Below are 57,671 nucleotides of genomic sequence, written 5' to 3'. Positions count from 1 at the left end.
GTCAACCATACCGAAGTTGTTTTCCGGTCGAAATCAGTTTGGGGGCCATTCGTGCCTTATGAGAATAACCCGATTCTGACCCAGCGCGGATTACCCGCCGACCGCAAAGACCCGATTACATCAGCCGGTCACGCCCAGTTTGTGGAAGGCCCTGACGGGAAATGGTACGCCATTTTTCTGGCCGTGCGTCCTTACGAAGGCGATTACTACAATACCGGCCGCGAAACCTTTATTGCGCCCGTGACCTGGAAAGATGAATGGCCGATTGTCGACCCCGACCACAAAGTGATTCCATACACGTACCCCGTTTCGTACAAGGAAGTCAAGCAGAAAGACGCCCTGCCGCAGTCGGGCAATTTTGCGTACACGCTACGCTTCGACAAGGCGCTTGACCCCTCGTTTTTGTTCATGCGTACCGTGGACAGCAGTTCGTTTTCACTCTCAAAAAAGCAGGGATTGACCCTGAAAGTAAAGCCCGAAACCGTCATGGACATGGGCAATCCTTCGTTCATCGGGAAGCGACAGCAGCATCTGTACAGCACCGCCGAAACCGAACTGAGTTTCGCGCCAAAATCGGACAGGGAAAAAGCCGGACTGGTCATTTTTCAGGACGAGAGCCATTTCTACTACCTGTGCAAATCAACAGCACAGGGCAATGACGTGCTGCAACTTTTCAAGAGCAATTCCAAAGATAAATCAATGGAACTGCTGACCGAGGTGCCGTTAACGACGAAGGCGGGTAAGGTGGGCCTGCGGATTGCTTCGATGGGTGACACCTACAGTTTCTCGTTCTCGGAGGATGCTAAAAACTGGAAACTCCTGAAAGACAAGGTCGATGCCAAATTCCTGAGCACGAAAGAAGCGGGTGGCTTCATCGGTTGTCTGTACGGCATGTACGCCACGTCGTCGGGCGAACCGACTACAAATACCGCGTCTTTCCAGTACCTGACTTACAAAGGCGACGACCCGATGTATAAGAAATAGGACTTTGGCAAAATACCCCCCGTCCCCCTGAAGGGGGTGAGGACTCGGCCAAAACTGCCGGAGGTATTCAGGTCCTCACCCCCTTCAGGGGGACGGGGGGTATTTTGCCAAAGTCCTGAGAAGTAAACATTGATTTTGCTTTACCTACGAATACGATTTTATTACCCATTCCCTAAACCTTACCTACTTATGAACCAACAATTTACCCGTCGATTATGGCTCGTCTGGGTCCTATTCTGCCTGTACTGCGGGGCAATGGCCCAGCCGCCACGCGGCCCACTGGTGATATCGCCCCAGGTGAACGCCGACAAAACGGTGACGTTCCGGTATCTGGCTCCGCAGGCCAAACTAGTGGAACTGAGCGCGCAGTTTGAAAAAGCCCCCGTCGCCATGACCAGAGATGAGCAGGGTATCTGGAGCGTAACAGTCGGTCCCGTCAAGCCCGACATCTACCCCTACAGCTTTCGGGTGGATGGCGTCACGGTCATGGACCCCGCCAACGTGGCCTTCTTCCCCAACGAGCGGTTTAAAGCCAGCTTAGTCGATGTGCCCGGTGATACGCCCCTGATTCATGCCATGAGGGACGTACCCCACGGCACCATTACCTACGAATACTACCCGTCGATGTCGAATACAACCGGCTCGGTAGTCGTCTATACGCCACCGGGGTATGACCAGTCGCCGTCAAAGAAATACCCCGTTTACTACCTCATCAGTGGCACGACCGATACCGAAGAAACCTTCTTCAAAGTCGGCAAAACCAACCTGATTCTGGATAATCTCATCGCCGAAGGCAAGGCCAGGCCGATGATTATCGTCATGCCGTATGGCAACATTGCCGCACGGGTAGCCGAGCAAACCGGTACCCCAAAGCCCGGCGACCCAACCGTCCGCGACGGGGCCGATGCGGTGAAGCGGGCCAACGATTTCACGACGGATTTGGTCAGCAACGTGATTCCCTACGTCGAGAAAAACTACCGGACTGTTGCCAACCGGGAGAACCGGGCCATCGGTGGATTTTCGCGCGGGGGCGGGCAAACGCTGCGGACGGCATTCAGCCACATGGACAAGTTTGCCTGGGTTTGCGCCTATAGTTCGTACCTGTCGCCCCAGGAGATGGATGGCAACTATTCGTCAATCGTCAGCAAGCCCGAACAAACCAACAAACAACTTAAATTGCTGTGGGTCAGCGTGGGAAGCGAGGATTTTCTGTATAAAGGCACCACCGAATTTATGGACTATCTGAAAGCCAAAAACGTGAATTACAAAAGCCTGATTACCGATGGGGGCCACACCTGGATGAATGTTAAGCGATACGTGAACGATACGGCCCAACTCCTTTTCCAGTAAGCCAGCCATGAAGATTATGACACGAATCCTATCCTTATTGCTAACCCTGCTTTGTCTGTCGCTGACGGGTATGGCCCAACAGCGACCGCCGGTCATTAATTCGCCGGAGGTGCACAAAGACCATAGCATCACCTTCCGGTATTTTTCCCGAAATGCGAAAAAGGTCATGCTGTCGGGCGAGTTTCTGAAAGCGCCGGTAGCCCTGAGCAAAGACACGTCGGGCATCTGGAGCGTGACGGTGCCCCCGGTGAAGCCCGACATCTACCCGTATAGTTTTTCGGTCGATAGCGTCCAGATTGCCGACCCGAACAACACCTACATTTTCGCCAACGAACGCTTTAAACGCAGCATCGTCGATGTTCCCGGCGACCAGCCGCTGGTGCATTCGCTCCAGAACGTACCCCACGGCAAAGTCAGCTATCGGTATTACAAATCCGGCACGTTGGGGACTACCCGGCCCTTGCTGGTGTACACGCCACCGGGCTTCAACCCCAACGGCAAGACGAAATACCCGGTGCTGTATTTGATTCACGGCGGCTCCGACACCGAAGAGACCTGGACCAAAGTAGGCCGCGCTAACCTGATTGCCGACAACCTGATTGCACAGGGCAAAGCCAAACCCATGCTCATTGTGATGCCCTACGGCAATGTCCGCCCGGCTCCCATGCCCGATTTTACGAAAGACATGGTGAATGACATTGTGCCGTTCGTGGAGGCCAATTACCCGGTTATCAAAGAGGGCAAAGGCCGGGCCGTAGCGGGTTTTTCGGTGGGTGGTGGACAGACACTCAATATCGGCCTGACCAACCCGGATACCTTCGCTTACGTGTGTTCATACGCGCCCTACACCGCCACCGACGAGTTCAAGAAGAATTTCACGGATTGGTCGCCCAACGCGGAGCAGATGAATAAGCAGTTGAAACTGTTCACCGTCAGCGTTGGCACCGACGACTTTCTGTATGAGCCTGTGAAGCAGAACATCGCCCTGTTTACCGAGAAGAAAATCAACGTTAAACCGCTCATCGTGCCGGGTGGCCATACCTGGATGAACTGCAAACTGTATCTGGCCAACACCCTGCCGCAACTGTTTAAATGAAATCGGTGTAGAGACGCAATACGTTGCGTCTCCTCATGCGTCAGCAACAGACGCAACGTATTGCGTCTCTACACAACACACAAACATTCGATTTTCCTAACCTAAACCAGTAAACAAATGACGACTAAACTCATCGCTGCATTCGTGGTAGCCACCTTGATTAGCATAAGCAGTTACTCGCAGACAACATCGGCGGTAACGGAAAATTTCAAGCCATCCGCATTGAATCAGCCGGGGCAGGAATACCCGCAGGTAAACTCGCAGGGCTACGCCCGATTCCGTATCAACGCCCCCAAAGCCGACAGTGTGAAGGTGAGCCTGGGGCTGGGCGGGCGAGGTGGCACCAGACTTACTAAAGGCGCCGATGGCTTCTGGACCGGCACCACGGAAGGCCCGATGGACGAAGGCTTTCATTACTACAACGTAACGATTGACGGCGGGAAATTCAACGACCCCGGTGCCCTGAATTACTACGGCTCTGTCCGCTGGGAGAGCGGCATTGAAATACCAGCCCACGACCAGGATTTCTATGCTCTGAAAGACGTTCCGCACGGCAACGTGCAACAAGTGCTGTTCCCCTCCAGAAGCACCGGAACATCGCGTCGGGCTTTTGTGTACACGCCACCGGGCTACGAGAAAGACAAATCGACAAAGTATCCGGTACTGTACCTGCAACACGGCTGGGGCGAGGACGAAACGGCCTGGAGTAATCAGGGACACGCCAATCTGATTATGGATAACCTGATTGCTGGTGGCAAAATCAAGCCGTTCATCATCGTGATGACCTACGGCATGACCAACGAAGTGAAATGGGGCAAGATAAGAGAGTTCAAAATCGACCCCTTCCAGACGGTGCTAACCGATGAATTGATTCCCTACGTGGATGCCAATTTCCGCACCCTCGCCAACCGCGACAATCGGGCGATGGCGGGACTGTCGATGGGTGGCATGGAAACCAAAATGATTACCCTTAGTAAGCCCGATGTTTTTGGGTATTATGGTCTGCTCAGCGGTGGTCTTTATAACCCGGACGAACTGAAAGACAAGGCCAAACCGAAGCTTGTTTTCATTAGCTGCGGCAGTAAGGAAAAACCCGATGGGGTAAAAAAAGCGGCCACCGACCTGAAAGCAGCCGGGTACAACGCGGTTTCGTATGTCTCCGGGAATACGGGGCACGAATTTCAGACCTGGCGCCGGAGTCTGCACGAGCTTGCCCCCTTGCTGTTTAAGTAGCCCAAACAGGGAAGACAACTACCCGATTATCACGCCCCCAACAACGTAACTCACCCGAAACCATGAAGAAGAACCTATACAACCCGGCTGCGTTCGTAGTCCTTGCCATTGGATTACTGCCTGGGTCAACGGCCCTGGCGCAGACCATTCTCAACGAAGCCCCCAAAGGGTTTGACCAGGTACGGACAGGCATCGCGACTGGGAAGCTTGACTCGGTTGCCTATCCGTCGAAAACCGTGGGTACGTCCCGCAAAGCGCTGATTTATACCCCGCCGGGTTATACCAAAAAGACGAAATACCCGGTGCTGTATCTACTGCACGGCATCGGTGGCGATGAGAAAGAATGGCTCAAGGGCGGTAAGCCGCAGGTGGTACTGGACAATCTGTACGCTGAGAACAAACTGGCACCGATGATTGTGGTGATGCCCAACGGCCGGGCCATGAAAGACGACCGGGCCGTGGGCAACGTGTTCGATAAAGACAAAGTCGAAGCCTTTGCTACCTTCGAGAAAGACCTGCTCAACGACCTGATTCCGTTTGTCGAGAAGAAGTACCCAACCCTGAACGACCGCGAACACCGCGCCATTGCCGGACTGTCGATGGGGGGCGGTCAGTCGCTGAATTTCGGGCTGGGCAATCTGGACAAATTCGCCTGGGTGGGTGGTTTCTCGTCGGCCCCGAATACGAAAGCCCCGCAGGAACTGGTCCCGAACCCCGAAGCCGCTAGAAAACAGTTGAAACTGCTGTGGATTTCGTGCGGGGATGCCGACGGGCTAATCTCGTTCAGCAAACGTACCCACGATTACCTCTACCAGAACGACGTGCCGCACATCTATTACGTGGAGCCGGGCGGCCACGATTTCAAGGTCTGGAAAAACGGCCTGTATATGTTCTCGCAGTTCCTGTTCAAGCCCGTCGATGTTGCCTCATTGTCTAAATATACCGTTCTGGGTACGCCAGCGGCCACCAACGCCCGTAACGCCAAATACCCCCAGATTCTGCCCGACAACCGCGTGGTGTTTCGCGTGAAAGCCCCTGACGCCCAGAAGGTACAGGTCGATTTGGGTAAGAAATACGACATGGTAAAAGACACCAGCGGCTTCTGGACCGCCACCACCGATTCCATCAGCCGGGGTTTTCATTACTACTCGCTGCTCATCGACGGCGTCGCCATTGCTGACCCGGCCAGTGAAGCCTTTTACGGCATGGGGCGCATGGCCAGCGGCATCGAAATACCCGACAAAGACGGGGCTTTCTACGCTATGAAAGACGTTCCCCACGGCGACATCCGCATCAAACGCTACCTCTCCAAAGCCTCGAACACCTGGCGCGAAATGTACGTCTACACCCCGCCGGGCTACGACAAATCGACCGAAAAATACCCGGTGCTGTATCTGCTGCACGGCGGTGGCGAAGACCAGCGCGGCTGGGCCACTCAGGGTAAAACGGATATGATTCTGGACAACCTGATTGCCGACAACAAAGCCAAACCCATGATTATCGCCATGCTCGACGGCAACATGGGCGGTGGTGGTGGACTGGCCGGTTTCAACGAAAACGTGTTGAAGGCGTTTGAAAACGAACTGAAACAGGGCGCTATTCCCTTCGTGGAAAGCAATTTTCGGGTCGAAACCGACGCGAAGCACCGGGCACTGGCAGGCCTGTCGCTGGGTGGGTTGCAGACGTTGTACGCGGGCATCAAAAACAACGATATGTTCTCGTCGCTGGGCGTATTCAGTTCGGGCTGGTTTGCCAACAAACCTACACTGACTGACCCGCAGTACGCGTTCATGAAGACCAACGCGGCTGCCATCAATACCAACCTGAAACCACTGTGGATTTCAATGGGCGGTAAAGAAGATATCGCGTACCAGAACTGCCAGGTCATGATGAAAAAATTCGATGACATGGGTATCAAATACCAGTATAGCGAATACGCCGGTGGGCATTCGTGGCCCGTCTGGCGACACGACCTGTTCCTGTTTTCGCAGGTGCTGTTCAGGTAAATCCAATACCTATGCATTTAGATTTTAGCGTACTTAATTTCAGCATTAACCGAATGAAACAACTACACAAAACCCTTGCTTTAGCGGCTCTGACCAGTTGCTCTCTGACCACATTCGCGCAGACCAACGGCGGCAAAAATCCGATTTCGCAGCCGCTGGTATCGCACATTTACACGGCTGACCCATCAGCCCACGTTTTCAACGGCAAAATTTACATTTACCCCTCTCACGACATCGATGCGAAGAATGTCAAAGAAGATGACGATGGTGGGCATTTTGCCATGCGCGACTACCATATCCTGTCGATGGATAAAATTGGTGGTCCCGTTAAAGACAACGGCGTAGCCCTCGACCTCAAAGACATTCCCTGGGCGGGGCGGCAGCTATGGGCACCCGATGCTACGGTTAAAAACGGGACGTATTACCTGTACTTCCCGGTTAAAGACAAACAGGATATTTTCCGCATCGGTGTAGCAACCAGCAAAAGTCCAACGGGGCCGTTCAAGGCCGAGCCAACACCAATAAAGGGCAGCTACAGCATCGACCCCACCGTATTTCAGGATACCGACGGGAAAGCCTACCTGTACTTTGGCGGAATCTGGGGCGGTCAGTTGCAGCGTTGGGACAACAACCAGTATAACCCGAAAGGCGCGTTGAAACAGAAAGACGAGGTGGCCTACCTGCCCCGCATTGCCCGGCTGAGCACCGATATGAAATCGTTCGCCGAGCCGGTTCGGGACGTGCAGATTCTGGATGAAACCGGGAAACCATTCCTGGAGAAAGACAGCGATAAACGTTTTTTTGAAGCCGCCTGGCTTCATAAATACAAGGGAAAATACTATTTCTCGTATTCGACCGGCGACACGCATAACCTGTGCTACGCCATCGGCGACAATCCATACGGCCCCTTTACCTACAAAGGCATTGTGCTGAAACCCGTTCTGGGCTGGACAAATCACCACTCCATTGTGCAGGTCGGCAATAAATGGTATCTGTTCTATCACGACATACAGATTTCCGGAAAAACGCACCTTCGGAATGTGAAAGTAACCGAACTAACCTACAATCCGGACGGTACGATTAAACCGATTGACGCCTACAAATAGTCGCCTTCTAAATTAGCCTGACCCATGCGTACACTCATTTCCTGCGCCCTGATTGGCCTGACGGTTGCCTTCGTGGCCCCCGAAAAGGGACTGAAAGATTATTACAGGAATTACTTTCCCATTGGTGTGGCCGTCAACCCGCGTATGGTGCAGCCTGGCCCGGATGCCGAACTGATTAAAGCCCAGTTCAACAGCATGACGCCCGAAAATGCCATGAAAATGGGACCAATTCATCCCGAAGAGAACCGCTATAACTGGAAAGATGCCGACGCTATTGCCGCTTTCGCCAAACAAAACAACATCAAACTGCGGGGCCACACCCTGTGCTGGCACAACCAGACACCCCCCTGGCTTTTTACCGACTCAACGGGCAAAACCGTGAGCCGGGAGGTGTTGCTGGCCCGCCTGAAGCGGCATATTACCGACGTAATGGGTCGGTATAAAGGCACGGTTTACGCCTGGGACGTGGTCAACGAAGCCGTTCCCGATACGGGAAACAGCCTGTATCGCAAATCGAAATTCTACGAAATCATCGGCGAAGACTACATCGAAAAGGCATTTCAGTACGCCCACGAAGCCGACCCCTCCGCACAATTGTTTTATAACGACTACAATACCGAGAATGCATCCAAGCGGGACCGCATCTACCAGTTACTCAAGAAGCTCAAAGACAGGAAGGTGCCCATCAACGGGGTAGGTTTGCAGGCACACTGGTCTATTTACGAGCCTACCGCACCGGAACTGGAAGCGTCCATTAACAAATTTGCCAGCCTGGGGCTGAAGATACAGTTCACGGAAGTAGACGTATCGGTATATCCCAAAGAACACGAGCGCCGGGCACGTCGCGATACCGATAGAAGCGAGTTTACGCCCGAGATGAACGACAAACAGGCAGCTCATTATAAGATGCTGTTTGAGGTGTTTCGAAAGCACCGCGACAAGATCACCGGCGTTACGTTCTGGAACCTGACCGACAAATACTCCTGGCTGGATAATTTTCCCGTTCCAGGCCGGAAAGATTACCCGTTGCTATTCGATCAGACCGGTCAGCCGAAGAAAGCATTCCAGGGCGTGGTGAATTTCTGAGACCAGGTATTTTCAACCCGGTATCCGCATTTCCAATAGGGCGTAGCTTAAAGTTTTGCCGTGCGTATCCATCGTGAGCGAGGTCGTCACGCCACCGGTTAGTGCCTGCTGGCAGACAAACTGAAGCGCAGGTAAATTAGGTAATTCGTACCGGGTTATATCGCCCGCTACAATATCGGTCAGGTGCTGTTTGACGGCCTCAGCCGTAACCTGAGCGCATAGCAGCGGGTAATCGTCGGCCTTGTACGGAATGAGCGAGAGCGTCAGCGTATTGCCTTTGTCACCCGCCCGGCTATGCGCGATATCGTAGAGCTTGAGGGTCATGATTGAAAAAGGGTTACCTGTGGCGTTAGTTGATGGCGGTCAATGAGCGTTGAGACGATGCCCACCAGTTCATGAACGTATTTGCGCGCTCCCCCACCCCCTGCCGGGCCGTTGGTGTAGAGGGCTTCCACTTCTTCGCCAACCAAAGCGGCCTGCTGAGCAGTAGTGGCTTTACCGGCCACCCGCAGCCGGATTTCATAGGGGTCGGGGTAATGACCGAAGTTTGTTCGATGCACCGATGTGCTGCCGATGTAGTCGATGCGTAAATCGGCAAACCGGTTTTGCAGCCGCTCCTGAATAATTTCACCCGCCAGTTTGGCCCGGCCCAGGGCGTTTGAACCGGCATACGAAATTTCGCCTTCGCCAGTAAAACCAGCCTCGTAACCCACACTTACTTTCAGCGTATCCGGTCGAGGCTGACCACGCCCGCCCGTTACGCCGACCTGATTTGGCCCGGTTTCTACCAACTGTACCTGCGTAAAATCGGCCACTACGTCGGGGGTAATGTAGCGGCTGGGGTCCATTACTTCGTAGAGCAACTGTTCTTTAGCGGTTGCCAGGCTCAACACACCACCCGTACCGGCTACCTTACTAAAAACCGCCGTGCCGTTTGGTGAAACATCGGCAAAGGGATGGCCCAGATGAGCCATGTCGGGTACGTCTTTGCGGCCGGGGTCGGCGAAGTACCCGCCCGTGAGCTGACCGGCGCACTCCAATAAATGGCCAATCACGGTACCTTGCCCCAACTGATTAAAATCGTCCGACAACCAGCCAAATTCATAAACCAGCGGGGCTAAAAACAGTGACGGGTCGGCCACCCGGCCCGTAATGATAATATCGGCATCAGTCGCCAGAGCGGGTAAAATAGCGTCGGTACCTAAGTAAGCATTGGCCGAAACAAGCGCACCGGCATCGGAAAGGGGTTTGCCTGTTTCCATCGCCGTTTCGCGGCCCGAAAGCAAGCTGAACACATCGTCGCCGGTGACAGCGGCCACCGTCACGGATAATGCTAATCGTTGAGCAATGTCGACAATTTTTTGGGCAGCCGCCAGCGAATTAGCCGCGCCCATGTTGGTGATCAGGCGAACCTTCTTTTCCAGCAGGTGAGGCAACAGACTTTCGATTCGGCGCTCCAGCAGTGGATCGTACCCTACGCTGGCATCCTGCCGTTTCCGTTTCTGGGCCAGCGCAATGGTCCGTTCGGCCAGGCATTCCAGCACCAGATAGTCTAACTGGCCCTGCTGAACCAGCACGAGGGCGGGTTCGAGCCGGTCGCCGGAAAAGCCAGCCCCGCATCCAATTCGAACAGTAGTTTTCATAAATGAATGGAGCCGGTTAACAGGGCCGCCAGCGTCATAACCAGCGTCGTGCCGAAGGCCCATTTGAGAATAAATTTCTGGTGATCGCCCAACTCCACTTCGGCCAGACCAATGAGCAGGAAGGTAGACGCCGTCAGCGGACTAACCGGGAAGCCAACTGTCATCTGGCCCAGCAAAGCGGCTCGTCCAATTTCCAGCGGGTCAATACCGAACTGCGTAGCCGTCTGGCTCAGAATGGGGACCACGCCAAAATAATAGGCATCGGGCGTGAAGAGCAGACTGGCGGGCATGCTGGTAATGGCCGTCAGGGTTGGTAGCCAGGCGGCATGTTGCTGGGGGATAAGCGAAACAACGGACGTGGCCATGGCATCGATCATTTTAGAACCCGTCAGAATGCCCGAAAAGACGCCTGCCGCAAAGATCATACTCGACACCATGAAAATGTTGTTTCCGTGGCTTCTGAGCACTTTTTGCTGATCCGGCAGGCGTGGGTAGTTGATCAGCAGCGCGACAATGGCGGCCGAAATGAACAGGGCTGGTGCCGGTACCCAGCCTTTCATGAGGGTGGTGATGAGACCAATGGTCAGCACGGCATTGACCCAGAACAAACGGGGACGGCGAAGTTGCCGCTGTTCGTCGGTCAGGCTTTCCTGATGCACATACTTCAGGTCACTAATGCCCAGACGTTTCCGCTCTTTCCGGCCGAACCACCAGGCCACAAAAAGCACCCAGCCAATACCGGCTGCCATTGCCGGAATATTTGGGTTAAACAACTGGGTGGCATCCGTTTTCAGGGTTGATATGGCCCGGGCCGACGTACCTGACCAGGGCACCAGGTGCATGGGTCCCACGCTTAGCGCGACAATGCCGGGCAAAATCAACCGGTTGATACGCAACTGTTTGTAGATGGGTAAAAAAGCGGATATGACGATCATGAACGTGGCAGTTCCATCGCCGTCGAGGTGAACAATCATCGTCAGCAGGGCCGTTCCAATAATTACTTTCAGCGGGTCGCCTTTCGCAAAACGGATAATGGCTGCAATGATCGGATCGAACAGACCGACATCAAGCATTGTGGCAAAATACAGCACGGCAAACATGAGCAAAATGCCCGTTGGGGCCACCTGTTTAATGCCCGCCAGAATCATCTCTCCCAGTTCATTAGGGCTAAAGCCAGCCAGGAAGCCCATCACGACCGGCACCACTACCAGCGCCGTAATAACGGATAGCCGCTTAGTGATAATCAGCAGCAGAAAAACGACAATGGTGGCAAAGCCAAACAGCGACAGCATAAGGCAGGTAGTTGAGTGAGTTTGTTTTTTGACAGGATTAACAGCCGGGCTGACGCTTCGGATAAAACAGTTTTTTTCTTTTACATCCTATCTTATCCGAAGCGTCAGCCCGGCTGTTAATCCTGTCAAAACTCCTCTACAGAGACTTACCGGTAGCAATCTGCAAGAGCTCTTTGTCGGGATGGCTTTTTAGCTGACTCGTATTGTCGAGAATCATGGTAGCCCCATTTTCGGGCGTGTATGAAGGCCAGGCTGGTAAACCTTTGTGGTTCGGATTACCCGTTCTGGCAAAGGCAATCCAGGCCCGGCTCATTTTGTCGGCCAGCGCATGGGCAGCTTTGCCCCCGCCCGTCATTTCTTCGCAGCGGTCGATATTATCGAACACAAAGGGAATCTCCATGCAGTGCATGGATTTATAGATACCATCCAGCACCGGCGACTGCCAGGTAAACAGGTACATATACACAGGAGCCGCCCCCGGAATGGCTTTCGCATTGGCCTGCTGAACAGTGAGCGGACGAAAGTTGACGTCGATGTCCGTGTAATCAGAAGGCTTGACTGTTTCCGGGTACGCCTTCTTTACCGCTGCCAGATACGCATCTGCTTTGTCGCCGTATTTTTTCTGTAGGTTGGCCCGGGCCCCTTCCATCGTCAGGTCACGGGTGCCCGGCATGAAGGGGGTGAACTCATTTTTGGTTGACCCCACAAGCAGGGGAATATTTTTTGACAGGGCTATCGCGGCTGGTTCCGTGAGTTGATCCGGCAGAAAGTTTCCATCGTGAACAGGTCCCCAGCCCAGTCCTGCGGTTGGTTTTCCGTCGGCTTTCAGCTTGTCGGCTACGGTACGAATGGCTTTTTTACTGGCTGCATTCAGTCGCTCGTAGGGTATTTTTTGCAGTGAATCGATCTGATTTGGCTGTAGGTTTAATTCATCGAGCAGGGCCGCACTGACTTTCCGGGCCAGATCGCTTTCGGTGAAGCTGGTGATGTAACTACCACTCTGAACAATGGCTTTGTGATACAGGCCTTTTGCCGAAGGAGCATTCATCAGGCTGGTTACTTTGCCACCCCCACCCGACTGGCCGAATATGGTTACGTTTCCGGGATCGCCCCCAAATTGAGCGATATTCTGCTGAATCCACTGTAAGGCAGCCACTAAATCCATCAGGCCCGCATTCGCGGAGTATTTGTACTTCTCCCCGTAGGCTGACAAATCCAGAAAACCCAGCACGTTTAAGCGGTGATTCACGGTAACAACGACCACATCGCCCTTTTTGGTCAGGTTTTCGCCATCATACGACGGTAGCTCAACCGAAGAACCGGCCGTAAATCCGCCCCCGTGTAACCAAACCATGACAGGGCGGCTTTCCGTGGGGCGTTTTTTAGAATTGTTGATTTCGGGCGTCCAGACGTTCAGGCTCAGGCAGTTTTCGTTAGTGTAGCCCCAGTCGTGATGAAACGGAAATTCAATCTCATCGTACGTGGTCGTGGTTACATCCATCGGGCAAACGGGTCCGTAGGTCATCGACGAGCGAACGCCCGTCCACGAATCGGGTTTGGTGGGGGCCATGAAGCGTTCTGCCTTAGCGTAAGGAATGCCTTTGAACGTAAACGTGCCGTTGTGAATATACCCCCGAACTGAACCGGACGCGGTGGATACGGTAGCGATGCCTTTACCGGCCACAATGGGATCGGTCGCTTCGTTTTTAGCCTGCCCAACCGCCAGCAGCGGTAACGTGAGCGCAAGTAGGGACAAAAGGATTGATTTGATTTTCATAGAAGTTATTGGTTGGCTATTCGTTCGATAAAAAGTGGGTGCGGATAAGATCGGCGGGTCAACTATTAATACCCGTTGGCTTTCAGAATTTTGCTAAAAAAGAGGAGTTGATAAGGCAGTGCATTTTCCCAATACGCCCAGGTATGGGCGCCGGGCCGTTCGGTGTAGTCGTGGGGCGTCTGGTTTTCCACCAGTTGACGGTGCAACTCCCGGTTACCATTGATAAGAAAATCATCGACACCAATATCGAAAATCAAGGGCAGATTATTCTTTTTCAACTGGCCGGCCAGCGTAACCATTGTGTAGCCCGGATAAGGGGCGTCGCCTTCTCTGGGCGGGCCTAACAGATTGGCAAAATTCTCGGCGCGGGATTTGGCAAAATCGGCGGGCACTTTCCAGGTGGCCGTATTGATATTCATCACCCCACTCATACTGCCAGCCGCAGCATACACGTCGGGATGGCGGCTGGCGATGAACATAGCTCCGTGTCCACCCATCGACAAACCGGCAATAATGCGGCCCTGACGGTCACGCACGGTACGATACGTATCATCAATTTTATTGACCAGTTCGTTGGCGATAAATGTCTCGAACTGACTGTTTTTAACGAGCGGACTGTCGAAATAATAGCTCATCGGATCACCGTCGGGCGTTACGATAATCAGGTTATACTGGTCGGCCAGCCGGTGTAGCAGCGTTTTGTCGGGCGTTTTGGTCAGCCAGTCCCGGAAACTTCCCGTGCCGCCATGCAGCAGATAAAGCACCGGAAATGCTTGTTTTTTGGCCTTGCGGTATGCGTCAGGCAGCACCACGGCCGCCCGAAGCGTTCGGTTCATGCTGGCGCTGGGTACGTCTAAGGTGTCTACTTTGGCTGCGTAAAGCGGAAGCGTTAAAAAGAAGCCAAAAAAGAGTACCAACTGCGACCAGGTAATTTTGTTTCGATTCAGGACAGGCATACCAGCTTGGAGATTTTATGACGTTGTTTGATTACGTTGGCTATCATCGAGTGGGCAACCATCATGAATGAGAAGCGTTTTCTTCTTGCGCTTTAGCCGTAATCTTTTGCACAAAAGGAAGAGCGATTCAAATATAGGTGTGTGTTCCGTCTAATCATCCAGCTTAGGGTATGGCTGTGCCGATATCAGGCTTACTAAATGAAACTGTATCTTTAGGAAATTTTATTAAGGGTACGGAATTTTCATAAATAGGTAGAAACTAACGTATTAAATGAAAATAAAGACGGGTAAGGAGGAAGCTGGGTACTTACTTGAGAAAGTTATAAACACGTATGAACGCGCCACTGGCCAGCAAATCGTACGGAACACCAATCCGAAAAACTACGAGGATATAGCGAGGCTACTCAGTTCGATCAGTAATGAATTGCCAGACACGGCCCAGCACCTGGACCATGATCCGTATCCGCCCGACCCCAATCCAAAACAGGTTGACTATCCCCACCGAAAGTACGACATAACGGGTGTTCAGGTAAAAGATGCCTACAACCAACTCGTGGCGAATCCACGGTCATATTTGATCGACGCCTGCTACATTTATCTGTATGGCGTTGGTCGCAAGGGATTCATCCAGAATCCGCAGGATGCCAATCTTATCGAAGGCGTAGATGCCTCCGTAGCGTTACGGTTAGACGAGCAGGAAGCGCTTCGGCAGCAGTTAGCAACCTGCCAGCAGGAAAACGAAGCTAAGGCCACCCGATTGAAGGCTTCTATTAGGAAAAAGACCCTGGTTTGGCTCGTCAGTTTACTCCTTTGTCTGGCCTTAGTCGGGTTTGTCAGCGCTCGCTGGATCGCCGACCGAAACGAGTGGGCCACGATTCGCCATGACCTGAATATTCTTCCGTACCAACCAACGCAGGCTGAAATTGACAGTCTGTCGGGCATTTGGCTGTACTATACGGGGGCTCCTCAGGCACGGGCAAATGATCCCAACCGATTTCATCAGGTGGCCAATAATCTCGTGGAGATCATCTACAAGAACGGTTATTTTATCTTCAATCGACACGGGGCCAACATTGATCACATTGGCTACATGCAGTTTGAAGCACCGGCGCTGGTATCCATCTATTCGAGGGTGAAGAACAAGAGCGGTAACGTAGAATCGCCCATCCATGCCCTGTTGCGCTTAGACAAAGGCAAGGGCTACCTCACCAGCATTGCCACAACCTGGAGTTTCGATATGGGCGATGGCAATGATCTGATCGGTATCCGAAATGTGTTTATCAAACAGGGCAAGGGTGGTTCGCTGGAAGAAATTACCAACACGCCGGAAAACGCTAATTGCCACTGTAAGATCATGAAATGGGTACAGACTAACAACCAGACCAGAACGTTTCAATTGAAATATCACCTGTTGGATACGCTGGCAAATGAGTCGTTAAAAACGCTGATTGATGAGAATAGTATTCTCCTAAGGGAACCTCAGGAAGGCGTTATTCTCACCCCTGCTCCGGGCAAGTAAACGCTTTAAGATATCCCAATAAGATCTGGTATATATTTAAAATTACATTGCGTATGTGACTGATTAAGTATTGGAAGCTCTTATAAAACTAGTGAATACTGGCCTACAAAACTGCTCCGTTTCCTTCAGGCAAAAACTAGCTCGACACCCCCTCGTCAGGCTGTGGCATACCTACCTCATATACGTTACGGCAATTCTTTAATGGCAAGATGACGGAATTTTATGGCCGCATCCGGTCGCCAGGAAGATAAGGGCATACCACTGCCTGCAGACGCCGAATACACGGCCGTCCAATGGCATTGCAAACCGATCATGCCTTCAGTAGCCTGTACGGCGCTGCTCGATGCTCAACGCCCGCATTACCGCTAAAACCCGTATCTTTGCGACTGATTTATTGCTTATGACCGCCCTATTTGCCAACGACATTTTTTGCCGGAGTATCCAGGACTACCACCTGAACGACCACGTCGATACGCCCATTACTAATCCGTATCCGACCAGTGAGATTGCGTTTCTGTTGTACCAGAAAAACTGGATCGACACGATTCAGTGGCACCTTGAAGACATCATTCGCAGCCCGTCCATCCGGCCCGATGAGCTGGTGGCCATCAAACGCCGGATCGATCAGTCGAATCAGGACCGGACCGATACTGTAGAACAGATTGACAGTTGGTTTTCGAACCAGTTTCAGGCCATCACGCCCAGGCTATCCGCCCGAATGAACTCCGAAACGCCCGCCTGGCTTCTCGACCGAATGTCGATTCTGCAACTCAAACTCTACCATTTTCGCGAGCAGGCCAACCGCTCATCGGTTTCGGACGAACACCGCCAGCGGGCAACGCAGAAACTCGCTGTGCTGCTGGAACAGGAGAGCGACCTGGCCCGCTGCTTCGACGAACTCCTGGAAGACATCCGCAACGGCGACCGCTACATGAAGGTGTATCGGCAGATGAAAATGTATAACGACCCAACCTTAAACCCCGTGCTATACGGGCAATAAACTATAAAATGATTGATGTACTCAGCGCGAAAGTCATCCATCACACCTCCTATCTCCTATATCATACAGTACAATCTTACATCCGTTGAAAAAACAGTTGCTTGTTCTCAGGTTTTCGGCAATGGGTGATGTGGCCCTGCTGGCTCCCGTTGTGCAGGCGTTTGTGCTACGCTATCCTGACGTAGGCATTACGGTGGTGACGCGCCAAAAATTTGCCGTTTTCTTTGATCAGTTTCCGAGCGTTCGCATCGTTGGCGCCGATTTCGACGGAAATCATAAGGGGTTCGCGGGCCTGGTTCGTTTGTTTAACGAGCTGCGAAAAGTAGCTTCATTTGCCGCGATAGTCGATGTACACCAGAATTTACGGTCGGGTGTTCTGAAAAGTTTGTTTCGGTTAGTGGGTGTGCCATCGGTGACTATTGACAAAGGGCGGACGGCAAAAGAAGCCCTGACCCGAAAAGAAAATAAAGTGCGTCGGCAGTTGCCACATAGCCTGGACCGGTACGCCCGTGCGTTTGAATCAGCGGGTTTTGCTCTTGAGCCTGCCCGCCCGTTTCAGTTTCAGCCACCTACCTCCGCCCACGATGAACTGGCGACTTTCCTGAATCAGCAAACTTTTGCTGCCGATGCGCCCCGGCTCGGCATTGCTCCTTTCGCCCAGCACGCACAGAAAATGTGGCCGTTTGACCGATTCGCCCCCTTACTGGACCAACTCTACGCCGGACCACCGCTCACGGTTTTTCTGTTTGGGGGCGGTGCCGCCGAAATGGCCCAACTCGACACCTTACGGCAGCAGTGCCCGCAGGTGATCCTCGTGGCGGGGCAACTTTCGTTAGCCGCCGAGCTGGCCCTCATCCGACGGTTGACCGGAATGCTCTGTATGGATTCGGGAAATATGCACCTGGCGGCTTTGAGTGGTGTGCCGGTGCTATCCATTTGGGGAGCCACCCACCCCAACGCTGGTTTCGGTCCGTGGGGACAGGGCGACGAAGCCATTCTTCAGATTCCGGTCGATGTACTCACCTGCCGCCCCTGCTCGGTGTTCGGCAATAAGCCCTGCTGGCGGGGTGATTTGGCCTGCCTGAACGACATTTCAGTGGAAGCGGTGGCCGGGCGGATATGGCAGATGCTGGGTAACTAACAAAATTTTGCTTTCATTCAGCTACCGAATCATCACGGAAGTTTCTCCCGTAAAATCTGCAGAATCAGTTCCTGCTCAGCCTTCAGCCCGGCTATATCCGGCTGCATGGTGCTTATAGCCGGGTGCAGTTGGTTTTGATTAGCATCTACCTGGTCAAACCGGGTAGCGACCTGACCGAATTTGTTAGTTACCTGATCGAATCCCTGATCCATTTTACGGTCAAGTTGGGGAAGCCGCTCATTGGTTCCCTCAGATGCATCGGCCAGCCGGGTGAGTTCCTGACTACACTACAGCTTTGGCCATCAACTCGGATTGCTTACCCTGGTGTCCGTCAAAAATTCTTCTTTTTCGTCCGTAACTCCTTCACATCAAAGTCAAAGGAGAGGTTATTCATGCACTTGAAGTGTTTTCTGGGGCAACTATCTGAACCACTGGCCGAGCAGGGACGGCAGCCTAAGCCTGGCGTTTCGAGCTGTACGTGCGGAGTTTTGTAGGGGTAAAACCCGAATTGGGGCGTGGTGCTGCCCCAGATGGAATAGACTTTTTTGCGAAAGGCAGCCGCTATGTGCATCAGGCCCGTATCGTGGCTAAACACGACCCGCGCCCGTTGCAGCAACGAGGCCGACTGATTGAGGTTATACAGGCCACAGGCATTATAAATCTGTTGCTCACCAATCGCCCGCACAATTTCGTCGCCAGCTTTACGGTCGGCCTTGTCGCCCAGCAGCACGATTGGATGGTCGATTTTAAGGCACAATTCAATCATCCGCAAAACGGGTAGCCGGCGGGTCTGATGCTGTCCGCCAATGGCGTAAGCGACAAAATCGGTCTGGTGGGTGGCGGGGAGCCAATCCGTTTCAACCTCGTCTTTGTAAGGAATGAAATAATCGAGGCCACGCCCGTCGTTCTCCACCCCCAGCGGCTGAACCGTTGCCATATAGCGGTCAACAACGTGCTGTTCGGGCAGGGCGTTCACTTTCCAGCGCACATACAGCCACTGCCGAAGCGACTGACGGTCGACACTATACGATCGGACGCCCAGGAACGCTTTCATGAGTTGTGTAAAACCGGTATTTTGCAGGTCAATGATGTAATCAAACCGCTCGGCCCGGAGCTGGCGGATAAGCGAATAAACGCTGCCGTCTATGTAGTGCCGGGCCGTAAGATGTGGATTATGAGCGATAATTGGTGCAAACTCCCGCCTGGTGCAGAAATGGATCTGGGCATTCGGCACTTGCTGTTTCAGACAACGCACAACGGGCGAAGTCAGCACGACATCGCCAATGGACGAGAGTTGTAGAACCAGAAGTTTTACCGGGGAATCCATTCTGCCATCATTTTGGACAAAACTATTCAAATTTCTGCACGTAACCAAGCCGATCAATAAGTCCACCAACGCGGTTTATTGGGTGTGCGATACAGGCTGTTTTCGCAGGCCGCGCAGGGCGATGGCACGGGCACAATTACGGGCGGCTCCAGCGGGGGCGTACCCTGCCCGCCACTGCGGTCTACGTAAATAAACTGCTCGGATATACCCGTTGCTCCGAAATAGCCATATGCCTGCTCGGCGGGGTCGCTCACACACCGAACATTACCCTGGACCGAAGTCGGGGCGGCATCGAACAGCCCGCCCGTGTTGTTGACCAACTGACGAACACTCTTCCAGAACGCATAAGCCCCTTTGCTGATAGCCTGTTGCTGCACTTCGAGGTAATAAGGCGTAGTACCGGTGAAAGGCACTGCCGTAATGAACTGTCGGCTGATGGCCTGCCCATTGATGTTGGCATCGGAGTTAAGGCTGATGCAGTTGTAGCAGCGACTAATATCCCAGCAGTTCGAACAGCAATAGGCCCCAATGAACGACCCGTCGCGCTGCTCGACTGCCCGGCAGATGGAGATAAACTTGTAGGCTGTCCACTCCCAGCGGTAGTAGTTACCGGTCGTTTCGGGGTCTTTGGTATCTAAATAAACGTTCCAGGTTTGTTTACGCGTGAGCAGACCCGGAACAGCCTCGTTCTGGTATTCATAATACAGTTTCTGGATGGGCGGAGCCGCCTGCAGAACCTCCGCATCCGACTCATAGCGTTTGCCAGTCTTGGTCTGAACGGTTAGTTTGTAGCTTCGACCGGCCACACCCCGAATGCCGCCCACCCGCGTCTGGTAGACTCCGCCCGATATCTCCCGCAGCGTCTCGCGGTTACCCGCATTGTCTTCAATCGTGATGGTGGCGCCCGTTTCGAGCAGATTCAGGCTTCTGACCGTGTAGTCGGCAGTGCGGGTCAGCCGAACCGTGTAGGGCAAATCCTGATCGGTAATTTGTCCTTCAATGACTAAGGAGACTGGAATACGAACCGTATCGGGCTGGTACTCCGTTACGCAGGAAGCGAATATAAAGAGCGAAAGAGCGAATGAGTGAATGAGCGAATGGCTAATGCTGGCTTTTCGCTCTTTCGCTCTTTGAAAATGTTCTTTTATCATCAGAATTTAAAATTATAGGTCAGTGACGGAAAAGCCGTCCCGAAAATCGAGAGTTTGTAGGCGTCTTTAGCGGCTGCATTGCTCAGTCGATAAAAAACGGAATAGGCGTTCTTACGGGCGTAGACATTGTAAATCGAGAACACCCAACTGCTTTGATTGCGCTTTTTCTTAAGCGGATTCTGCTCGAAGGTCATCGAAAAATCGAGCCGGTGATAATCCGGAATCCGCTGCTGATTCCGATCGAGGTAAATTGGCACATACACGCCGTTGATGCGTGCACGGGCATACGGCTGGGTGATGGGCCGCCCCGTGCTGTAGGTAAAATTCAGCGACATACTGAACCAGGTTGTTGGGCGGTGCGTCGCCAGAACGTTCAGCGTATGGGGCTTGTCGTAGTTAGCCGGGTATTCGAGGCCGTTGTTCACTCGCTCGCCCGCATAGGGGCTATTGATGGTCAGAAAGGTGCGGGCGTAGGTATAGCCCACGAAGCCTGTCCAGCGGCCTTTGTTTTTGCGAAGGATTCCCTCAAACCCGTAGGCGCGGCCATGCCCCTGCACAATCTGCGTTTCAACGGCCTCGGCCAGTTGGAGTTCGGCGCCGTCGCGGTAGTCGATGGCATTGATGATGGTTTTGTAATACACCTCCCCCGATGCTTCGATGGCGTTGCTGGCCGTATTGCGAAAGTACCCCAGCGACCATTGGTCGGCAATAACGGGCTTCGTGTAGGTGTCGCTCAGGTGCCAGCGCGAGGTGGGCAGTGCGGCTGTCGTGTTGGTTACCTGCTGGATATACTGCCGCAGTCGGCTATAGCCCGCTTTAATGGCCCGCCCCTCGCCCACCGACCAGCGCACCGCCAGCCGGGGTTCCAGGCCGCCTGTCGTGTTGTAGATTTTTCCGGCTTCGTAGACTTTGGTCGAGGCAACGGTTTCGTCCTGGCGGGGGGCGTTTTCCGGATAGGTCCGCACGATTGCCGGTCCCCGGTTCAGCAGGGTCGAGTAGCGAAGTCCGGCTATGAGGGCCACCCTGGCGTTTAGTTTCCACTCATCCTGCACGTAGGCCGCCAGCTCGTAGGCCCGCTCGCGGGCGAGATCGGCCAGCAGCACATTTGAGAACGGCCCTGGCGTTCGGGTGTTGGGCTGCACGAAGTAATCAATCGCACTCAGGCCCGCCTGCCACTGGTGGATTTCGCTGGGCGTGTAGGTTATATCTGATTTGACCTGACGATGCCAGACACCGGATTCGAGCCGGAACGCATTGGCCGAATCCGGCGACGATAAATCGGCGCGGTATCGACTCAGAATAACCGACGCAGCCAGATTCAGTTGTTTACTGACGAAGTAATTCCAGCGCAGGACGCCGTTAAGTGTCTGGTAGTTAAACTGCGTTGATGCGGCATTAATTTCCTGACCAGAGAGCGAATCGGAGGGCAGTTTGAACACATCCGTGCTCAGATACCCCGTCAGGGTAATGGTGTTCTTTTCGTTGGGCTGGTACTTTACCTTGGCCGTCAGGTCGTAGAAATTAGCTTTCGTACCCCGCAGATTGGGGGGCGTCAGCTTAAATAGAAAATCATTGAACGAACCCCGCGCAGCCGCCAGAAACGACAGTTTCTTTTTGATGATTGGCCCCTCAACGGCCAGGCGGCTCGAAATGAGACCAACACCGCCAGTAATTCCCCATTTGTCGGCATCCGGCTCCCTGATCTTCACATCCAGTACCGACGATGCCCGCCCGCCAAAGGCAGCCGCGACACCACCCCGGTTCAGCGTCACATCGCGCACCACGTCGGGATTAAATACCGAGAAAAAACCCATCAGATGACTCGAATTGAACACGGGTGCATCATCGAACAAAATCAGGTTCTGGTCGGCGCCCCCCCCCCGAACATTGAACCCCGGCGCCCCCTCGCCCACCGTTGTTACGCCCGGCAGCAGCAATAAACTCCGGACCACATCGACCTCGCCCATCAACGGCGGAATGCGCCGGATGCTGCGAATCGTCATCTGCGACACGCCAATTTCGACTTTACGGACGTTGCGGTCGGGCGTTTCGCTCGTCACTACCACTTCTTCTAAGTCTTTGGCATCATCTTCGAGCGTGATTTCCCGGAAGAGCGTTTTCTGGAGCGCGATCGTATCCTGCCGGGGTCGATAGCCGACGTGCGAGAACCGCAGCACGTACTTACCGGGCGGCAACTGCACAATGTAAAACCCATCTTTCGCCGTGACGTATCCTTTCGACACATCCAGCACCACAATATTAACTCCCTGAATGGGTTTACCGGTTTTGGCATCGCGCACATACCCCGTTGCCGGAAACGTGGGCGGTGGGGTATTCGGTTTCGTTTTTTGCTGGGCCTTCACCCCGTTGAGCAGAAACAACAAGCACACTACGTAGAAAAAGCGCATAGAACGACGGTAGAAGGCGCAACGTTGGCAACGAATGCGCCCATGGATCACTACCAAAAGGGGTAATTCGGCCGATTTACCCTATTTGCTCTGTCATTACCCGATATTGCTCCGGCTATGCCTTCGCTAATAGCTTCAGGTACGCATGTGCACCCGTCGCTGTTGCAGGTAGTCCGTCATTTCCGCCAGCGTCAGGGCATTGAATGTCATGGCTTTGGTTAACCCGCCTTTCCGGCCGATGGCTACGCCATAGTGCATATCTAACAAACCGGCGAGGCTGTGGGCATCGGGGTTAATGCTCAGCTTAACACCCCGCTCCATCGCGTAGTCGATCCAGCGCCAGTCGATGTCGAGCCGGTAGGGACTGGCGTTAATTTCGATGATGACGTTGTGCCTGGCGCAGGCGTCGATGATGGCGCGGTGGTCGATGGGATAGCCTTCGCGGGCCAGCAACAACCGGCCCGTCGGGTGCCCCAGAATGGTTGTGTACGGGTTTTCGATGGCCCGCAGGAGCCGGGTTGTGGCTTTTTCGAGTGTCATCGTCAGGGTTTGGTGAACCGAGGCCACGACGTAATCGAAGGTGGCCAGCGTGGCGTCGTCGTAGTCCAGTGAGCCATCGCCCAGAATGTCGGATTCAATGCCTTTGATAATGCGGAAGTCATCACCAAAACCGACATTAAGGCCATCTACTTCAGCTTGTTGCGCCTGAATCTGCTCAACGGTTAAGCCGTGTGCGTAGGTTGCCGTTTTGGAGTGGTCGGCAATGCCGAAGTAGGTCAGGCCAAGTTGGCGGCAATAGTTGGCCATCTCGGCGATGGACTGCTTGCCATCCGACCAGGTGCTGTGGTTGTGGAGGGTGCCGCGCAGGTCGTCCCAGGTAACAAGTTCGTCGGGTTGGTGGCGGCTGGCCCAGCGAAAGGCAAAGTCATCTTCGCGCATTTCGGGCACGATGTAGGGCAGGCCAGCCCGTGCATAAATCGCCTGCTCGACCTCCGCCGTTTCTTTGTCGGTCACTTCGGAGACCACACTGGAATAAGCAATCTGCAGTAACGATGCTCCGCCCGTTCCAACCTGCTGCAAATGCGGTTCTGCCGCCGTTTGAATAAACAACTGCCGGTTCATCTGTTCAGCCGGATACAGCAGCAGTTCCACCTGAACATCAAAACCCGCCAGCCGTCCGCGCCAGACAAACGGCGACGATTCAGCCTCGTTTTGTTCCAGATTCGGCAGGTTATTCAGTGTGAGCATGGCCGCAGTGGGGTCGTTGGTTTGCACGAGCAATTGCACTGTATCGACCTCCTGCGCTTTCCGGCGAACCTGCCCGCTAATATCGACCCGGTCGAAGTGTTTGGTTAGTTCATCATGCAACAGATTGGCCATCATGGCGGCTTTGTCCATACGAACTTTGCCCTGTTGCTCCTGTAAAAATTCCAGTGCGGCCAGAATTTTCTCCTGCGTACTTTCGCCAAAGCCCTTAATTTTCGCAATCTGCCCGTTTTCGCCCGCCTGTTGCAGGTCGTGGAGAGTATCGATGCCCAATTCGCGCCAAAGGGTGCGTACTTTTTTCACACCCAGCCCTTTAATCCGAAACATATCCAGCACACCTTCGGGCGTTTGGGCGAGCAGGTCATCAAGGTCCGTCAGGCGACCGGTATCGGCAATCTCGCGGATTTTCTGAGCGACAGATTTTCCCACGCCCGGCAGTTTGACTAACTCCTCAACGGGCAGGTTCACTAAATCGGCAGTGGATTTATCTAAGTTAAAGGCGGCTGTCTGGAACGTTCGGGTCTTAAACGCGTCGCGGTCGTGGAGTTCCATCAACCGGCCTGTGAGTTCGAGCAGGTCGACAATTTCGGAATTGGTCATACAAAAACGGCAATTTACTCCGCAAGATAGGCAATCAGTCAGATTTTGCAGGGATGCCCGGCATTGCCGCCGTTACCTTTCGTTCATCAGCGCACAAACAAGGCTGATTCAACGCAAAAATAGTCCTCTAATCCTATGGAATCGACCCCAACCACCCCCGACCGCGACCCTTATTTGTGGAAACAAGCTAAAGCCCGCGTTGCCTTTCGGATGCACTTTCGCACCTATTTAATCGTCAATGCTGGTCTTTGGCTCATCTGGGCACTCAGCAGTTTCGCCTTCCGGTCGTCGGGCAACTCCGGTTTTATCTTTCCCTGGCCCATTTTCCCGATGCTGGGCTGGGGCATTGGCCTGACCTCGCACTATTACCACGCCTTCCGGGGTAATGATGAACGTTCGCTGATTGAACGGGAATATCAGAAGCTGGCCAATAAATGAATAATGAACAATGAATAATGGGTTCGCCAAGTGACATTATTCATTGTTCATTATCCATTATTCACACCGCTACCGGGGCCTTGATGGCCGGGTGCGGAGTGTAGTTTTCGAGTGTAAAATCTTCATAAGTAAAGTCAACTACGGATTTTACCGCCGGGTTCAGGCGCATGGTGGGCAGCGGGCGGAAGTCGCGGGCGAGTTGCGTGTCGACCTGCTCTAAATGATTCAGGTATAGATGCGTGTCGCCCCCCGTCCAGATAAACTCATGCGCCGTGTAGCCGCACTCCTGAGCAATCATCATCGTTAACAGCGCATAGCTGGCAATGTTGAACGGCACGCCCAGAAATACGTCGGCGCTGCGCTGATAAAGCTGGCAGGATAATTTACTGGCTGTTTCTCCCCTCAGGAGCGGTCCGACGTTTCGGTCAGGGGGCGCCACATAGAACTGCATCAACAGATGGCACGGTGGTAATGCCATGTTGGGCACATCGGCCGGATTCCAGGCCGAGATGATCATCCGGCGCGAATCGGGCGTGTGTTTAAGCTGGCGTAAAACATCCTGCAACTGGTCAATCACCTGCCCGTTAGGCGCAGCCCAACTGCGCCATTGTTTGCCATACACAGGGCCAAGATCGCCGTTCTCGTCGGCCCACTCATCCCAGATACTGACCCCGTTGTCTTTCAGGTACTTAACGTTTGTATCGCCCCTGATGAACCACAGCAGTTCGTGAATAATGGACCGGGTATGCACTTTTTTGGTCGTCAGCAGGGGGAAGCCGTCCTGTAAATTGAAGCGCATCTGATAACCAAATACGCTGAGGGTGCCGGTGCCGGTACGGTCGGCTTTGCGGGTTCCGTGCTGGAGAATGTGACGGAGCAGATCATGATACTGTTGCATAGACAAAAGTCGTAAGTCGCCGGGCGGAAGGCAAACGTTCAGACAAAAATAAACTCGTTCATTGCAGTTGGGGCTTTACCGGGTCGGCCCATAAACAGACCCTGATTATTGGCTTATTTTAGAAAAAATAAACTTAACTTGCCGTAAAATTCATTTTTCATTAACCTCAAGTTAAAAATCTATTATCAAGTTTATGAAGAATCGTTATGTGGATTTTGCTGCAAAAGCTACGGCCGTAGTCTTGACCGCTTCGCTGGTTTTGGCTGGCTGTCAGCCAATAGCCATTGAAAGCCCGGTTTCATCAACCCGATCAGACGCAAATGCCCGACTTAATGCCGGTAAGGATTATGTTGATGGCGAACTACTGATTCAGTTTGCGGAGGGCCTTCCTGAGGATGTCAAGAAAAAACTCTTGGACAAAATTAAAGGGCAACCCATCGAGAAGATTCTGACGAGCGCCATGGAGCGTGCGGGTAAGAAAGAAGGGGTGTTGCTGGTTAAGGTAAACAAGCAAGTGCTTGACGCCATTGCCGATTTACAGAACATACCCGGCGTTGAGATTGCCGAGCCAAACTTCGTTTACACCCATGCAGCGATAGCGACAGATCCGTACTTCACTAACGGGTCGTTATGGGGTATGTATGGCCCCTCCACAACTCCAGCTAATCAATATGGCAGTAATGCAGCAGCCGCCTGGGCAACCGGCGTTACGGGGTCGGCTTCGGTGTATATCGGTGTGGTTGACGAGGGTATTCAGTACACACACCCTGAACTGGCCGGCCAGGTCTGGACCAACCCCAACGATCCGGTCAATGGAGTCGATAACGATGGCAATGGGTTGGTAGACGATACAAATGGCTGGGACTTTGCCAACAACGACCGGACAATTTATGACGGTGGCAGCCAGGGATCACTGGACGACCACGGTACGCACGTGTCGGGCACGATTGCCGGTAAAGCCAACAACGGTATCGGCATCGTTGGTATGAACTGGAACGTAACGTTAATCTCGGCCAAATTTTTGGGACGCACCGGGGGCACGACGGCCAACGCAATCAAAGCTGTAGATTACCTGACCAACCTCAAAAAACGGGGAATCAACGTGGTCGCCAGCAACAACTCCTGGGGCGGTGGTGGGTACTCCCAGGCGCTTTATGATGCCATCAGCCGAGCCAACACGGCCGGGATCCTGTTCATTGCGGCCGCCGGTAACAGTGGCACCAACAACGACACGTCGCCCAGCTACCCGGCTAATTACAACCTGCCTAACGTAATCTCCGTAGCGGCCATTAACCGGACCGGTGGGCTGGCCAGTTTCTCGCAGTATGGCGCTACCACGGTTGATCTTGGCGCACCGGGTGTCGACATCATCTCAACGACGGCATTTAACAGCGGTGAGTCCTATAGCGGCACGTCCATGGCTACCCCCCACGTGACAGGCGCAGTAGCGCTTTACGCATCCACGCATCCTGGCGCGTCGGTGGCGCAAATCAGAAATGCCATCCTGTCAAGTGCAGTACCAACGCCATCACTGGCTGGAAAAACAGTTACCGGCGGTCGCTTGGACGCCAATGCAGCTCTGTCGAAATAAACAGGCATACCTCCAGACATAGACGTGACAGGGATAGATTTTGCCTATCTCTGTCACGTTATTTTTTGAAAGCCAGTGCCTTCACGGGTTGAACCCGGTTGATAACGATTGTTGGAATCCAGAGCACCAGCGCAATCAGTAAAACGGTCGCTCCATTCAGGGCCAGAATCGTGGGCCAGTCCCAGATAATGGGCACATAACTCATGAAATAGTTTTTGGGGTCGAGTGGAATGAACTTAAACCGGTCCTGGACAAAGCAAATGCCCAGCCCAACGACGTTACCGATGAGTAGCCCCCAGCCAACCATATTCAGCCCGACATACAGAAACATGCGCCGAATCAGCGCGTTAGGGCCACCCAGCGCTTTCAGCAGGCCAATCATGGGTGTTCGCTCCATCATCAGTACCAACAGCACCGACACCATATTGAACGAGGCCACAAACGTGATCAGCGTCAGCAAAATAATCATGTTCCGGTCGAGCAGAATCATCCAGTCGAACAGTGGTCGGTACTGATCCGTTACGCGGGTCAGGCGCATGTCGGGAGCCATCACGTCGAAAATGGTGTTGGCCGTAGCGTCCAGCCGACTGAAATCGTTCACAAAAATCTCGTAGCTGCCCACCGAGTCCGGTCCCCAGCGATTTAACCGTTGAATAAGCCGGATGTCGCCCAGGGCAATGGTTTTATCGACTTCCTCCAGGCCCGTTTCATAAATACCCACCACCGTCATTTTGCGGGCGCGGGGCGTGTTCCCCAGAAAATACAGCAGCAAATTCTGACCAACCGTCACCTGCAACTGGTTGGCCATGAACTGACTCAGCAGGATTTGCGTGGAGCCGGAGCCTGTATCGGCCCCAACCGTCGGCACGGTTCCGGCTACCAGCGACCCCTGAAACAAATTCCAGTCGTAATCCGGGCCAACACCTTTCAACACCACGCCGGTTAGTTCCTCCTTTGTTTTCAGAATGCCCGCTTTCATGGCAACTGCCTGCACATGCTGAACACCCGGAATGGTGGTGCTATCGCGGTAAAGATTCGTGTTGAGGGGCAGCGCTTTTTCTTCGTAGGATAGGTTATTGCTGAACTTGCTGACCTGCAGGTGCGCGCCGAACTGGAATATTTTCTGCTGGATGGTGTCTTTAAACCCGTACAATACCGCAAAGGCGACAATCAAAATAGACAGCCCCAGGGCAATGCTGGCGATGCCAATGCGGGTCACCGTGGCCGAAAAGCTGCCCTCGGGCGCATGGCGAACTTTTCGGGCCAGAAAAACAGGAACGTTCAAAGGAAGTCGTCAGTCTAAAAAGCGATAGTCGTCAGTCAGTAGTCGTTAGCGACTAACGACTTAATACTTTGTTCTGGTGCGTAAAAGTAAGAGTTTTGCAGAACGCTATCTGTATTTTCGCCCATGACGCTACTGACAAAACTCTTTTTTGCTGGCTTTAGTCTATTTACGCTGGCCTGCCAGGCGCAAACAAGCCAGAAAGCCGCTCCGCCAATCCAGACCGGCGCCGATCAACTGGCCGTGTACCTGCCCGCTTTGCTGGGCAAACGGGTCGGCCTGGTTGTAAATCATACGTCACGCATTGGCCGCACCCATTTAGTCGACAGCCTGCTTGCGCGGGGCGTTACCATTAAAACCATTTTTGCCCCCGAACACGGTTTCCGGGGGCAGGCAACCGATGGCGAAGAAATCAGCAGCAGCCGCGACTCGCGCACAGGGATTATGATTGCCTCCCTGTATGGCGCAACTCGCAAACCCACGCCCCGGCAAATGGATTCATTAGATGTGCTGGTATTTGATATTCAGGATGTTGGCACCCGCTTTTATACCTATATCAGCACCATGCAGTATGTGATGGAAGCCTGCGCCGAAGCCAACAAACCCCTGTATGTTCTCGACCGCCCAAACCCAAACGGGCATTATGTGGACGGGCCGGTGCTGGACCCGAAATTTAAATCATTTGTGGGGCTTAACCCCATTCCCGTCGTGTATGGCCTGACCATCGGCGAACTGGCCCAGATGATCAATGGCGAAGGCTGGCTTACCGGACTGAGCAATACGCCGAAAAAAACCTGCCCGCTCACGGTGGTCCCACTCAAAAACTACACCCACCAGACGCCCTACGTACTGCCCGTGCCACCGTCGCCGAATTTGCCCAATCAGCAGGCCGTGCTGCTGTACCCGTCGCTTTGTTTTTTTGAAGGAACCGTCGTGAGCGTCGGGCGCGGGACCGACAAACAGTTTCAGGTAATTGGCTCACCCTATACCAACTACGGGCCATATACGTTCACCCCCGTCGATAAGCCCGGTGCGGTCAATCCGCCCTTGGAAGGAAAAGCCTGTTACGGGCTGGATTTATCGAAAGCCACCATCTCGAAGCAGGGCCTGATGCTCACCTACTTTTTTGATTTTTTTAAGCGGGCATCGGATAAGTCGGCGTTTTTTCTGGCCAATAATGGCATCGACCGGCTCGCCGGTACCGATCAGCTTCGGCTTCAACTGCTGGCGGGTGTTCCGGAGGCTAAGATTCGTAAAAGCTGGCAGCCCGCGCTGGATTCCTACAAACAAATCAGGAAGAAGTATTTGTTGTATCCATGAGGAAAGGTAGCAGGCGAGTGACGCCGGGTTAAGTAGCAACGTCTTAGTATAGTTGTACTTACAAACTGGTATGTTTGTATTTATTTTATACTGCAATTCTGTGAGACTACCGTTAATCGTTCTACTTTTTAGCTTACTTCGACCGCTTGCCGGCTGGGCGCAACCAGCCGTTACGCTCAATCAGTGGCCTGCTCCTTTACAACTTTACCCCCGCGATCAGACCAGTCAGTGCAGCATTGCCATTGCCGGGCGCGGGTCGGACCCGACAACAAAGTCTATCTCGCTGGTTGTCCTTAAAAATCAGAAACCTTACCAATATGCCCGTACCAACACCGACTCGCTGACCGGGCGTTTCGCGTTTACGCCCATCATCAGGGCAGAACTGAGCGAGTACAGTTTTTACCTGTTTGCCCATCGGGTCAAAAAAGGGCAGCCTGCCGCAGATTCGGTTCAGGTTGCGTTCCGCGACAGTATCGTCTGTGGCGATGTTTTTCTGATTATGGGGCAGTCCAACGCCGTCGGGCGGTTTGACGACATGGCCTACCGAAATGAATTCTGCCGCACGTTCGGGGTAAATCGGGGCGATGTCGCCTATAACCCGGCGGATACAGCCTGGTGCCTGACCAGCACCACCGAGGGCAACAACAGCCTTTGGGGGGTCGAACTCCAGCGGCTCATTAAGGAACAGCAGGGCATTCCAACGGCGGTGATTAACGGTGCCGCTGGCTCAACCTCCATCAGCGATCATGCCCGTCGGGATAGCGTCCAACCCGCTAACATGACCAGTCTGTACGGGCGGCTGCTCTACCGGGCGCAAAAAGCGGGTGTGGCCAGCCGGGCAAAGGCCCTAATCTGGCGGCAGGGCGAAGCCGAAGCCGCCAACAGCCCCGACGTGTATATCCGAACGTTTCCCCAACTGTATGGCTATTGGAAACAGGATTATACGGGTTTAAAAAAAGTTTATCATCCGCAACTCAACATCCTGACCAACGACATCAGCCGGGCGGGCGCGCTTCGTGATTTTCAACGTCGGTCGAACGTACTGTTTGGCGATAATGAACCAATAGCGACCGTTGGGTTGCCCGGCTACGAGGGGGTCCACTACAACGCAGCCGGTTATTTCCAGTTTGGGCTGGAACTTTATCGGCTCATAGCCCGCGATTTCTATGCCTCCGTGGATACCAGTAACATCCAGTCGCCCAATCTTCAGCGGTTGTTTTACAGTACACCCAGGCAGGATGAACTAACGCTGGAATTCGAGCCGGGTCAGGCGATGCAGTGGCCCGCCGATACGGTTATGACAAACCCGACTACGGGTCGGCGCTATACACAAAGTCTGTCTACGTTTATGTACACCGACTATCCTGCTGGCGAAAGTGGTCTTGTTAAGTCGGTTAGGCAACAGGGTAACCGACTGATTCTGTCGTTGACAAAACCCATTACGGCCAAACACCTGACCTACCTGCCTTCCTCCTATCAGGATAACGAACTTGGCTTTTACGCAGGTCCCCTGATTCGTAACCAACGGGGTATGCGGGCACTGACGTTCTATCAGGTTCCTATAGCCCCACCCCTGCCCATCCCGACCGACCTCCGGGCCACTCCGGTCGATACGAGCGCCATCAGGCTTACCTGGAGTAGCAAAGCAGACAGTTTAGCGCAGTGGTCCATTGAACGGGCCGACACAAATGGGATCTTTATCCCCCTGGTGCGCGTGTCCGGCTTAGTCAACGCCTATGACGATCGTCGAAAAATCAACCAGGCTAACTCGCTGCGAATCGGTCAACTATATACTTACCGGGTACGTTTGTTGAGCCGCGAAGCGGAATCCAGCTACTCACCCGTTGCGACGGCGTCATTGCAGGTCGTGCTCAAAGTCAAAGAAGGGCCAGAGCTTGAGTTATCGACCATCGACCCGACGGAGCATACCGGGGCGCTGGTCTACCCAAATCCGGCCAGCGATCAGGTGCGGGTACGCTTACCGCTCGACTGGACGGGGGATTCGGTTGCGCTAACCCTAACTAATGAAGCGGGCACGGTTGTTTTATCCCGAAATAATACAGTATCATCGGGGGCATCGTCGCTCACGTTTTCAGTTGCCACACTGCCCGTTGGCCTCTATGTGCTCGCCATGCAGTACCGAACCGGTGGCGTTCGGTGTCGGTTAATCGTGAGCCGCTGAGCGTGGGGAACAGTGGTTTTGGGAAGGGCATATCAGAAAAATGCCCTACCTTTGCATTTTAGAGACCCCTCATGGCCACCGAACAAATTCTGATTCTGGATTTTGGCTCGCAGTATACCCAACTCATTGCCCGCCGGGTGCGCGAACTGAACGTCTACTGTGAAATCCATCCCTACAACCACCTCCCAACCATCACATCGGCCGTAAAGGGCGTTATTTTGTCCGGCAGTCCCTCGTCGGTCCGCGATGCCGATGCGCCCGATGTCCATTTAGCCGCTTTCCGGCATAAACTGCCGATTCTGGGTGTGTGCTATGGCGCGCAACTGATGGCCCATACCAGTGGTGGCGAGGTGAAGGCATCGGCGATTCGCGAATATGGCCGGGCCAAATTAGGCACCGTCAATACCGCAAATCCGTTGCTGCACGGCATCGATCAGCACTCGCAGGTCTGGATGTCGCACGCCGACACGATCACGAGCGTTCCCGAAAACTTCACCATCATTGCCTCGACCGATACCGTTCGGATAGCGGCTTTTCAGGTGGATGGCGAACCAACCTACGGCATTCAGTTCCATCCCGAAGTAACCCATTCACTCCAGGGCAAAACGGTGCTCCGTAACTTCGTGGCCGATATTTGCGGATGTGCCCAGAACTGGACGGCCGAATCGTTTGTTGAAACGACCGTTACTCAGTTAAAACAGAAACTTGGGGACGATAAAGTTGTGCTGGGCCTGTCGGGCGGGGTCGATTCGTCGGTGGCCGCTACGCTGATTCACCAGGCTATCGGCAAGAACCTGTACTGCATTTTTGTGGATAACGGCGTGTTGCGAAAAGACGAGTTTTCGGGCGTGCTGGAGTCCTATAAGACCCTGGGGCTGAACGTAAAAGGTGTTGATGCCAAAGATCAGTTCTATGCCGCGCTCACTGGCCTCACCGACCCCGAAGCCAAGCGCAAAGCCATTGGCCGAACCTTCATTGAGGTGTTCGACCACGAAGCGCACCTGATCGAGGGGGTGTCGTGGCTGGGACAGGGAACCATTTATCCCGATGTCATCGAATCGGTATCGGTGAAAGGCCCGTCGGCCACCATTAAGTCGCACCACAACGTGGGAGGGCTGCCCGATTTCATGAAACTGAAAGTAGTGGAGCCGCTTAATACACTCTTTAAAGATGAAGTACGGGCAGTGGGCCGAACGTTAGGCCTACCCGAAACGATTCTGGGTCGTCACCCGTTTCCTGGGCCTGGGTTGGCCATTCGGATTCTGGGCGACATCACGCCCGAAAAAGTGGCCATTCTGCAACAGGTCGACGCGCTGTTCATTGACGGCCTGAAGCGGGAAGGGCTGTATGACAAAGTGTGGCAGGCCGGAGCAATGCTTCTGCCGGTGCAATCGGTGGGGGTTATGGGCGACGAGCGTACCTACGAGCGCGTGGTGGCGCTGCGTGCCGTAACCAGCGTGGATGGTATGACTGCCGACTGGGCGCACCTGCCCTACGAATTTCTGGCCGATATTTCCAATGAAATCATCAACCGGGTGAAGGGTGTCAACCGCGTCGTGTATGATATTTCTTCCAAACCACCCGCCACCATTGAGTGGGAGTAAGCCTTCGTTTCACAAATTGACTCCGCTAATCTATTCAGAGCGCAGGGATTTCACCGGGTTCATCAGGGCGGCTTTGATGGTCTGGTAACTCACCGTCAGTAAAGCAATACCTAACACCAGCAGTGCCGATCCGGCAAACATCCACCATTCCATGGCGATGCGGTAGGCGAAACTCTGCAACCACCGACGCATGATATACCAGGCTATAGGCGTGGCAATTACGCTGGCCAGTACGATCAATTTCAGAAAGTCCTGGGATAACATGACAGCAAGGCCATTGACGGTAGCACCCAATACTTTTCGGATGCCGATCTCTTTGGTTTTTTGAGACGTTGAGTAGGCAAGCAGCCCGTATAAGCCCAGACAGGCAATCACCAGCGACAGGATGGAAAAGACCAGAATGATGCTTGAGAACCGTTCTTCGGCCCGGTATTGCTCGCCCAGTTGCTCATCGGCAAACGCATAGTCAAACAACGCCACCGGAAAATGGGTGGCCCATACGTCCTTAAGAACCCGCAGACTCTGACCCGCTTTTTCCGGGTCGATCTTTACCGCAATTCGCGAAAAATAACCGTCCCGTGGCGATAGTGCCAGCGGCTCAATGGTATGTTGCAGGGAACTGACGTGAAAATCGCGCACCACCCCAACAACGGTGCCGGGCCGGTTATCCAGTTTAAAAGGCTTGCCGATGGCTGCTTCGGCACCTTTCCAGCCTGCTTTTCTTACGGCCGTTTCATTCAGGATAATCTGCCCGATGGTATCGCCGGTTTCCCGGAGCGTCACGTTTTTCCCCGCGATCAGTTTTACGCCATGAACCGCCAGATAGTCGGCATCGATGCCAAGCCGCGCCGTCATGAGCGATATTGGTTTGCCATGGCGGTCGGTGGTTTCCCCGCTACCGGTTTCCAGTCCTGACCGGGACGCAGCAACGCCATCAATCAGCGGGTTGGCCAGTAATTCGTTCTTAAACGCTGGGTAACCCTGCACAACATCCGCATTGCCATTGTGGCGTAAAAATAGCAGCGCGTCTTTGTTGTACCCCAGGTCCTTGTGTTTGATGTAGATCATTTGCGCGTAAATAATCACAATGCTGGTGATCAGGATCAGGGTAATGACAAACTGCGATACGACAAGGAATTGGCGCAAAACGACGCCTTTCGTACCTGATTTAAACGTCCCTTTTAACGTACTGACCGGTTTAAAATTGGCCAGTATAAAGGCCGGATACATGCCCGCCAGCATACCCAGAAACAGACTGATGCCCGCCAGGAAAAGCAGTAATAACGGGGATGAAAACAGGGAAAGCTCTTTATCGGTAATCTGGTAAACGAAGGGTTGCAGGAAAGCCGAAACCAACATCGATAGCACGAAGGCAATCAGGGCGATACAGACTGATTCGGATAAATACTGAACGATTAATTGTGATTTAAGCACCCCCACTACTTTTTTGATGCCCACTTCTTTGGCTCGACCCGCCGACCTGGCCGTGGCCAGATTCGTGTAATTAACTCCGGCCAGCAATAAAATAAACAGGCCGATGGTCGAGAAAATAGACACCTGACCCTTGGTGGCGTTGGCGGTGATCTCATTGGCTAAGTGCGAGGAGAGATGAATGTCGCCTAAAGGTTGTAGTTTCCCTAAATTGACAGCTTGCCCGGCAGTCAACTGTTGGCCGGTATGGTGGGCGTAGAACGGCGCAAGTTTTCGGGCTAAGGCGTTGCAGTCAACGCCTTTTCGGAGCAACGCATACGTATAATAGCGAAGATCGGCCCAGCCCCCGGCGGTTAGAATAGCTGGTCTGGTAACCTCGATGGTTTTAAACGAACCCAGCATGGCAAAGGTAAAGTGGGCGTTTCGGGGCGGGTCAGGCATGACACCGGTTACGTTATAGCTGGCTCCTTTACCCGTACTGTCATACATATAAATCAAGAGCGATTGCCCCATCGGATCAGCATTTCCGAAGTACTTTTTGGCCGTTGATTCGGTCAGAATAATCGAGTAGGGTTCGGTTAAGGCGGTGGCGACGTTGCCGCTGGTTAAGCTATAGCTGAATACGTCGAAGAACGACGGATCGGTCAGAATAATGCCGGGTTGCAGCGTCTGCTGGTTGTCATGCTGCACAATTTCCTCCCGCCTGTCTAAGCGAACGGTATTTTCCACTTCCTCATAATCGTGCCGTAAGGCTATTGCCAGCGGAGCGCCGGTTCTTGCTGATTCAATCAGGCCGGATTCGGTCTTTTTTGTCGTTGTCAACCGAACAATCCGCTCGTAGTGCTGATTGAACTGATCGTAGCTTAGCTCATCCTGGACCCAGAGGGCAATAAAGGCAAAGCAGGTCAACCCGGCGCACAGGCCAAAAATGGTGATAAAGGAATAGACTTTGTTTTGAGCCAGATTCCGAAAAGCAATTTTGACATAGTTGCGTATCATAGCAGGTTGCAGGCTTGAGGTGGTTCGGCCGGTTCGCCGGAGCGATTCCGATTGCTGATAATCGTCTTGTTGTCGTTGTCGGCATAGCACAAGGGGCGGCAATACTGCTCCGACGGCCCGGCGACACCACATTGAGCACGTAACGCCATGGACAATGACCGTCCCTGAACAGACACCAAATCAAATCGAAGGTTGCTCAATGAGACAGGAAGTTTTGGCATGACTTTATTCGCACGAATTACACAATTGGGCTATCCGGCACGACTTCCTGATCCAGGCCACAGGTTTCCATAAATTCATTCGTGAACACGGCCCGGCTGGGCGCATCCAGAACATAATGCCGGGCCGCAAGCCAGGCATCCACACGGGCATCCGTGTACATCTGCCGCACCCGGCTGGCAGTGAGACCGAAGTTGACTTTGCCCCAGTGCATGGTGAAGGGAATACCCAGCGCGTCGAGCCGATTCCAGGCCCGCTCCAGAAATTGGCGGGTCAATAGGGCGTCAACGCCATCCAGTTCAAGTACACAGGTTATTGGAAACCGGGTGAAGCCCAGCGTTGCCGGGGTTTGCTTTACCCAGCGCATAGCCATCACGCCCGGATAAGCCGTCTGTTTGTTCAGGGCCACCATTTCTTCCAGCGCCTGGGGGCTGTCTGTTGCATTGAGGCCGATAGCCGCACTGGACGCTTTGCCCCGGATGTTGGTGTTACCAAAAAAATCGCTCATCGTGCCCACCCACCCGTCGGTGTTCTCCAGGGCAAGTGGATAAAGTGCATTCACCAGTGTGGGTACGTGCTTTCGCGGGGTAAGTTTATCGAGTAAGGTCTGAATCAGCCCCATTGTGTCGTCGCCGTAGGTAAAGCCGGGCTTCAGGGGAGGTGGCTGTGTACCAGGGGGTTTCGTTCGGTGTTTATAGAGGATTCGGGTGAAAAGCCCCCGCGTTGAGTCGACCCCGGTCAGGTCGACCTGGTGGGGATTGAAAATCAGTTGAAAGTGGTAAGGCTGGGCGTCCGGGGTGGCAGGGGGCAGGTTCAACAAACTACCAAGACCCGAAAAATCGCAATCGGTCATGGCTTTTTTCAGGCTGTTGGTGTAGGGAACACTCGTCATACTGTAGGATTTGAGCCAGAACAAATCCGTGATTTCGAGCATAATGCCGTGAATAAAACCAAACGAGCCAAAACTAACAATAGCCGCATTGAACAGATCATCGTCGCGGATAACCTCCGTTACATCAAGCAAATCGGTGAATTGGCCAGAGACGACCGGATACGACGCCCGCTCGATCCAAACGTGCCGGTTGGGGCCGCAAACGAGGTGCAGCCCAACAACAGAATCGTGTACCGAACCAACGTTGAAGGCGGCCCCATGGGTGCCCGTCGAGGTAGCTCCGGCAATCGTCTGGCCATTACTGGCTCCGGAGGCCAGAATGGATTTGTTGCGGGCTTCGAGCAACTGCTCCAAAATATGAATGGTAATGCCACATTCGGCAAAAAACAGGTTATCTGCCGATTTGCCCGCATTCAGATAGGCTGGTGCCACCGATGTTTTTCGTATGGCGAAGGTTTGCATGAGAGCATCGGTATCCACCATGCCGCCGTTGGTAACGCCCACTTTGGCAAACGACCAGTTTTTGCCGATGGCCCGCAGGCGAAGGTTGTTGTCGATGCCGTGTTGGATGAGCCATTGAAAATTAGCCGTTGTTTGCCGGTACTCCGACTTGCTATCGGGCAGCCCGGCTGGAATGGTCAGTTTAAACGACGCATCAGGCGTTAAGGGCTGGGTAAAATTCTCATGACGGTTGGTTAGTTCAACTACCGGCACTCGCTGAAGTCCATTGGGTAGGCTCATGGTAAGGAAGGTTTTTGGATAGGGCCAGTCAGAGCGAATCCGTTGGCGGCACAAAAGGCGCACAGCACCACTGCACCCGCCGTTTGTTGACAATGCCCAGCGTAACCGTTGCCAGCAGGTAATGCCCGAATGTCGATTTCACCGTGACACCATTGAGGTGATTAAAACGAGGGTCGCAGGGTGGTTTGGTGTCGGCAGGCTGCTTCAGTCCCCAGAAATAAGCCGTGGTTGTCTCCTGTGTGTAGGTGACATTGGCGGGGGTGTTGCAGTCGGGTTCGGTAAAAACCCGGGTGGTCATACAGCCGGAGACGACGGATAGTCCGAGTAGTAGACACAGCCGCAAGCAGAGGTAGCGGGCGGGCGTGAGCCGGGTGGCAGGCAGGTTCGGCATCATGGCTAAACAGGGAAGGTGGGTAAAAGATACTCGAATTAGCAATACAACGTGTAACGCATTGATTGACCGGTAGGCAGGCACAAAATGGGGCAAGGCCCTCGCCAGATTGGCGAGGGCCTTGCCCCATTGAAAAAACCAGTAATTAATTAGTTAGCTACGAGCAAGTCATGTGTAAATACGACTAACCTGCTAACCACTCAACTGGTAATAATCTGTCAGCTTAATTAAATTTCAGTGCGTTTTCGGCATCATTGATGCCCGATTTGGCTGCATCGGCTGTGTCATCAACGGTGCTGTTGTAATCGGCTTTCGCCTGGTCCTGGTTGTAAGTCGACTTCGCCTTGTTTTTAAACTGGTCCGCTTTGCGTTCCGCCTGACCGGCAAATTCATTCGCTTTCGCTTCGGCATTGCCTACCAGCTTATCGACCTGCGATTTCACCGAAGCAACACCCTCTTCCCATTGATCCTGCAGGTCGTTTGCCTGCTTAGTTAATTTGTCGCGGGTTTCTTTACCAGAACGGGGCGCTGTCAGGTAACCAATAGCTAAGCCCGTCAATACTCCTTTCAAAAAGCTCATGATCGTGTATAGTTTGAATTCGTTTTTGGGATCACTTACTCACTCTAAAAATTGTGCCATACTCTATAATCTTCAGCTAACATATTGATTTTCAAACTACTATAGTTTTAACGATAATGTATAAATGGAGCAAACAGGTAATCAATGAGTATTTTCTTCTACAGGATAGTGGCTCCTGGTGGGCAAGTTAACGAGGCTCTTTGTGCCGGGCCGATACCGTAAAAAGCCTGCAGGTGCCCTAAAATAAAAAATACACTAATTATAGAACAAATAGGCCAATATCCTCTTTAACTAAGGGCAGCATGGCAAACACCAGACAGGACCCTGGTTCTCATCAATGCTGACCCGATGAACAACACGATGAACACCGACCGTCAATCGAACGAACCAGCACGACAGCCAACAACTACCCTCACCCGGACGGAACCAGTCATTATTCCGGTTATCGAGGAGCAGGTGCAGGTTGGTAAAAAGCTGATTGAAACGGGTGTGGTTCGCATTGCCAAACGGGTAATTGAGGAACCGCAGACGGTTGATATACCCGTTTTCCGGGAAGAAGTTACGGTTGAACACATTGCCGTTTATCAGTATGTCGATGAGGCTCCGGCTGTTCGCTACGAGGGCGAAACAATGATCATTCCGGTGTTGCGCGAAGTGTTGGTGACTGAGAAACGGCTCCTGCTGATTGAGGAAGTACACGTTACCAAACGGCACATCACCGACCAGGAAACGCAGGAAGTGATGCTCCGAAAAGAAGAAATAACCGTGGAGCGGAGTGAGCCTAATGACGAACGTTCGGCCTGAAAAGGCCTCGTTATAAATCAATTTTGTTAAACTAAATTCTCAACGCTTAACTCAGTAGTACCATGGCACAACAAACAGTAGTTGGCATTTTCGACAGCGCAGCCGAAGCACAGCAGGCAGTAGACGAATTAGTTGACGCAGGTTTCTCGCGGAGCGACATTGACGTCACAACGAACAGCAACACAGGTGGGACCTATTCCGCTGATGGCTCGGCAAGTATTCCGGATCGGCACACCAATACATCCGGCACAATGGCAGAAGAAGTTGTTGATGATACTAAAGATGTGGGCGACAGCATCGGTAACTTTTTTAAATCGCTGTTTGGCGGTGGCGACGATGACGACGATAACTACAAAAAACACGCCGAAGTTGGTCGCCGTGGATCGGTCGTAACCGTTCATGCTCAATCGGATGACGAAGCGGAACGGGCCGCCGATATTCTCGATGACAACGGTGCCGTTGACGTCGACGAAAAAGCTACCCAATATGGCTACGGCAGCGCAATAAGTGGCAACGATACAATTAGTGGCAGTGGCGCTTATGCCGACACGACGAATTACACCGATACGACAAACCGCGACCTGCCAACCGATACGGACCAAACGATCAGGGTAATTCAGGAAAATCTGGAAGTAGGCAAGCGCGAAGTAGAAACGGGGGGTGTTCGGGTGCGTAGCCGCATCGTTGAGCGGCCCGTTGAGGAAAGCCTGCGTCTGCGTGAAGAGCGGGTTACCGTTCAGCGGAATCCCGTTAACCGGCCCGCAACAGACGCCGATCTGAACGCGTTTCAGGAGGGGCAAATTGAACTGACCGAACACGCCGAAGTACCGGTTGTGTCGAAAACGGCTAATGTCGTTGAAGAAATTTCGGTCGGCAAAGAGGTAAACGAACGAGTAGAAACGGTTCGGGATACCGTTCGCAACACGGAGGTCGATGTCGAAAACCTCGGCAACACGGGTACAACAACCGATCAGTCGGTGACGCGGGACGGAACCGATTACAACGATGATCTAACTACAACCTCTACCAACCGGTAGGCTACAGGCGACGTTCATAAAAAACGCTGGTTCTGCACACAGAACCAGCGTTTTTTTATTCACCCCAACCCCTCGCCCCCTGGGCGGTCCGCCGGTGCGGGAGGGGTTATAAAGGCAGTTTGTGAGCCCCTCGCCCCCTGGGAGAGGGGTTGGGTGAGGGGAATCCTACCGATTTTCGGCGAGCACCTGCCGAATGTCGTCAATGATCTTACCCGCGAGGTGGTCGGCCGTGGCCAGCGTATCCGATTCAGAATAGATACGGATAATAGGCTCCGTATTCGACTTACGCAGATGAACCCACTCCTTGTCAAATTCAATTTTTACCCCATCGATGGTATTAATGGGATTACGGGCATATTTGGCCTGAATCCGCGCTAATACAGCATCGACGTTAATGTCGGGAGTTAATTCAATCTTATTTTTAGAGATGTAATAGTTCGGGTAAGTCCGGCGCAGCATGGAAATCGACTTGCCCGACTTAGCCAGATGCGTCAGGAATAACGCAATGCCAACCAGCGCGTCGCGCCCATAATGCAGCTCGGGGTAAATAACGCCCCCATTGCCTTCGCCCCCAATAACGGCCTTCTTCTCTTTCATCATTTGCACCACATTGACCTCCCCCACCGCCGACGCAAAGTGCTGACCGCCGTGTTTCAGGGTCACATCGCGAAGGGCAATCGTGCTCGACATATTTGAAACGGTATTCCCGCCCGGACTACTCTTCAGCACGTAATCGGCAACAGCCACTAAGGTGTATTCTTCACCAAAGGTTGAGCCATCCTCACAAATCAGCGCCAGCCGGTCAACGTCGGGATCGACCACAATGCCCAGGTCAGCGTTACCCTTCTCCATTTCTTTGATAATGTCGCGGAGATTTTCGGGCAGTGGTTCCGGATTATGGGCAAACTGGCCGGTCGGTTCGCAATGTAGTTTGGTAATGTGCTCAACGCCCAGCGCTTCCAGCAGCATCGGTACGGCCAGGCCACCGGTTGAGTTGACGGCATCGACAACCACCCGGAAATTTCGGGCGGCAATGGCTTCCCGATCAACGAGCGGCAGGGCCAGAATCAGGTCGATGTGTTTTTGCAGCCAGGTCGCATCGGCGCGGTATTGGCCTAATTTACGGACTTCGGCAAACTCGAACGATTCGGCATCGGCTATGGCCAGCACTTCGGCGCCATCCTGAGCCGAAATAAATTCACCGGCTTCGTTGAGCAGTTTAAGGGCGTTCCACTGAATCGGGTTATGACTGGCCGTCAGGATTATCCCCCCGGCGGCCTGTTCGGCAGGCACGGCCAGTTCTACGGTTGGCGTCGTTGACAGGCCCAGATCGATGACAGTCAGGCCCAGACCCTGTAACGTAGCGGAAACTAATTTGGAGACCATCTCGCCGGATAGCCGCCCGTCGCGGCCAATCACAATCGTTTGGCGTTCGGGCGTGCGCTGCCGAAGCCATTGGCCAAAGGCAGCAGTAAACTTTACGACATCCAATGGTGTCAGCCCGTTTCCGCTGCGCCCCCCAATCGTTCCTCGAATGCCGGAAATAGACTTAATTAATGCCACGTTATGGGTTTGATAAGTGTGTCCTGGTAAGGTTGCAAAGATAGGGTGCAGGGTGCAGGGGGCAAGGGGCAAGGGGCAAAGGAAAAAATAAAAGTTACTGTCAGCCCCTGAAACCTCTGCCCCAGGCTCTGTGCCCCCTGCTTTGCTCACACAAACAACAACTCCGACTTCAGTGTTGAGCGGGCACGCCCCTGAAATGTGCCGCTGATGGGAGCGGCCAATTCGGGTTTCGCCGTCGATGTCAGAAAAATGTGCCGGTTCACCACCAGCGACCCTTCGGTTGGATCGAAACCCCGCCAGCCTGCCCCCGGCAGGTACACCTCCGCCCATGCGTGAAGCTGGTGCTCCTGCTGCGGATTGCCAAACAGATACCCACTCACAAATCGGGCGGCAATACCGAGACTCCGGCAGGCTGCCATAAACAGCGTTGTGTAGTCGCGGCAGGAACCTTTCCGAAGGGTCAGGGTTTGTTCGGGCGGAAAAGGGGCGCCTACCTCCCGAATTTCGTAGGTGAATTTCCGAATAGCCCGATTCAGCGCCATCAGGAAGGCGGTTGTCTGCCAGCCTGCACTGATTGCCAACTGCCGTGCCCAGGCTTCCACCCGCTCCGATACGCCTACCCGTTCCAGATACGGATGCAGCAGGTCGCTGAATTTGGCAGGGTAGCGAAAGGGCACCCGCTTGGTCTCGAACGGAAACAGCACAAAATCAAGCGAATTAAATTCATCGGATTGTAGCTCCATCTCAACCGTTACGTGCAGGTGGGTCGTTGGATGGCTAAAATACACGACCTGCTGCACGTTGCCCTCCACGTCGATGTTTCGCACAATCCTGGACGGTTTCGGATCAATAATCAGGTCGTAAGCCAGCAATTTCTGATACGGATACGTTCGTGGATACAGATAGAGCGTCTGTGGGCCAAGAGCAACGGGGCTATCGTAGGTGTACTCAGACTCGTGCCGAACATGAAGGTGCATGGTTGTTGAAGGATGACCGGGTCGCCGGAGCGATTATAAAGGATGAATTAGCTGACGCGGGAAGTTATCATTCATCCTTTATAATTCTTTTGTGGCCCGGACTTTCTCAAAAATAGGGTCCATCCAGTACGAAGGCAGCTTTCGGACCGAGTTGCTCAGCAGCGCACTCCACTGGTGCGATACTTCGTCCATGTCATCTTTTTCGAGCCGGTATTCAGTCATGTGAAAACTATCTTTGGGATAGATGACGACATCTAATGGATAATCGACATCGTTGGCGCTGACGCGGGTCGCATCGAAGGCCAGGAAACCAATCTTCAGGGCATCCTGCATGTTGGTTTCGTAGGATAGATTCCTGAATAACAACGGCTTGCCGTAGCCCGAGTTGCCAATAATCTTAAACGGAGACCCCTGGTCAACCTCAACCCAGTTGCCTTCGGGGTAGAGCATGTATAGTTTATGTTCGTCGTCGTCCTCCAACTGCCCGCCCACAATAGCGTTCAGGTTGAAATTCAGCCCATTGGCAATAATCGAGGACTTGTCTTCCTGAGCCACCCGCTTCACCTGCTCCCCAAAGGCATTGACGGCTTTGTAGAGTTTGTTGAAGGACCGGTCCTGCTCGGTGAGCACTTCTTTGAAATACGTAATGGCCTTGTCGCGCACAGAACGCAGGCCTGATGTCATAATGAACAGGGAATGGTTCTCGACCTCATGAACCGAAATTTTCCGGTTCGATGAGACTTCGGTGCCGGAGGTTAGTCGTCGGTCGGCAATGGCAACTAAGCCCGACGCAACTTTAATTCCTAAACAATACGTCATTCGATACAGTAGGGAAATCTGGCGAGTCTGCTTTAGAAGCGTTCACGCCAACCAGTAAAGCTGACAAATATACAGGTTGCCCCCCGTTATGCGCGACTCAAGGCGCTGTTTTCTCGAAAAATGCGGGGTGGTGTTTCCAGACTTCGACAGATTAACGGCTGGCTTCAGCACCGGCAGGAGGCAGTACTGCTGCTTAGAATCAGGGCTTGTGGCTCCTGAAAAACAGCGACATGGGTAGAGCCGGGAATTGCTTTTTGGAGCAAATCGGTTTGTTTTTGGGAAACCTTTGTGTTACTTTGGCATGCAGAAGGTGTTTATTCCCTCTGCCCATTTTGCGATGAACTTTGACGACGAAGACGACGACGATAGCTTCATGGACTGGGATGGTTTCGATGAGGATTATGATCCTGAAGAAACCCGCGCCGAGATGGAGGCCGAAAACCGGCGTATCAAAAATCTGCCCATTCTGCGTAAGGCCAATGAACTGATGGAGTTGACTCAGGCTATTGTCGAAACAATAAATAAGGAGGAAGACGTGCTGATGATGCACGAGCAGATGCTGGCCAATGCCATGATGCTGGCGCCAAAAATCGTTGGGGCCGAAGGGGGTGATTTATACACCCTGCGGATGGAAAATGCCGTAATCATCAAAATGCACGCCCGCGAACTGCTGGCCCAAACCTCCTATTGCAAAGCCGAAAAGTTGGCGACTACCGCCTACCTGAATGTATTGCGTGACGAAATCGAGCAGTTTAGGCTCCTGTTTGTCGAGTGGGTCAACGGATTTGATAAAGATAACGACGCGCCAGACGACTGGGGGCTGTTTTACTAAATCTGACGGAAGCGGCTATTCCATCAATAACGATTGCCCTGTTTAGAGTTTTTGCACCGGAATGGCCTGAACGAGTCATGATGTTGCCATCCACAAGCTAATTTCCTGGCCATCTGCACAGAATCGTAAGCTGTACAACATCACTTTCGTAACCCAACAACCTATCTTTGTCGGCTTGCTACGATTTTTCGGATATGAGAGACTGTTTATATTCCTTTTCTACGTTTTTTTTGACTTATAGTAAGACGATACGCATCAGCGTCTTACTATTGCTTTGTGGGTCTGTGTCGGGTTGGGCTACTGATAGAGCGCCAGCGAACGCCCCTGCCGTATTAACTGTATCGGTAAGTTCGGCGGTTGTTTGTGCCGGCACCAGCACGACGTTAACCGCAGCCGGTTGTCCGGCCAATGGAGCCATCCGGTGGTCAACAAGCCAAACAGGCATTTCTGTCGCGGTTTCTCCCCAACAGACCACAACCTACACGGCCATCTGCGACGTAACCAGCACGTCTGTTGCGACAACCACCGCCATCAGTACAACAACTACCAGTTCAACCGCCGTCAGCACAACGGCTGTCAGTAGCACAACGGCCCTTGTCACCACTGTTACCTCAACCAGTGCAACGGGCACGGTTCAGGTACGTCCGGCCATTGTACTAACCCCCGAATCAACGTCGGCTTTGTGCAATGGTACCAGCGATGGCCGGATTGTGCTCAACGCGAGTGGCGGCACGGGTGGCCTTCAGTATCAGTTCAATAACGACCCTTTTCAGACAAACAACGCGCTCGGCAATCTGAAAGCCGGAACCTACCCAGTTGCGGTAAAAGATGCTTCAGACTGTGTAGTGAGGGCGAATGTTGTCGTCGCGCAGCCACCGCCCTTATCGGTAGTCGTCACGCCGGTGGCAGCAAAATGTAATGGTGGGGCCGATGGGGGCCTTATTGCGGTGGCTTCGGGTGGTATTGGCGATTATCGGTATATTCTCAACAATGGCGCCCCACAGATTAGCGGAACGTTTGTGAACCTACAGGGCAATACAGAATACACGCTTACTGTTGCAGATAAGAATACGTGTGTATTATACAGGTCAGTGCTGATTGGCGCACCGACGTCATCAACCATCACCCTGACTCCAAAACCCACCCGCTGCCTGGGTACGGCGGATGGCAGCGTTACCATTTCCGTGACTGGGGGCACGGGCAATTATCAGTTTCAGCTTGGCACGAATCCGTTCCAGGACGGTTCTCAATTTACGGGCTTATCGGCGAAAACCTACGAATTCACCATTCGCGATGCTAACGGATGCACCAGTAAAAAAAGCGTAATGATTGAGCAGCCAGCTCAGTTGAAACTGGCTGTCAGTTCGATACCGGTGAACTGTTTTGGCCCCAACAGCGGCTCGATAACGGTTACTCCGGCGGGTGGCACCGGCGTTGTAACGTATCAACTGACAACGAACAACACCCCCGCCACCGGGAATGTGTTTAAGGGCGTGGCTGTTGGCGATTACACGGTTGTAGGCACCGATGCCAACGGCTGCACAAGCCTTGCTCCCGTCAGCGTCGGCAAAGCGGACCCACTGAAAGTGCAGGCAGTGCCTACACCGGCTACCTGCTGCGTTTGCCCGACCGGCACGGTTAACCTAACCAGCACCGGCGGCACAGGCATGGGACGGCAGTATCAGCTTATTGGGCAGGCGTATCAGGCCAACCCGCAGATTGGTGGGCTTCGGCCAAATACCTATCGGTTTCGGGTGATCGATGAAGTAGGCTGTACCGACTCCGTCGTTGCTGTCGTATCCAACGGGGGCGCCATATCGCTCTCGGTAGGAACAAGTAAGGATGTAGCCTGTGTGGGTGGCCGCGATGGCCAGGCAACTGTGCAGGTGGTCGGTGGCGTTAAACCATTTACGTATTACTGGTCCACCGAACGACGGGATACGTTAAAGAATCTGACCGCTACTCAAACCGCGCTGGCCGAGGGTACCTACACGGTTAGTGTGCTGGATAGCAATCGCTGCTCGACCACGACCATCTTTGTAACCATAAAAGCGCAGTTCCCGCTACCCGACAAACCAACGATCAGTCAGGTAAGCAGCAGCACGCTAACCGTTCGTGATCAGCCGGCGGGCATACAGTGGTACGTTCGCATGGGTGCCGATCCGGGCAAGCCCGTTCCGAATGCCACCGGGCCTACGCTGGTGCCGTTCGAGAGTGGCCAGTATTACGTCATCGTGACGGCCAATGGCTGTGCATCGCCCCCATCCGATGCCATCAACTTTATCCTGACGGGCATTCCAGACCCCGCTTCGACCCTGTCGGTGCGGGTAGTCCCCAACCCCATTCTGGACCGGCTGCGGGTAGAAATCGAGCAGGGCGAACGTTCACCGATACAAATTGATTTGCTGGATGCATCGGGCCGGGCGGTCATGAGCGGGCAGATACCGGCCTTTACGGGTAAAAAACAAGCCGAATGGCTACTGACGGGCGTTTCAACGGGAATCTATCTGCTAAGAGTGAATGCCCATTCGCGGCAGTCGCTGATTCGGGTGCTGGTGGAGTAAAAGTTTATGGTTTCAGGTGAGTCGCCGGTGCGGTTCAATGTTTCACGTTTTATGCTGCTGGTGCGTTCTTGAAACCGCACCGGAATGCCGGACTTCGGCAGCCCGGTTGGAACATGAAACATTGAACGTTAAACTTACAGCCGCTCCTCAAACAGTTTCAGAATCCGCTTGTATTCATCCATCCAGCTTGTCGGTTCCACAAAGCCGTGGTCCTCAACGGGGTAAACGGCCAGTTCCCAATTCTCTTTCCTGAGTTCGATGAGCCGCTGCGCCAGCCGAACAGCATCCTGAAAATGCACGTTCACGTCCACCATGCCGTGACAGATCAGCAAATGGCCTTGTAAGCCTTCAGCAAAGTGAATTGGCGACGAACGGCGGTATGAAAGCGAATCATCCTGTGGTTCGTTCAGAATGTTGGCCGTGTAGGGGTGATTATAAGCCGCCCAATCGGTTACGGGCCGCAGAGCCGCCCCGGCCCTGAACACCGGAACGCCGGACTGATCGGTCGCGGTGAACATGGCCATCAGGGTAATGAAGCCACCATAGGAGCCGCCATAAATTCCAATTCGTTTCGCATCGACGCCCTGCGTCTGCACAAGCCACTTAGCGGCATCGACATGGTCTTCCAAATCCTTGCCGCCCATGTACCGATAGATGCCCGTGCGCCAGTCGCGTCCGTAGCCCGCGCTGGCCCGGTAGTCGATGTCAAGTACTGTATAGCCCTTGTCGGCCAGCAGGTTATGAAACATATACTCCCGAAAATACTGACTCCACCATTTGTGGGCGTTCTGCAAATAACCCGCCCCGTGAACAAAGACAACACTCTTGCCCGATGGATTCTCTGGTTTATACAATCGGGCGTAAATCGTCTGGCCATCGCGGGCCGGAATCGTTACCAGCGATGGCGCCCGCCAGGGATAGCTTTTGAAACCATCCGTTTGTGAGTCAGTGAGTTTTGTCGCTGCCTTACTCCCTTCTCCCTTCTCCCGCCCGGCGGCCCGGCTTTCCTCCCCTATGTCCTTCACATACAGTTCCCAGGGCTGATTGCTGGCCGAATAACGAATGGCCATGCGGCTCTCGTCGGGCGAAAGCGTCACGTCGTTGGCGCCGGTCATGGTTGTTAAGCGGGTTCGCGGCCCACCATTGACCGACATCCGGTAGTACTGCTGCTCGCCCGGATGAACCTCGTTGGTTTGCAGAAAAAAGTGCGTTTTATCTTTCGACAATAACACCTGCTGCACTTCAAATTTGCCCGAAGTTAGTTGCTTTTTTTGCCCTGGACTGGATGGCCCCGTCAGTACATTGACGGTGTAGATATGCGAATACCCATCGGCCTCCGACTGAAACCAGATCGTTTGATTATCGGCCAGAAAGTTCATATTGCCCGGTGAAGCCCCGCCCATACCCTGCCCGTTAATGCCCGGCCCGCCCACCCAGGCATCGTCGTGCTGGCGGTCGAGGAGCGAAAGTTTGGGAGTTGCGGTCGGGCGTGTGTCCAGGTCTAAGCGCATAATCCAGCGGTCTTTGTTGTCGAGCGACCGCACGACCACCACGCACAATTTGCCATCATCGGACCAGACAGGGCCGTTGATGACTACGGGCCGCGTTTTTTTTGCCGTATCCGGTTTCGCCTTGCTGACCGATGTCAGGTAGGCTGGTGTATCGTTGATACCCGGAATGTCTTTCGTACTTACCGCCCGGACCGTGTCTCTGGCAATGTCATACACGAAAAATTCCTGACCAGCCACAGGAGCGCCCACTTTGGTGCGGGCCGGAATGTCTTCAGTATAGCCCGATTCGGTAATGTAGTTGGGCACCTGAGCCGTTTTAGCATTGGTTGCCGGTTTCGTCAGGCGGTAGGTAACAAAACGACCGTCGGGACTGAGTTGAGGAGCCACCACCTGTTTATCATCGAGGTAGATTTCCTTCGGGCGTTTGGGCCGGTCGGCCTTCGTGATGCGTTCACCTTCGTCTTTTTTGGCCTTACGTTCCTTCAGCACCGACGACAGCCGCAGTTGATCCTGTTTCAGAAATTTCTCTTCGTCGGTTAGCTTCGGTTCTGCTTTCTTCGTTCCGGCACGAAAATCAGTGAGTTGGGTTAGTAAGCCCGTTTTTAAGTCGATGCTGAACAGGTTGGAACCGCTTCGGCGGAAGATGACCCGCTGCTCATCACCGGAGAAAGCCACATCGGTTTCCGTCTCAACGGTGTTGGTTAGCTGCCTGGTGGAGCCGGACTTTACTTCCAGCAAAAACAAATCGCCCTGTCGCTCAAACAGCCGCTGCGTATACGCCCGATTGTAGGCAGCAACGGGAGCCGTAGGTAAGGCCCGCCGTTCGGCCGGGCTTACTTTGGCAGGCTTCGAGGCTATGCGTGATGGAGAGCGGGGCGTACTGGTGAAGGTCACTTTGTAGAGCGAATCGCTCGTCGCCTTGTCCGTAGCCCCGCTGGTAGGGTTCCAGTTGAAATAAAGTGTCTGGGAATCATCCGACCAGAACGGGTTGGACGGCGACGTGCCGACCCAGACCTTCGGGTCCTGCATAATGGTTTCGACGGTGAGTTGTGGGCGGGTTGTTGAGCCAACAGATTTCGGAGCGGGCTGGGCAAGCACCGGGGCCGTAAAAAAAATGAGTGAGCAGCAGACGATTGATTTCATCAGAGAACGAGGTGAGCAATAACCGGAAAAACTGGAAATTAGGAAGAAAAGGCCGAAAAGAGTATTTTGCAACATGGAAACGCCAATTAATCCGGCTATCGAACCCATTGTGCGGGAGTTCAAAGCAGCGTTGCAACTGCTCTACGGCGACCGCCTGCACGACGTGGTCCTCTACGGCTCCTACGCACGGGGCGACTACGACGACGAGTCGGATATTGACCTGATGGTTTTGCTGAAGGATGAGCAGGTGAATACGTATGCCGAGATACGTAAAATAATCGACATCGAAACCGGCTTTCTGTTGAAATATGGTTTAGCTATTTCACCTTTACCCGTTTCCTATGCGAAATATAAAACGGCATATGGCGGTGTTTATCAGGAGGCCCGTAAGGAAGGAGTATTTTTATGAATGAGCAAATCGACCGTTTTCTTGACCATGCAAAAGATGCCCTGGACGATGCTAATTATTTACATCAGGATCAGAATCCGGTCGGGTAGAATTGGCTGGTAACCAAAAAAGCGGGTATCTTGCTCAACCAAATACGTCATTCTGCTATGCACTACGTCATTCACGCCTACGACCGTACCGACCCGGACGCCCTCAACCGGCGCATGGCTGTCCGGCCCGCTCACTTCAATTATGTTCGGGAGCTAAAAGAAAAAGGACAGTTCGTTCTGGGTGGCGCGTTGCTCAATCCCGACGGAAACATGATTGGTTCGATGCTCATGCTCAATATGGAAACCGAAGACCAACTCCAAGATTATTTGCAAACAGACCCGTATATTGTGCAGGGCATTTGGGAGAAAATCGATGTAAAACCCTTCCGGCAGGCACACGTATAAAAAGCTCAACATACTTCATTTTGATACAAGCCGCAATATTTGATATGGATGGGCTGCTGGTGGACTCTGAACCCCACTGGCGAGCGATGGAACGGATCGTGTTTGCCTCGGTTGGGCTGCATCTGACCGATGATGAATGCAAACAAACAACCGGATTGCCCATTCTGGAGGTCGTTCGCTACTGGTTTGCCCGTTCCCCCTGGACCGAACAGGCAGCAGCAGGCCGAAGTCACGAAACCCTCGCCGATGCCATTACCGAGGGCGTTCATGAGCGCATCGCCACCTTAGCCGAACCGATGCCGGGCGCCATCGACGCGCTGAATTTTTTCGTGCAGCGCGGCCTTCCAACGGCCATTGCGTCGGCGTCGCCGATGAGTTTGATTGAGGTCGTTGTCGACCGGCTGGGCATTCGCAATTCACTGACACTCTGGCATTCGGCTACGCTCGAAGCGCATAACAAACCTGCTCCCGATGTGTATCTGGGTACGGCCCGAAAATTAACTGTATCGCCTGCCCATTGCCTTGCTTTTGAAGACTCAGGGAGCGGGTTAATGTCGGCAGTTACCGCTGGCATGCGAACCGTGGCTGTACCGGCTGAATTTGAATACAATGATCCTAAATTTGCCAAAGCCGACCTCAAAATACCCTCACTAACAGCATTTTCGGTCTCTATTTTCGATGCATTACTGACTGCAGAACACTACTCCTAACTTCCTAAACGTGCCTGGCACGCGCTAAAAACCAATGCGTATTTATCAACTCGATGCTTTTACCGACCGCCTGTTTGCTGGCAATCCCGCAGCCGTTGTTCCGCTAACCAACTGGTTGCCCGATGAACAGATGCAGCAGATAGCCGCTGAAAATAACCTTGCCGAAACGGCTTTCTACGTAAAAACCGATGGGGAAACGAACTATCATATCCGGTGGTTTACGCCCACGGTCGAGGTGGATTTATGCGGCCATGCCACTCTGGCGGCTGGTTATGTTGTGTTTTTTCTGGAGCACGATTCATCAAAGGCAACCCAGCCTGACCAGATTTATTTCAATTCCCGGTCTGGTGTACTGACAGTCTGCCGAAGCGAAGACGGCTGGCTCACGCTTGATTTCCCTGTCGATGTGGTTCAGAAAGCTACCCTGCAACCGCCCGCTCTGATAGCCAGCCTGGGGGAAAAACCAATCGCCATTTTCAAGGGAAAAACCGATTATATGCTGGTCTATGAAACCCAGGCCCAGGTTGAAGCCTTATCGCCTGATTTTCGGGAGATGAGTACGGTGCCGGCACGGGGAGTCATCGTAACGGCACCGGGCCGATCCGGTGCTGGAGAAGAAGCCGTGGATTTTGTATCGCGATTTTTCGGGCCGCAAACGGGTATCGACGAAGACTCCGTAACCGGCTCGGCGCATACCACCTTAGTGCCCTACTGGGCCGAAAAATTAGGCAAAACCGAACTTATTGCCCGGCAGCTTTCCAAACGCGGGGGCTACCTTCGCTGCAAACTCAACGACGACGGTGAGAACCCTGCCCGAGTCGATATTTCGGGGCGGGTACAGTTGTATCTGACGGGCGAAATAAATCTGTAACACAGGAAACTAAGGGGAGGTCGTCAGGGATGGACCAGGTCATCGCCTGACGACCTTTGCCATTGTCCGTCGATGGAGTACTTTCCTGGTCCATTCAGGAGCAAAAAAAAGCTGACTGCCGCTAAATTAGCGGATGGAAACGTATTCTGATAGGTATCGTTGATGGCGATATGTGCCAGCAAAAAGGCAGTACTAAAGTTGATAATCAGAAATAAAGATGCCCAGCGCGTCCACAGGCCAAGCAGCAGCAAAATGCCGCCGATAAATTCGGTATACGACGCCAAATAAGCGCCAACGGTTGGAAACGGAAACCCCAGTTTGATCAGGTAAGCGATAAACTCCGGTTGATTTTCGGCGGGAAACAGCGCATTTTTATACGAGACTTTCACCAATTGAAAGCCGAAGGCCAGCCGCAGCAGTAAAACACCGACATCCCGAAAACGGGAAAGAGAAGCTAAGCGTGACGTCATAAGGTTAAGTTTAAGAAACTGTTTACCGGCAACCAAATGTCAGGCTGCCCCAATAGCTGTGCCAGTCGGCCGTTGCAGCATCGTCATTGGGAATCATCCGCACTAAGCTAACCATATTAGCCCCCGATTTAAGCACAAACCGAACGCGTCCCTGAGCATCGGAGCGCTGTTTCGCTTCGGTCAGGTGGTTCGCCCCGTCTCGGTTCCAGTAGCGAACCAGCGCGCCCTCCAGCGGTTTATTGCCGAACAATACGGTAAATTCCGCCCGTTGCCCCGGTCGCTGATCATACGGATTTTTAGTCGGTATTATCTCCAGCATCATGCCGGTATTCTTCGCAAAGGTAGTGTCGGTTTTGAGGCCAGCCTGCACCAGTGTTTTCACACAGCGCTGGTAAAGCTCGCGGCTCGGTTTGCCGGTATCGCCCCGTTGCTTTCGGGCGGCAATTGCATTGTCGAGACCATCTTCTTCCAGGTAAAGCAGAAAGCTGTCGGGCTTCATGGTTAAAAATTTGGGCGTGTTGGCAAAACTAAACAGGTGCGTACCTGCCGTTGTCAGCGATACCGTCACATCGCCGTAGGTCTCTCCCGTGAGGGCAGGCGCCAGGTTGGTGCTGCCTGCAACGGTATGGTGGCGATACTGGCTGATGCGGTTCTTTTTGCCTTCCGACCGCTCACCCATAAAGCCCTCACCAACAAGTACCTGCACCCTGATTTTACCGCCAATGCTGGCGAAAAATGTACTGGGTTGCAGCCAGAATTCGTGCCCGAAACTTATACCAATTCCAATAAAGAGGAGGGTAAGGGCGAAGAAATGTTTTTTCATCAATTTTTATTTGTAATAAATCTAAACAAGCGTACCTTTGCCCACGTAATCAATGGATTTACAATGACTACCGACTATCCCTCTTTTTTGGGCAGTGTTTCGCTCAACGAATCAAAATCACTTATCCAGACGAACCCATTTCTGGGGCATGAATGCGTCCTGAAAAAGTGCTGCAAGAAGTACAAAAAGAGTAAGCGCTGCAAGAAATGCCCGGACTGATTGCCTGATTTCTTTGGCTGACAGGTTCTTTTCCGCAATTTCGCCGGATGGACCTGCACTACGAATCATATCCTACGCTTCCCCCGGAGCCACTGCTGGCTTCTCTGCTCGATTTGCTAACCGGCATTTTCGACAATCAATCCCGCCCCGAAATCCTCGCCGAACTTACGTATCAGGTTGACCGAACGGGTCTGCAAACACTATTGGCAACAGCAAACGGTCAGGTTATTGGCTGCAAACTCGGTTACGAACGCAAGTCCGGCCATTTCTATAGCTGGCTTGGTGGCGTTCATCCGGGTGCCCGCGGTCAGGGCATCGCGTCTGAACTGATGCGTCGGCAGTATGACTGGTGCCGCCAGCGTGGGTATCACACCATCCGAACCCAAACCTACAACCAATGGCGCGACATGCTCATTCTGAATCTGCGGCATGGTTTTGATATTATTGGTACAGTGCAGGGTAAATGGGGCCTGGTAATTGTTTTGGAGAAAAAACTGACCTAATGGTGTTGTGTGTTTATGCACCTCTATCTACACATACCGTTCTGCAAGCAGGCCTGTCATTACTGTGACTTCCATTTTAGCACGAATCTGAGCCAGAAATCGGCCCTTGTCGATGCGCTTTGCACCGAAATTTTCCTGCAAAAAGAATACCTGCCCAAACAGCCGTTAGAAACAATTTATTTTGGTGGGGGAACGCCTTCCCTATTAACAGAAAGCGAATTAGCACAAATTTTTGACGCCATTTACACCCAGTTTACGATTTCCCCCGTTGCTGAAATAACCCTCGAAGCCAACCCCGACGATCTGACGATTGACAAACTTCAACGGCTGCGTCGGTATGTCAATCGGCTGAGCATTGGCATTCAAACGTTCGATGAAACTACGCTTCGCTGGATGAACCGCGCCCACACCGCTGCCGAAGCCGAAACCTGTGTGTTGCTGGCGCGGGAGACCGGTTTTGAGAACCTGAGTGTAGATTTGATTTACGGCATTCCGAGCCGGGACAACTCACTCTGGCAGACTGATTTACAGAAAGTACTTGCCCTCGATGTGCCGCACCTCTCAGCCTACGCCCTGACCATCGAACCCGACACAACCTTTGGCCGGTGGCAGAAAAAGGGCAAGTTGCCCCCTGCCGACGAAGCTTTAGCCGCCGACCATTTTGAGGAACTGACCCGTGCCTTAACGGGCGCAGGCTATGCCCAGTATGAAATCTCGAACTTTGCGCGAAAGGGCCAATACGCCCGGCACAACACGGCGTATTGGCAACGGCGACCTTACCTCGGCATAGGCCCAAGCGCCCACTCCTATAATGGCCATTCGCGACAATATAACATCGCCAACAACGCCCGGTATATCGCTGATATTCAAAAGCTTATCCTGCCCGCCGAAATTGAGCAGCTTACCCGCGCCGACCAGGTAAACGAATACATCCTGACGGGTTTGCGGACGCAGTGGGGTTGTTCGCTGACGGAGTTAAACGCCCTGCTTGGCGCTGACTTTGCCCACAGCCAAACCCGCGACCTCGCGGCTATGTACGCATCCGGCTGGCTTACCCGCACCAACGACCAATTGACCCTGACGGAGGCCGGTAAACTCTTCGCCGACCGGGTAGCCGCGACGTTGTTTGTGGAATAGTTTGAGGTTAGAAGTCAGAGGGTTAATGTTGACTGACGCGAGAGTGGCCAACATTAACCCTCTGACTTCTAACCTCAAACTTATTATATATTATTTTAAAGATTTAGGCGTTAATCGGGTGGAAGCGTGGGTTTCCTGCGCCTGACTATTATTTTCGCGGAACAGACCTACCCCCATGAATCCGCAACGCCCCGCCAACACATTCCGCAACGCCCCTCCTCAGCAGCCACGGCCAAAAGCCGCCCATGCCTCTACGCAGCGGTTGCAAAAAAAAGGTCGGTGGCAGCAGGCCCGCCAGTTCATGCGTGAGCGGCCTTTGCTGGAACGGATTTACTGGTTTTGTGTGAAGGCATTTCTATGGCTGTTTTTCGGGTCGCTGGGCTATGTCGTTGCGCTGAAATACGTACCGGTCTGGCTAACGCCCCTGATTGTCTCCCGCTGGATGGATACCGTTGGCACCGACGAAAGTGGCCACGTTTACAAAACATGGCGGCCCTACGATAGCATCAGCAAAGAAGCCGCACTGGCCGTTGTAGCCTCTGAAGACCAGGCTTTCCCGACGCACTGGGGCTTCGACTTCGACGAAATCCAGGACGCTATCAAGGAAAACAAGACCCGCAAACGACCGCGTGGCGCCAGCACCATATCGCAGCAGGTCGCCAAAAATGTTTTTCTCTGGACGGGCCGCAGTTATCTCCGTAAAGGACTTGAAGTGTATTTTACAGCCCTGATTGAATTGATCTGGGGCAAAAAGCGCATTCTGGAAGTTTATCTGAACGTAGCCGAAACCGGCCCAATGACTTTTGGCGTGGAAGCCGCAGCGCAGCGGTACTATGGGCATGCGGCAGCAACGCTCTCCCGCAGCGAAGCAGCCCGAATGGCGGCTGTGCTACCCAACCCACGCCTGTTTTCCATCAAGCATCCGTCCAACTACATTCAGCGCCGAACGAGCCAGATTACCCGGCAAATGCGGTATCTGGGTGGGCAGAAATACATTCGGAATTTGTGAGGTTTCAGGAGCCGAATGTATCTGATTAACCACTGCTTAAAAGTACTGTATTTTGGGCGAAACATGTATGGAACAAAAAAAAGGTACTCAGGCGGCATTTATCTGGATTTCCCTTCTTTTCATTTTTTGTAACTCATCTACCATCAATGCCCAATTTACAAGCCATATCGATTGTTTTGTTCCAGCAGCATGGGAAGGCAAAGAGACTAGGGCGTGTTGACAGTTAGGTAAAGTTAGCCAAGCGTTTCATCTTTGCACCATGCGCGCCGTTATGAAATTACCGACCAGCAGTGGGAACGAATCGCCCATCTACTCCCAGGCCGAGTG

At 53.2% G+C, this 57,671-nt stretch carries 49 protein-coding genes (1 of these 49 running past the window's edge); 26 read left to right on the top strand and 23 right to left on the bottom strand.

The window, feature by feature from the left end; all coding sequences use genetic code 11:
• The 7 genes from ACYVI1_RS23215 to ACYVI1_RS23185 all read left to right on the top strand — a co-directional run.
• On the top strand, positions 1-984 hold the 3' portion of the coding sequence (locus ACYVI1_RS23215; protein ID WP_460913236.1) for a glycoside hydrolase family 43 protein. The gene continues 699 nt to the left of window position 1, outside the view; only the last 984 of its 1,683 coding nucleotides appear in the window; its start codon lies off the left edge, out of view; the stop codon is at positions 982-984.
• A gap of 189 nt (positions 985-1,173) precedes the next feature.
• On the top strand, positions 1,174-2,334 hold the full coding sequence (locus ACYVI1_RS23210) for an alpha/beta hydrolase (RefSeq protein ID WP_460913235.1): 1,161 nt from the start codon (positions 1,174-1,176) through the stop codon (positions 2,332-2,334).
• A gap of 16 nt (positions 2,335-2,350) precedes the next feature.
• On the top strand, positions 2,351-3,430 hold the full coding sequence (locus tag ACYVI1_RS23205; RefSeq protein ID WP_460913234.1) for an alpha/beta hydrolase: 1,080 nt from the start codon (positions 2,351-2,353) through the stop codon (positions 3,428-3,430).
• Between the two features lie 117 nt (positions 3,431-3,547).
• Complete coding sequence (locus ACYVI1_RS23200; protein ID WP_460913233.1) at positions 3,548-4,663, top strand: alpha/beta hydrolase-fold protein; 1,116 nt, start codon at positions 3,548-3,550, stop codon at positions 4,661-4,663.
• Positions 4,664-4,725: 62 nt separating this feature from the next.
• A complete protein-coding gene (locus ACYVI1_RS23195) occupies positions 4,726-6,669 on the top strand; it encodes an alpha/beta hydrolase-fold protein (protein ID WP_460913232.1) in 1,944 nt (647 codons plus the stop codon).
• 53 nt (positions 6,670-6,722) lie between these two features.
• Positions 6,723-7,775 carry a glycoside hydrolase family 43 protein gene (locus ACYVI1_RS23190; protein ID WP_460913231.1) on the top strand — a complete coding sequence of 351 codons (1,053 nt, stop codon included), beginning with the start codon at positions 6,723-6,725 and terminating at the stop codon, positions 7,773-7,775.
• Positions 7,776-7,799: 24 nt separating this feature from the next.
• Positions 7,800-8,861, top strand: a complete 1,062-nt coding sequence (locus ACYVI1_RS23185) for an endo-1,4-beta-xylanase (RefSeq protein ID WP_460913230.1) — start codon at positions 7,800-7,802, stop codon at positions 8,859-8,861.
• Between the two features lie 12 nt (positions 8,862-8,873).
• Here the strand turns inward: ACYVI1_RS23185 and ACYVI1_RS23180 are convergent, their stop codons facing one another.
• From ACYVI1_RS23180 to ACYVI1_RS23160, 5 genes are all read right to left on the bottom strand, one after another.
• Positions 8,874-9,185 carry an AtuA-related protein gene (locus ACYVI1_RS23180; protein WP_460913229.1) on the bottom strand — a complete coding sequence of 104 codons (312 nt, stop codon included), beginning with the start codon at positions 9,183-9,185 and terminating at the stop codon, positions 8,874-8,876.
• Positions 9,182-10,504, bottom strand: coding sequence for an acyclic terpene utilization AtuA family protein (locus ACYVI1_RS23175; protein WP_460913228.1), 1,323 nt, complete (start codon positions 10,502-10,504; stop codon positions 9,182-9,184). The genes ACYVI1_RS23180 and ACYVI1_RS23175 overlap by 4 nt, the downstream gene beginning before the upstream one ends.
• Positions 10,501-11,796 carry a CitMHS family transporter gene (locus ACYVI1_RS23170; RefSeq protein WP_460913227.1) on the bottom strand — a complete coding sequence of 432 codons (1,296 nt, stop codon included), beginning with the start codon at positions 11,794-11,796 and terminating at the stop codon, positions 10,501-10,503. Before ACYVI1_RS23170 ends, ACYVI1_RS23175 begins: the two co-directional genes overlap by 4 nt.
• A gap of 136 nt (positions 11,797-11,932) precedes the next feature.
• Positions 11,933-13,573 carry a carboxylesterase/lipase family protein gene (locus ACYVI1_RS23165; protein ID WP_460913226.1) on the bottom strand — a complete coding sequence of 547 codons (1,641 nt, stop codon included), beginning with the start codon at positions 13,571-13,573 and terminating at the stop codon, positions 11,933-11,935.
• A 65-nt stretch (positions 13,574-13,638) separates the two neighbouring features.
• Complete coding sequence (locus ACYVI1_RS23160; protein ID WP_460913251.1) at positions 13,639-14,409, bottom strand: alpha/beta hydrolase; 771 nt, start codon at positions 14,407-14,409, stop codon at positions 13,639-13,641.
• A gap of 391 nt (positions 14,410-14,800) precedes the next feature.
• Here ACYVI1_RS23160 and ACYVI1_RS23155 point away from each other — a divergent pair, with 391 nt between their 5' ends.
• The 3 genes from ACYVI1_RS23155 to ACYVI1_RS23145 all read left to right on the top strand — a co-directional run bounded on the left by ACYVI1_RS23155 (position 14,801) and on the right by ACYVI1_RS23145 (position 18,189).
• Positions 14,801-16,048 carry a hypothetical protein gene (locus ACYVI1_RS23155; protein ID WP_460913225.1) on the top strand — a complete coding sequence of 416 codons (1,248 nt, stop codon included), beginning with the start codon at positions 14,801-14,803 and terminating at the stop codon, positions 16,046-16,048.
• Positions 16,049-16,391: 343 nt separating this feature from the next.
• Complete coding sequence (locus ACYVI1_RS23150; protein WP_460913224.1) at positions 16,392-17,048, top strand: DUF4254 domain-containing protein; 657 nt, start codon at positions 16,392-16,394, stop codon at positions 17,046-17,048.
• A 97-nt stretch (positions 17,049-17,145) separates the two neighbouring features.
• Positions 17,146-18,189, top strand: coding sequence for a glycosyltransferase family 9 protein (locus ACYVI1_RS23145; RefSeq protein WP_460913223.1), 1,044 nt, complete (start codon positions 17,146-17,148; stop codon positions 18,187-18,189).
• 32 nt (positions 18,190-18,221) lie between these two features.
• On the opposite strand, the gene ACYVI1_RS23140 is transcribed toward ACYVI1_RS23145, so the two are convergent.
• From ACYVI1_RS23140 to ACYVI1_RS23120, 5 genes are all read right to left on the bottom strand, one after another.
• Complete coding sequence (locus tag ACYVI1_RS23140; protein ID WP_460913222.1) at positions 18,222-18,401, bottom strand: hypothetical protein; 180 nt, start codon at positions 18,399-18,401, stop codon at positions 18,222-18,224.
• Between the two features lie 119 nt (positions 18,402-18,520).
• Positions 18,521-19,516: a glycosyltransferase family 9 protein gene (locus ACYVI1_RS23135; protein ID WP_460913221.1), complete on the bottom strand. Its 996-nt coding sequence runs from the start codon at positions 19,514-19,516 to the stop codon at positions 18,521-18,523.
• 53 nt (positions 19,517-19,569) lie between these two features.
• Positions 19,570-20,667 carry a DUF4249 domain-containing protein gene (locus ACYVI1_RS23130; protein WP_460913220.1) on the bottom strand — a complete coding sequence of 366 codons (1,098 nt, stop codon included), beginning with the start codon at positions 20,665-20,667 and terminating at the stop codon, positions 19,570-19,572.
• Positions 20,667-23,075: a TonB-dependent receptor gene (locus tag ACYVI1_RS23125; RefSeq protein WP_460913218.1), complete on the bottom strand. Its 2,409-nt coding sequence runs from the start codon at positions 23,073-23,075 to the stop codon at positions 20,667-20,669. Before ACYVI1_RS23125 ends, ACYVI1_RS23130 begins: the two co-directional genes overlap by 1 nt.
• Before the next feature lie 135 nt (positions 23,076-23,210).
• Positions 23,211-24,941 carry a helix-hairpin-helix domain-containing protein gene (locus tag ACYVI1_RS23120; protein WP_460913216.1) on the bottom strand — a complete coding sequence of 577 codons (1,731 nt, stop codon included), beginning with the start codon at positions 24,939-24,941 and terminating at the stop codon, positions 23,211-23,213.
• 135 nt (positions 24,942-25,076) lie between these two features.
• Between ACYVI1_RS23120 and ACYVI1_RS23115 the strand changes: the two genes are divergently transcribed.
• Positions 25,077-25,379: a 2TM domain-containing protein gene (locus ACYVI1_RS23115; protein WP_460913214.1), complete on the top strand. Its 303-nt coding sequence runs from the start codon at positions 25,077-25,079 to the stop codon at positions 25,377-25,379.
• Positions 25,380-25,440: 61 nt separating this feature from the next.
• Here ACYVI1_RS23115 and ACYVI1_RS23110 read toward each other — a convergent pair whose 3' ends face one another.
• Complete coding sequence (locus tag ACYVI1_RS23110) at positions 25,441-26,277, bottom strand: thymidylate synthase (protein ID WP_460913213.1); 837 nt, start codon at positions 26,275-26,277, stop codon at positions 25,441-25,443.
• 193 nt (positions 26,278-26,470) lie between these two features.
• On the opposite strand from ACYVI1_RS23110, the gene ACYVI1_RS23105 reads away from it, so the two are divergent.
• Complete coding sequence (locus ACYVI1_RS23105; protein WP_460913212.1) at positions 26,471-27,868, top strand: S8 family peptidase; 1,398 nt, start codon at positions 26,471-26,473, stop codon at positions 27,866-27,868.
• Between the two features lie 58 nt (positions 27,869-27,926).
• On the opposite strand, the gene ACYVI1_RS23100 is transcribed toward ACYVI1_RS23105, so the two are convergent.
• Positions 27,927-29,153, bottom strand: a complete 1,227-nt coding sequence (locus ACYVI1_RS23100; RefSeq protein ID WP_460913211.1) for an ABC transporter permease — start codon at positions 29,151-29,153, stop codon at positions 27,927-27,929.
• Positions 29,154-29,276: 123 nt separating this feature from the next.
• On the opposite strand from ACYVI1_RS23100, the gene ACYVI1_RS23095 reads away from it, so the two are divergent.
• The 3 genes from ACYVI1_RS23095 (at position 29,277) to guaA (ending at position 34,256) form a co-directional block, all read left to right on the top strand.
• Positions 29,277-30,470, top strand: coding sequence for an exo-beta-N-acetylmuramidase NamZ family protein (locus ACYVI1_RS23095; protein ID WP_460913210.1), 1,194 nt, complete (start codon positions 29,277-29,279; stop codon positions 30,468-30,470).
• A 100-nt stretch (positions 30,471-30,570) separates the two neighbouring features.
• Positions 30,571-32,652: a sialate O-acetylesterase gene (locus ACYVI1_RS23090; protein ID WP_460913208.1), complete on the top strand. Its 2,082-nt coding sequence runs from the start codon at positions 30,571-30,573 to the stop codon at positions 32,650-32,652.
• Positions 32,653-32,723: 71 nt separating this feature from the next.
• Entirely contained in the window at positions 32,724-34,256 is a 1,533-nt protein-coding gene (gene guaA, locus ACYVI1_RS23085) for a glutamine-hydrolyzing GMP synthase (protein WP_460913207.1), read from the top strand.
• A gap of 30 nt (positions 34,257-34,286) precedes the next feature.
• On the opposite strand, the gene ACYVI1_RS23080 is transcribed toward guaA, so the two are convergent.
• The 5 genes from ACYVI1_RS23080 to ACYVI1_RS23060 form a co-directional block, all read right to left on the bottom strand.
• Positions 34,287-36,686: an ABC transporter permease gene (locus ACYVI1_RS23080; protein ID WP_460913206.1), complete on the bottom strand. Its 2,400-nt coding sequence runs from the start codon at positions 36,684-36,686 to the stop codon at positions 34,287-34,289.
• Positions 36,683-36,907: a hypothetical protein gene (locus ACYVI1_RS23075; RefSeq protein WP_460913205.1), complete on the bottom strand. Its 225-nt coding sequence runs from the start codon at positions 36,905-36,907 to the stop codon at positions 36,683-36,685. Before ACYVI1_RS23075 ends, ACYVI1_RS23080 begins: the two co-directional genes overlap by 4 nt.
• A gap of 17 nt (positions 36,908-36,924) precedes the next feature.
• Positions 36,925-38,538, bottom strand: coding sequence for an FAD-binding protein (locus tag ACYVI1_RS23070; protein WP_460913204.1), 1,614 nt, complete (start codon positions 38,536-38,538; stop codon positions 36,925-36,927).
• A 28-nt stretch (positions 38,539-38,566) separates the two neighbouring features.
• Positions 38,567-38,932, bottom strand: a complete 366-nt coding sequence (locus ACYVI1_RS23065; protein ID WP_460913203.1) for a hypothetical protein — start codon at positions 38,930-38,932, stop codon at positions 38,567-38,569.
• A gap of 220 nt (positions 38,933-39,152) precedes the next feature.
• Entirely contained in the window at positions 39,153-39,509 is a 357-nt protein-coding gene (locus ACYVI1_RS23060) for a YtxH domain-containing protein (protein WP_460913202.1), read from the bottom strand.
• A gap of 348 nt (positions 39,510-39,857) precedes the next feature.
• Between ACYVI1_RS23060 and ACYVI1_RS23055 the strand changes: the two genes are divergently transcribed.
• Together ACYVI1_RS23055 and ACYVI1_RS23050 are read left to right on the top strand one after the other, a co-directional pair.
• Positions 39,858-40,313, top strand: a complete 456-nt coding sequence (locus tag ACYVI1_RS23055; protein WP_460913201.1) for a YsnF/AvaK domain-containing protein — start codon at positions 39,858-39,860, stop codon at positions 40,311-40,313.
• Positions 40,314-40,375: 62 nt separating this feature from the next.
• The gene (locus ACYVI1_RS23050) at positions 40,376-41,350 is read left to right on the top strand and encodes a DUF2382 domain-containing protein (RefSeq protein ID WP_460913200.1); all 975 of its coding nucleotides are present in this window, start codon (positions 40,376-40,378) and stop codon (positions 41,348-41,350) included.
• Between the two features lie 165 nt (positions 41,351-41,515).
• Here ACYVI1_RS23050 and glmM read toward each other — a convergent pair whose 3' ends face one another.
• The 3 genes from glmM to ACYVI1_RS23035 form a co-directional block, all read right to left on the bottom strand.
• Positions 41,516-42,913, bottom strand: coding sequence for a phosphoglucosamine mutase (glmM, locus tag ACYVI1_RS23045; RefSeq protein ID WP_460913199.1), 1,398 nt, complete (start codon positions 42,911-42,913; stop codon positions 41,516-41,518).
• A 146-nt stretch (positions 42,914-43,059) separates the two neighbouring features.
• The gene (locus ACYVI1_RS23040) at positions 43,060-43,890 is read right to left on the bottom strand and encodes a transglutaminase family protein (protein WP_460913198.1); all 831 of its coding nucleotides are present in this window, start codon (positions 43,888-43,890) and stop codon (positions 43,060-43,062) included.
• 78 nt (positions 43,891-43,968) lie between these two features.
• The gene (locus ACYVI1_RS23035) at positions 43,969-44,709 is read right to left on the bottom strand and encodes a peptidase (protein ID WP_460913197.1); all 741 of its coding nucleotides are present in this window, start codon (positions 44,707-44,709) and stop codon (positions 43,969-43,971) included.
• 337 nt (positions 44,710-45,046) lie between these two features.
• Between ACYVI1_RS23035 and ACYVI1_RS23030 the strand changes: the two genes are divergently transcribed.
• Positions 45,047-45,541: a hypothetical protein gene (locus ACYVI1_RS23030; RefSeq protein WP_460913196.1), complete on the top strand. Its 495-nt coding sequence runs from the start codon at positions 45,047-45,049 to the stop codon at positions 45,539-45,541.
• A gap of 230 nt (positions 45,542-45,771) precedes the next feature.
• Positions 45,772-48,105: a T9SS type A sorting domain-containing protein gene (locus ACYVI1_RS23025; protein WP_460913195.1), complete on the top strand. Its 2,334-nt coding sequence runs from the start codon at positions 45,772-45,774 to the stop codon at positions 48,103-48,105.
• 134 nt (positions 48,106-48,239) lie between these two features.
• Here ACYVI1_RS23025 and ACYVI1_RS23020 read toward each other — a convergent pair whose 3' ends face one another.
• A complete protein-coding gene (locus ACYVI1_RS23020; RefSeq protein ID WP_460913194.1) occupies positions 48,240-50,759 on the bottom strand; it encodes a S9 family peptidase in 2,520 nt (839 codons plus the stop codon).
• Between the two features lie 73 nt (positions 50,760-50,832).
• Between ACYVI1_RS23020 and ACYVI1_RS23015 the strand changes: the two genes are divergently transcribed.
• From ACYVI1_RS23015 to ACYVI1_RS23000, 4 genes are all read left to right on the top strand, one after another.
• On the top strand, positions 50,833-51,168 hold the full coding sequence (locus ACYVI1_RS23015; protein WP_460913193.1) for a nucleotidyltransferase domain-containing protein: 336 nt from the start codon (positions 50,833-50,835) through the stop codon (positions 51,166-51,168).
• A gap of 146 nt (positions 51,169-51,314) precedes the next feature.
• Positions 51,315-51,602 (top strand): YciI family protein, encoded by a 288-nt coding sequence (locus tag ACYVI1_RS23010; protein ID WP_460913192.1) that lies wholly within the window; start codon positions 51,315-51,317, stop codon positions 51,600-51,602.
• Between the two features lie 20 nt (positions 51,603-51,622).
• Positions 51,623-52,312: a hexitol phosphatase HxpB gene (gene hxpB, locus ACYVI1_RS23005; protein WP_460913191.1), complete on the top strand. Its 690-nt coding sequence runs from the start codon at positions 51,623-51,625 to the stop codon at positions 52,310-52,312.
• A 34-nt stretch (positions 52,313-52,346) separates the two neighbouring features.
• The gene (locus ACYVI1_RS23000) at positions 52,347-53,183 is read left to right on the top strand and encodes a PhzF family phenazine biosynthesis protein (protein WP_460913190.1); all 837 of its coding nucleotides are present in this window, start codon (positions 52,347-52,349) and stop codon (positions 53,181-53,183) included.
• Positions 53,184-53,206: 23 nt separating this feature from the next.
• On the opposite strand, the gene ACYVI1_RS22995 is transcribed toward ACYVI1_RS23000, so the two are convergent.
• Together ACYVI1_RS22995 and ACYVI1_RS22990 are read right to left on the bottom strand one after the other, a co-directional pair.
• The gene (locus ACYVI1_RS22995) at positions 53,207-53,653 is read right to left on the bottom strand and encodes a DoxX family protein (protein WP_460913189.1); all 447 of its coding nucleotides are present in this window, start codon (positions 53,651-53,653) and stop codon (positions 53,207-53,209) included.
• A gap of 22 nt (positions 53,654-53,675) precedes the next feature.
• Complete coding sequence (locus ACYVI1_RS22990; protein ID WP_460913188.1) at positions 53,676-54,476, bottom strand: DUF4198 domain-containing protein; 801 nt, start codon at positions 54,474-54,476, stop codon at positions 53,676-53,678.
• A 266-nt stretch (positions 54,477-54,742) separates the two neighbouring features.
• Between ACYVI1_RS22990 and ACYVI1_RS22985 the strand changes: the two genes are divergently transcribed.
• From ACYVI1_RS22985 to mtgA, 3 genes are all read left to right on the top strand, one after another.
• Positions 54,743-55,198 carry a GNAT family N-acetyltransferase gene (locus ACYVI1_RS22985; RefSeq protein ID WP_460913187.1) on the top strand — a complete coding sequence of 152 codons (456 nt, stop codon included), beginning with the start codon at positions 54,743-54,745 and terminating at the stop codon, positions 55,196-55,198.
• Positions 55,199-55,213: 15 nt separating this feature from the next.
• Positions 55,214-56,335: a radical SAM family heme chaperone HemW gene (gene hemW / locus ACYVI1_RS22980; RefSeq protein ID WP_460913186.1), complete on the top strand. Its 1,122-nt coding sequence runs from the start codon at positions 55,214-55,216 to the stop codon at positions 56,333-56,335.
• A 175-nt stretch (positions 56,336-56,510) separates the two neighbouring features.
• Positions 56,511-57,344 (top strand): monofunctional biosynthetic peptidoglycan transglycosylase, encoded by an 834-nt coding sequence (gene mtgA / locus ACYVI1_RS22975; protein WP_460913185.1) that lies wholly within the window; start codon positions 56,511-56,513, stop codon positions 57,342-57,344.
• The last annotated feature ends 327 nt before the right edge of the window (positions 57,345-57,671 follow it).

It is taken from the genome of Spirosoma areae (assembly GCF_054781775.1).
Note: the sequence above shows the minus strand (reverse complement) of the source record. Positions and strands in the feature narration are given on the sequence as shown.

Excerpts from the sequence above, each read along its gene's own strand:
- hemW (WP_460913186.1), top strand. The coding sequence starts at position 55,214 with ATGCACCTCTATCTACACATACCGTTCTGCAAGCAGGCCTGTCATTAC.
- ACYVI1_RS23125 (WP_460913218.1), bottom strand. The coding sequence starts at position 23,075 with ATGCGCTTTTTCTACGTAGTGTGCTTGTTGTTTCTGCTCAACGGGGTG.
- ACYVI1_RS23165 (WP_460913226.1), bottom strand. The coding sequence starts at position 13,573 with ATGAAAATCAAATCAATCCTTTTGTCCCTACTTGCGCTCACGTTACCG.
- ACYVI1_RS23180 (WP_460913229.1), bottom strand. The coding sequence starts at position 9,185 with ATGACCCTCAAGCTCTACGATATCGCGCATAGCCGGGCGGGTGACAAA.
- ACYVI1_RS23175 (WP_460913228.1), bottom strand. The coding sequence starts at position 10,504 with ATGAAAACTACTGTTCGAATTGGATGCGGGGCTGGCTTTTCCGGCGAC.
- ACYVI1_RS23070 (WP_460913204.1), bottom strand. The coding sequence starts at position 38,538 with ATGAGCCTACCCAATGGACTTCAGCGAGTGCCGGTAGTTGAACTAACC.
- ACYVI1_RS23185 (WP_460913230.1), top strand. The coding sequence starts at position 7,800 with ATGCGTACACTCATTTCCTGCGCCCTGATTGGCCTGACGGTTGCCTTC.
- ACYVI1_RS23130 (WP_460913220.1), bottom strand. The coding sequence starts at position 20,667 with ATGATAAAAGAACATTTTCAAAGAGCGAAAGAGCGAAAAGCCAGCATT.
- ACYVI1_RS23205 (WP_460913234.1), top strand. The coding sequence starts at position 2,351 with ATGACACGAATCCTATCCTTATTGCTAACCCTGCTTTGTCTGTCGCTG.
- ACYVI1_RS23170 (WP_460913227.1), bottom strand. The coding sequence starts at position 11,796 with ATGCTGTCGCTGTTTGGCTTTGCCACCATTGTCGTTTTTCTGCTGCTG.
- ACYVI1_RS23110 (WP_460913213.1), bottom strand. The coding sequence starts at position 26,277 with ATGCAACAGTATCATGATCTGCTCCGTCACATTCTCCAGCACGGAACC.
- ACYVI1_RS23105 (WP_460913212.1), top strand. The coding sequence starts at position 26,471 with ATGAAGAATCGTTATGTGGATTTTGCTGCAAAAGCTACGGCCGTAGTC.
- ACYVI1_RS23135 (WP_460913221.1), bottom strand. The coding sequence starts at position 19,516 with ATGGATTCCCCGGTAAAACTTCTGGTTCTACAACTCTCGTCCATTGGC.
- ACYVI1_RS23015 (WP_460913193.1), top strand. The coding sequence starts at position 50,833 with ATGGAAACGCCAATTAATCCGGCTATCGAACCCATTGTGCGGGAGTTC.
- ACYVI1_RS23010 (WP_460913192.1), top strand. The coding sequence starts at position 51,315 with ATGCACTACGTCATTCACGCCTACGACCGTACCGACCCGGACGCCCTC.
- ACYVI1_RS23120 (WP_460913216.1), bottom strand. The coding sequence starts at position 24,941 with ATGACCAATTCCGAAATTGTCGACCTGCTCGAACTCACAGGCCGGTTG.
- ACYVI1_RS23055 (WP_460913201.1), top strand. The coding sequence starts at position 39,858 with ATGAACAACACGATGAACACCGACCGTCAATCGAACGAACCAGCACGA.
- ACYVI1_RS23150 (WP_460913224.1), top strand. The coding sequence starts at position 16,392 with ATGCTCAACGCCCGCATTACCGCTAAAACCCGTATCTTTGCGACTGAT.
- ACYVI1_RS22985 (WP_460913187.1), top strand. The coding sequence starts at position 54,743 with ATGGACCTGCACTACGAATCATATCCTACGCTTCCCCCGGAGCCACTG.
- guaA (WP_460913207.1), top strand. The coding sequence starts at position 32,724 with ATGGCCACCGAACAAATTCTGATTCTGGATTTTGGCTCGCAGTATACC.
- ACYVI1_RS23195 (WP_460913232.1), top strand. The coding sequence starts at position 4,726 with ATGAAGAAGAACCTATACAACCCGGCTGCGTTCGTAGTCCTTGCCATT.
- ACYVI1_RS23020 (WP_460913194.1), bottom strand. The coding sequence starts at position 50,759 with ATGAAATCAATCGTCTGCTGCTCACTCATTTTTTTTACGGCCCCGGTG.
- ACYVI1_RS23115 (WP_460913214.1), top strand. The coding sequence starts at position 25,077 with ATGGAATCGACCCCAACCACCCCCGACCGCGACCCTTATTTGTGGAAA.
- ACYVI1_RS23095 (WP_460913210.1), top strand. The coding sequence starts at position 29,277 with ATGACGCTACTGACAAAACTCTTTTTTGCTGGCTTTAGTCTATTTACG.
- mtgA (WP_460913185.1), top strand. The coding sequence starts at position 56,511 with ATGAATCCGCAACGCCCCGCCAACACATTCCGCAACGCCCCTCCTCAG.
- ACYVI1_RS23035 (WP_460913197.1), bottom strand. The coding sequence starts at position 44,709 with ATGACGTATTGTTTAGGAATTAAAGTTGCGTCGGGCTTAGTTGCCATT.
- ACYVI1_RS23060 (WP_460913202.1), bottom strand. The coding sequence starts at position 39,509 with ATGAGCTTTTTGAAAGGAGTATTGACGGGCTTAGCTATTGGTTACCTG.
- ACYVI1_RS23040 (WP_460913198.1), bottom strand. The coding sequence starts at position 43,890 with ATGCACCTTCATGTTCGGCACGAGTCTGAGTACACCTACGATAGCCCC.
- ACYVI1_RS23000 (WP_460913190.1), top strand. The coding sequence starts at position 52,347 with ATGCGTATTTATCAACTCGATGCTTTTACCGACCGCCTGTTTGCTGGC.
- ACYVI1_RS23155 (WP_460913225.1), top strand. The coding sequence starts at position 14,801 with ATGAAAATAAAGACGGGTAAGGAGGAAGCTGGGTACTTACTTGAGAAA.
- ACYVI1_RS23190 (WP_460913231.1), top strand. The coding sequence starts at position 6,723 with ATGAAACAACTACACAAAACCCTTGCTTTAGCGGCTCTGACCAGTTGC.
- ACYVI1_RS23065 (WP_460913203.1), bottom strand. The coding sequence starts at position 38,932 with ATGATGCCGAACCTGCCTGCCACCCGGCTCACGCCCGCCCGCTACCTC.
- ACYVI1_RS23050 (WP_460913200.1), top strand. The coding sequence starts at position 40,376 with ATGGCACAACAAACAGTAGTTGGCATTTTCGACAGCGCAGCCGAAGCA.
- ACYVI1_RS22990 (WP_460913188.1), bottom strand. The coding sequence starts at position 54,476 with ATGAAAAAACATTTCTTCGCCCTTACCCTCCTCTTTATTGGAATTGGT.
- ACYVI1_RS23160 (WP_460913251.1), bottom strand. The coding sequence starts at position 14,409 with ATGAACCGAACGCTTCGGGCGGCCGTGGTGCTGCCTGACGCATACCGC.
- ACYVI1_RS23080 (WP_460913206.1), bottom strand. The coding sequence starts at position 36,686 with ATGATACGCAACTATGTCAAAATTGCTTTTCGGAATCTGGCTCAAAAC.
- ACYVI1_RS22995 (WP_460913189.1), bottom strand. The coding sequence starts at position 53,653 with ATGACGTCACGCTTAGCTTCTCTTTCCCGTTTTCGGGATGTCGGTGTT.
- ACYVI1_RS23200 (WP_460913233.1), top strand. The coding sequence starts at position 3,548 with ATGACGACTAAACTCATCGCTGCATTCGTGGTAGCCACCTTGATTAGC.
- ACYVI1_RS23075 (WP_460913205.1), bottom strand. The coding sequence starts at position 36,907 with ATGCCAAAACTTCCTGTCTCATTGAGCAACCTTCGATTTGATTTGGTG.
- ACYVI1_RS23210 (WP_460913235.1), top strand. The coding sequence starts at position 1,174 with ATGAACCAACAATTTACCCGTCGATTATGGCTCGTCTGGGTCCTATTC.
- ACYVI1_RS23140 (WP_460913222.1), bottom strand. The coding sequence starts at position 18,401 with ATGGATCAGGGATTCGATCAGGTAACTAACAAATTCGGTCAGGTCGCT.
- ACYVI1_RS23030 (WP_460913196.1), top strand. The coding sequence starts at position 45,047 with ATGAACTTTGACGACGAAGACGACGACGATAGCTTCATGGACTGGGAT.